Source organism: [Anoxybacillus] calidus (genome assembly GCF_013760845.1).
Lineage (GTDB): Bacteria > Bacillota > Bacilli > Bacillales > Anoxybacillaceae > Paranoxybacillus > Paranoxybacillus calidus.
Genome location: NZ_JACDUU010000001.1, coordinates 287,342 through 341,984, shown reverse-complemented (window position 1 = coordinate 341,984; position 54,643 = coordinate 287,342). Strand labels below are relative to the sequence as shown.

Below are 54,643 nucleotides of genomic sequence, written 5' to 3'. Positions count from 1 at the left end.
AGAACATTTGGCTTCGAGAGCTAATCTCGGCTCCTCCGCTTTTCTTTTTGTCTAGCTACGGCGCCTAGCTCTCTTGTGCCAAATAACCTTCGCCTTAGAAGTGACAAGCACCTCTACAGGCGAAGAACATTTGGCTTCGAGAGCTAATCTCGGCTCCTCCGCTTTTCTTTTTGTCTAGCTACGGCGCCTAGCTCTCTTGTGCCAAATAACCTTCGCCTTGGAAGTGACAAGCACCTCTACAGGCGAAGAACATTTGGCTTCGAGAGCTAATCTCGGCTCCTCCGCTTTTCTTTATTGTCTAGCTTCAGCGCCCAGCCGCTCGGGGTCAAATAACCTTCCGGAGCGAAGTCAAAAAGCGACTTCTTGCTCCGGAAGAACATTTGCCCATCGCGGCTAAGCAGGGCGCTTCCGCTTTTCTTATTACCCAAGCGGCACTGCTTTTCGTTCTCCTTTTTCAAACGTCATAATTTCCGTATAGCCGACACTTCTTGCCAGCTCGATTGCTTTGTCGTAATCCGCTCCTACATGCTCCGGAACATGGGCATCAGACGATAACACAATTGGCACCCCCCTGTCAAAACACATTTGCAATAGTCTTTTATCTGGATACAGTTCACCAATTGGTTTTCGCAGTCCTGCCGTGCTGATTTCAACACACGTTTTTGAGTTTGCCAGCGCTATAGCGGCCCGTTCATACTGTTCCAATAAAAATTCCTCGTCTTGCGGGATATATTTGAAAATTTTTACTAAATCTAAATGGCCAATGATGTCAAATAAATTCGATTCAGCCAGTGTCACAACTTGATCAAAATATTTGCGGTATGTATCGTATAAATCCCGCCGTTCCCACTCTTTTCGATATTCTGCCAAGTCAATTCCAAAGTCATCGATCCAATGAATCGAACCGATAACATAGTCAAACTCGTATGATTTCATAAACTCTTCCATTTCTTTATGCTTGCCAGGCGTGTAATCCATTTCAATCGACATCTTCACATTGATTCCCGCATCCCACGCCTCATGAAATAACTGAATGTAATCATTCATGTCATAATATCTTCGTTCATCCACCCACGGATTTGACAAAATATTTTTCGTTTGATAAAAATGATAAGCATGTTCAGAAATACCAAAATGTTGAATTCCCTTTCGCTCCGCTTCATCCGTGAACCGTTTCAAATAATCGAGCGTTAATGTCCCTCGTTCTAAATGATTGTGATAATCCGTTAACATGTCAATGCCCCCTACTTATATTTTCCTTATTATAGCCTACTTTTTCCTAAGAGGACAACGAGATTAACGAATTTTCTAAATGTTTAATTAGTCATACCGACTAAAAACAATAAACGTATACACACCGCCATACCTGCTACGACAAGCAAACGCTTCATAATGTCTTCCATCAGCCTTCCTCCTTCTATCTTTTTAACCATATATGTCTTATGTGAAAAACAGAACAATTAGAACATATCAAGTTAAATTTTAACAAATTCTTAAAAATGAAGAGGCTGACCCTAAAGCGAAGTGTCAGCCCTCCACAACCATCCTATATAGGACATAACATGAATGAGAACACTCTATATTATGAATTTCGAGTGAAGTTAGACACTTTTGATTCATCCCCTTTAATTTAACGGCATTGGGTTAGGTGCTAATGGGACACTAATTTTTACATTAAACCTATAAGGCCCAATTTGCTCGACATTTCCCCCTGTAAACATGACTGACTTAAAGCCAAATTCTTTCGCTGTAAGCAAAATCGCTTCAAGCATCCAAAGGATTTCTGGCATATTCTCAAGCTGTGATGTGTTTGAAAATTGAATAATGACTTGATCACCATTCACGCGAACCGCCTCGATTTTTACGTTTTTCGGAATCGCCGGTCGAAGCAGCGAATCTACCGGATCATCCATTTTATTTAATGCGGATTGTATATTGGCAAATGACTCATTCGTTGGTGTTAAAAAAACTGGATGAAGTGCATCGAGCCGATACAGAAAATAGCCTCGATTCGTTTTATCGACCGTTAATGAATCGAGCCAACCGGTATGTGAAAGTTGAATTCCCTTTTTACCATCAGTAGAAAAAGCAACTTCTTTTATTCCTGCCCAACGAAACGTTTCTTCAATACTTTCTAAAAACATCACTTCACCAGCTGTTCCGCTTCTAAACACGGAATGATTGCCTGGTATACGAACAGTTAATCGCCCATTTTCATTGAACTGGACAATTGTCAGTGAATCTAACAAACTTTCCGATAAGCCCCACTCTGCTTCTTTTAAAACTGTTTTTGCTTGTTCAAACTGTTCGCTATAAGATTTTTTGTCCTTATCAACGAATATGCTCACAGGAATGACATGCTGCGCATGTAAATCCGGAATACCAAACACAACAACATTTCGATTTTTCCGGCTCGTGCTGCTGACAACTCGCGATGGAATGACTGCAGATTGTTCTTCGCTAACGGTTTTCTCTTCCCGCTCTGCTGGCACTTCCATCACAATTGCACGATCCTTTGTGTTTTCGCTCGCTTTTTCTCCAAATTCATGCCTTGAAATAAACGATGAACCAAGAACGATAAAAAGCAAGAGAGCTGCTGCGGAAGCAACCGATGGAATACCCCAAGCTTTTATCCGCTTCCTTTGTAACTTTGCCGACAAACGCTCATAGATTACTTCTTTTGAACGTTCATCCATAACATGAGGCATTTGCTGTAATAGCTGTTCCATTTGCTCCTCATTCCACTCGAATCTTCTCACGGCGCATTCCTCCCTTCGCTGCTTCTGCTTCCATCTCTGCCTTTAACACTTTTAATGCGCGATGTTGTGTTGTTTTCACTTTGCTCTCCGTCCATCCGAGAGCTTCAGCCGTTTCGGCAATCGACAACGATTGAATGAAACGCAATACAATCACTAAACGTTGATCCATTGTACATTTATCTAAACAGCGATACATCAACTGTACTTCTTCATTTTGAATCGCCATTTCTTCCGGCAAGGGAGTGGGATCTTGCAATTGGCGTGCTCCCCAATCAAACTTTTCAATGATTCTCCTTCGCCAACTTTTTTGTTTGCGAAAAAAATCAATCGCTACATGTTTTGCGATCGAAAATAACCATGTCTTCTCGCTGCTTTTGCCTTCAAAATGCTTATAGGAGCGCAATACTTTTATATATACTTCCTGAACAAGGTCTTCCGCTTGTTCACGATTTTTAACCATATAAAATAAAAAATTAAAGATGTCTTGATGATATTTCTCATACATCTCCTCAAAAACGGTGTCCATTCGCTCCCCTCCCGTTCTTTTATATTTGTCGTTCATTTATCTATTTTTGTTACATACTTTTACTTTAATCTTTTTATACAAAAAAAGGAAGAATATCACCGTATATTCTTCCTTTTAGCCTATTTCCTTTACTAATTTTTCAAACTGATAGAAAAAAAGTAATCACCGACCGCTTCTTTAATCTTTCCTTCAGCCTCCGGGCAATAACTTACCAGTACAGATGTTGCCGGACCTGATGAGGCATAGAGCGGAAGGGAGCAGGAAACTTCTTGATGCACAAAACCATTGATCTCCATCAATCCTTTAAGTTCATGAAAAATTCCTTTTGAACCGATCGGAACGATTTCGTAAATACCGGGTAAAGTTAATAATTGCTGAAATAACGGTAACGGCAATACCCGCTCTTGACGTTTCATCACTTCATCGCCGACTAAAGGCTCCCCAATCACCGCAAATCTCGCTTGCGAAGGAGTAATTCCGACGCGTTTATTTGCTTTATTGACTTTTCCAATCACTGTAAAACTGACAGCTGACTGGATCATTGACATGTTCGATTCTGTACTTCCAGTAATCGGAATGGATAAATGAAGCGCATCAAAAGCCTGATAAATTCCTTTTAGAAGCTGTTTCCATTCCTTATCACCGACAAAATTTTGCAATACAAAGGCAATCGGAACAGCACCAACACTCATTAGTTCCATCAGTGCTACCCTTGCTCCATAATAGCTAACGGTTTCATATGGAACCTTTACTACATCCGCTTCCTTTAATCCGATACCGCCGGAACAATCTGTAGCAATCACCAGTTCTTCTCCACTATCGAGAGGCAAAAATAAAACGTCACGCATGCGGCATCTTCCCGCTATAATGAATATTGGCCTTTAAAAGCATCGGAATGACGATGAAAGATACCGCTATGTTCGCTGCCGTTCCAATGGCTAACGATGGGAGAAGAGCGATGACAAATGCTGTTCCGATGAAAAAAGCAAGCGGAAGCGGCGCGACAAATACATTGCCGACAAAGAAAAAGAGATAGGCGCTCTTTCTCCACCCCTTTTGAAAAAGCAATCCAAAACCGTAAATAAGAAGTCCCATTTCTAAGGCTATGAGCCAATGGAATACTCCAAGCTGAAAAGCGGCAAACCACGCCGAAAATAAGTGTCCAAGCGCAGCAATAAAAGCGCCGCGCTTTGGCCCAAGCAATGCAGCCGCAACTAATGCTGGAGCACTGTCTAAGGCGATGCTCCCGAGCGTTGCCGGCAATTTTAACATGGAGCCGATCACTGATAAGCTAAGAAACATGATCAACAACGTCAAAGTTCGCACATTTGTCATCGTTTATTTCTCCCCTTTATCACGAAACACAATGGCGCTTCTCTCGTATTCCACATCTTTCACCCCTAAGCGCGCATTAATCACACGGGCAACGGCAAAAAAGTAATCGGATAGACGATTCACATACTGTAGGACAATTTCATTGATCGGCTCGGCTTTGCTTAACGACACGATGCAACGTTCCGCTCGCCTTGCTACCGTCCGCGCAACATGAATCGCTGCCGCAGCAGGAGAACCCCCCGGTAAAATAAACTTTTCGAGCGGAGGAGCCTGTTTAATATACTCATCGATTCGTTGTTCTAAAAATGTGACCATCTCGCTTGTCACCTTGTAAGGCAACTTGTTATTGACAATAGCTAAATCACCGCCGCAATCAAACAATTCATGTTGAATTTTTTGCAGCTCCGCATAAATATCTTGAAATCGTTCATCAGTAAGCAGCGTCATCGCCTGACCGACAAATGAATTGACTTCATCGAGTGTCCCGTATGCCTCAACACGCAAATGATCTTTATCAACTCTTCCACCGATAATGCTTGTTTTCCCCTTGTCACCTGTCCGTGTATATAATCTCATTTTCGATTCCCCCTCTTACTTCATTCGTTCTGCTAATCCGCACCAAATGCGGTCTACTCGATTGCACATCTTTACTAATTCCTGATAACACCAGCCTGTCACATCGCGCCAATTCCGCTCTTCTTCATTGATCGGAACAATTCCTTGACTGATGTCGCAGCCGATCCATATCACTCTCCTTTCAAGCTTTTCATTTTCCCAAAGCTGCCATAACCGAAAAGCCTCCCGCCATTCATTACGGCATGACATGATGTCTGTATAAAGCGTTCGGCGAATAAATATCTCCAGCCCTTCAAAAACAATAACGGTCTGCGTCATTTTATGATGAGGCAAGAAAAATTCCGTTTCATAGCCACTGCACCAAATATGCTGTTGACAGTCATTTAATTGATAATATTCTTTTACCCATTTTCGTTTTCCTTGAAAGGCACCACCGACAATAAAATGCATCTCTTTCGTTCCCTCCACCGCTTCAACGTACTATACAGTGTAAAACCACAGCCAAATGGAACATGCCAATCCCAAAATGAACGTTCAACGGGGGCATACCGTTCAAGAATATAGCGAATCGGTCCGCCGTGTGTGACGACCGTAATGTGCCGGGCGTGAAAAACGGAAAACAGCTCAATCACTTTCAACAAGCCTTCCTCTACTCTCGTTTGAAACTGTAAAAAGCTTTCACCATTCGGCGGCGCTAAGCAAAATGGCTGCTCCAGCCATTGTCTATACTCTGGCAAACCTTTTAGTTCATCGTATGTTTTCCCTTCCCAGTTTCCAAAGTGAAATTCCCGCCATTCTTCCATAACGAAAGACGGAGCAACCGATTCAGGAAAAAGCATCTCATATGTCTGCTGACAGCGTTTTAAATCGCTCGTAACAAATACATCCGCTTTTGGATACGAAAGTGCAGCTAGTTCTTTTAACTGTTTCACACCGTTCGTTGATAACGGCACATCCAACCATCCGATGTATTGTTTTTGTTCATTTTCATTCGTCAAACCATGCCGAAGTAACGTAATAGCCATATCGTAAACCATAGCCATGTTTCAACACCTTCCACAAACGCTCCAAGCGTATCTCCGGTGATGCCGCCAAACTGTTTTTTATAAAACGATTTCGACCAAATAAAACAAATAAACGCACTAATGACTAATAGACTAATAGAAAATACTTGATGGATATCCAAAGCAATCAAACCAAGGGGAATCATCACCAAAACAGCAGCAATGATAGATCCATCCACAGCGTTAATATGTTCACGAAACGCAGCTGCCATTCCGTTTGGCTTTGCCAAACGCCCTTGGATTAATAGCAGAGACATAAAGCTGCGCGATAAAAACGGGATAAGAAGGAAAAAAGCAAATTCAATACCATCCATCATCGTTTCATACATAAACAAAAAGCGAAAGGATAGAAGAAAAATAACTGAAATGACAGCGAACGCACCGACGCGCGAATCGCTCATAATTTCCTGTCTTCGCTTTTGGTCACGGTAAGAAAAAAACGCGTCACTGCAATCCATCCAACCGTCTAAATGAAGACCGCCGGAAAAGAGAATCGAAAAAAACAGAAGCCAAAGCGAAAGAAAAAGGATAGAGACAGAACTATAATGAACGAACACCCAATACTGAACGGCCAACAATCCACCGAGCAATATGCCGACAAGAGGAAAAAAACGCACGGACCAACGCGCACTATTTTTATTCCATTCTACCGTTTTGCGAATTGGAAACGTCGTTAATAGCTGAAACGATAGAAGCAATCCACCAATGATGTTTTTCATTCCTTTGTCCTCTCTTTCTTTATGAGCGGCACACCGTTTTGCGCTAAAATCGCTTTATCCGCTAAAGAAACAATTTGTTGATGCAGTAAGCCTAACATTTTCATAAAGTGGTATGTACCGGCATCTTCAGGAACCCCATTATAGAATACTTCATTCGAAACAATGATAAGTGCTTTGCTGTTTTTTCCTAATGTTCGAATCGCTTCATATATACTCGTCGCCTTTCTCAAGCACGAATCTTCCTTATGCCAAAACTCATCAGCAAATAATTCATTTGCCAACAAGTTCGTTAAACAGTCCAATAAAATCACATCATTCTTGTCGAAGCGATTGACAATCGTATGCAGCTTCTCGGGTTGCTCCCACGTCTTCCAGGAAAGAGGATGATGGCTTCGTTCATGTTGATGGCGAATGATTCGTTGTCTCATTTCCTCATCCGTTATTTTCGCCGTGGCGATATAGTGTGCTTCATCATTTTCCGAAACGATTTGCTGTACATATTGTTCAGCAATATGCGTTTTTCCACTTCTTACACCACCACTAATAAAAACAATCATTGCTTCCACCTTACTAAAAAATGTAATAAATGCTCATTCTCTTCTTTCGTTCGTACCGCTAAGCGCAAATACTTTCCCTCAAGACCGAAGAAGTTATATGTATGCCTTGGAACGAAACCAGCTTTGAGCATATCGTGCATAAGCTGTTCGGTTTGCTGTCTTGGCTCTCTAAGCAAGTAAAAATTTACGACAGACGGAGACACATAATAACCGGCATTTTGCAGTATTTTCGTAATTCTTTCCCGCTCCTCGGCGATTTTCTGTTTTGTTTCCTCGACAAAGGAAGTCATTTGTAATAAACGCAAGCTGAATTGCTGTGCTATCCGATTGACACTCCATGGTGGCTGCATCACTTTTAGTTGTTGAATCATATGTTTATCGGCGACTATATAACCAACACGCACTCCCGCTAAATGATACATTTTCGTCAAGGAACGCAGCACAATCATATGTGGGAACTGCTGTAGCCATTGAATCGCCGAAAATCCATCCAGCCAAAAATGATAAAACGCCTCATCAATAATTACATACGTGTCGACATTTTCCGCTATTTTGAGCACATGATATAATTCTTCTTGCGATAGCACCGTTCCTGTCGGATTATTCGGTTGACATAAAAATAAAACATCGATGTCTTTTAAATCATTTTCTAATTCACTCAGATGACATTTCCAATCGTGCTCCTCTGTTGTATAAATCGCGATCACCTTACAGCCATTAGCAATACAGGCAGCGCGATATTCAGAAAATGTCGGCTCGATGATTCCCACTCTTTTCCCGGAAAATAATTGTGCAAGCAGGTAAATGCATTGTGAAGCACCATTGCCTATTAAAATTTGCTCTTTGTTAACGTTCTCTATTTTAGCTAAATAACTACTCAATTCAGACGAATCCGGGTCAGGATATTCCATCATCCATTGGTAAAACTCCTCTTGTGAAGGAGCTTGCTCCAGTGGTAGCTTATATGGATTCGTGTTGACGCTAAAATCAACCAAATGTTCAGGCTGTTCAAAACACAAACCTTTGTATAAAAGATGCGGATTAGCTCCATGTAACGGCAAATTCAAATAAATATCCCCCCTAAACAAAGCAACACAACAAAGGCAGCCACCGTACGAACCATTACGTTTACGGCATCACGAATATGTTCTTTTCGCAAATTCACGAGCGGCTCACCAAGCTTCGGACGGATGGACACAACTCCTTTATATGTATTGACTCCGCCAAGCTGCACACCTAAAATTGCTGCCATTGCTGCTTCACCCCAGCCGCTGTTCGGACTTGGATGTTTCTTGGCATCGCTAAGAAGAAGTTTTAGACATTGCTTTAAAGAAAAAGGGCTCATCCTCACATTGGCCAATATCATGATCAATGCGGTCATTCGCGCAGGTAAAAAGTTTAATAGATCGTCAAAACGCGCCGAAGCCCAGCCAAAATCAATATATGTTTCATTTTTATACCCCAGCATGGCATCGCATGTGTTCACTGCCCGATAAACAAACGCAAAAGTTCCGCCGCCAATGAGAGAATAAAAAAGCGGAGCTGTAATGCCGTCGCTAACATTTTCTGCAACAGTTTCCACACAGCCGCGCACGATTTCTCCTTCATCTAATTGTTCCGTATCCCTACCGACAATCATGCTTAACTGTTTTCGAGCCCTGACTAAATCTCCTTGCTTAAGCGGAATATATACTTCATAGGCAGCATCTTTTAAACTTTTTGTCGCAATCGTTGTAAAGATGACAATGCTTTCTACGATAATACCAATTATCGTTGAAAGCTGATAGCTGATATGAATAAGCGTAAAACTAACTGCATAAGCAACGAGACAAACGATGAACACCGTCAGTATCCCGTTTAATTTTCTATATTCTCCATTATTGAAGCGGCGATCCAAATAAGAAATGAGCATACCCATTCCACGTACAGGATGGGGCAACCAGCGCGGGTCACCAATCAGCCAATCAAGGACTAAGGCTAAAACCATTGCTCCAATATGTTCAATCACTGGAATTCCCTTCTTCGTAGCTTATATTTTTGAATCGCTTGCCTTGTTGCTTCATAGACAGAGCGGCCAATCAATTTTCCAAGCGAGGTAATCGTTCCTGCATATTCAAAATAATGACCTTTTTGTGTGGCGGCAATGGCAATGCAGTCAGTTGATGTCCCCGTCGCCATTGTACCGCTTTCCGGGTCGATTATCTCTTCATCATATAGCGCTTTCACCTTTGCTTCCGTCGCTGTCATCATTGCTTGGGCATAAGCAGCTTCTGATAAGTGGCCATCGATAAAAACCATGATGTTAATCGTTCCAGGCCCTCGGACAACCATTTCCCTTTCCCATGCTTTTGAGGCATCCACGGCATTTCCTACTCCTGCCGTGACAACGGCCAGTATGGAGCTGCATTCGTCCCTTAGATGCATATAAGCGGCATCTTCAAGATAGACTGCGGTCATCATGCCAATCGTACGCGGAATATCAAAACCGTTCATCCGCAAATACTGCTTCATTTCATCATATGCATGATCGCATCGGTACGTTTTCGGCACATGGCGGTTCACAAAATGCGTAGCCCATTGAAAACCTGCCCCGACCAATGCAGAGGAAAACACTTTTAACGGTTCCACGGCTGTCACTGTCATCCTTTCATCGTTGGAAACAATCGTCACTTTATCGCGAATATCTTTGTCATTTTCGCTGTTTGTCTCCATACTAGGCAAAAACGTAATTAACGGTTTGGGCACAACCGGATGTTCCTGTCGTTTTACCGGTGTTTGAAACACCTGAAGTAACGTTGTTTCCTCTATTAAGTTCCGTGGCTTATTGACTCCAATCATCTCTCCATTCTGTAATAAAAGAACGCGATCACAATACAAGCTCGCTAAATTGATATCATGAAAGATCGCAATCACTGTAAGCTTTTTTTCTTTTGTCCAGCTTTTTAATGCATCAAGCAATTTCATCTGATGGGCAATATCCATATGGTTGGTCGGTTCGTCCAATAGCAGCACTTCCGGCTCTTGTGCAAGCGCTCTTGCTAAATAGGTCCGCTGCCGTTCGCCGCCGCTTAAACTATCGACACCTTTATCGCGCTTTTCCCATAAATCCACCTGCCGCAACGCTTCCATTACCGCTTTCTCATCTTCATCCGTCCATTTCGGAAACAATGATGATTGGTAAGCATAGCGCCCAAGCTCAGTGGTTTCTTTTACCGTATAGCCGAAAGACAGCTCGACCGTTTGCGGTAACACCGCAACAATACGCGCAAACTCTTTTTGATTATAGACGGAAAGTGTTTTTCCTTTGAGTGAAATCGTTCCAGCTTGTGGTGATAATTCTCTGCTTAATAATTTCAGTAAAGTTGTTTTTCCGCTTCCATTTGGTCCTAGAATGCCAAATAATTCTCCTTTATGAACAGAAAAGGTAATATCTTTTAACACAACCTCCCTGCCGTAACTATATGAGACATTCTCTAACTGCAACATACTCATCCCGCCTTTCTTTTCATCCTTTTAAAATAAAGAAATGCGAAAATTGGTGCACCAATTAATGATGTGATCACACCAATCGGCAATTCACGCGGAGAAATAATCGTTCTCGCGAGCAAATCAGCTAATACAAGAAAGGCTCCGCCATACAATAGTGATAGCGGTAATAGGCGGCGATGATTCGCTCCACATATGATTCTAGTAATATGGGGAACAACTAAACCAACAAAGCCGATGGTTCCTGACACGGCAACAGCCGCACCAGTAAGCAATGAGGCTCCTATCAAAATCATTAGTTTTCGTTTCGCTACATCTACTCCAATATTCGCTGCTGCTGACTCACCAAAAGCAAATGCGTTTAATTCACGGCTATTCATTAAAAGAAGCAATGAGCCGATGATAAAAAACGGAAACATCATAACGATATAATCCCATCCACGCATTGAGACACTTCCCAACAGCCAGGAAATAATTTGCCGCAACTCTTCTCCAGTCAAAGCAATCATTAAGGAAATAAGAGAACTGAAAAACGCGCTGAAAATAATTCCCGTTAAAATAATTGTTTCAATTGACATTTTTCTTTCCACTGCTCTTGCAAACGCAAGAACGAGAAACAATGTGCAAAGCCCCGTGATTATACTTACAGTTGGCAATGTAAATTTGCCGATAAGCGGCAATTGAATCCCAAAAAATAATACAAACACCGCACCAACAGAAGCACCAGAAGATACCCCTAACGTATATGGATCAGCAAGCACATTTTTCAGCAATCCTTGAAAGGCTGCGCCTGCGAGCGCCAATGACGCACCAACCAAAAACGCTAGTATGACACGTGGCAGACGAATCATCATCACAACTTGGACAAGATTAGGAGAAATGTCCCCATCCAGCGGCACTTCAAACCACGAATGAAGAAAAATGCGAATAATAGAAGAAAAGGGAATCGATAGAGATCCTATCGATATCCCGAGTAAAATGGAGAAGCAAGCGATTGCTATTGCAATAGCGTAAAGACTTGCTGTTGAATTATTTAAAAACTTCCGGGTAAATAACTTTTGCAAGTTCCTCTACTCCTTCAACAAGCCGCGGGCCTGGACGGTCCACCAAATCACTATGAATATCATATACACGTTTATTTTTCACAGCAGGTACGTCTTTCCAAGCAGGACGAGCCATTACTTGTTCAACTGCGTTTGGTGCGTATGTTGTCACAATGACATCCGGATTTAAAGAGATGACCTGCTCCTCCGAAAAACTCACCCAGCCTTCTTGGTCTCCTGCCACGTTTTTCGCCGAAATGATCTCAAGCATATTATTCATAAATGTCCCTTTACCAGTCGTCCAAAGTCCTCCATCAGTTGACACTTCTACCCAAACAGTAACTTTGTCTTCCTCTTTAATCGCTTTTGCTTTTTCTTGAATCTCATTAAGCTTTGTTTTCATATTTTCTATGACTTCGTTCGCTTTTTTCGTTGTACCTGTTGCTTTCCCAACCAATTCAATAGATGTATATACATCTTCAAAGTTTTTTGCATTCGGGATAACTAATACTGTAATACCAGCATCTTTTAATTGCTGCCAACCATCTTTTTGTTGATTTTCTCCTGAAGCATGAGCCAACACTAAATCGGGTTGCAAGGAGATAATCTTCTCGATATTAAGGTTCATTAAATCACCAATTTTTTCCTTATTTTTTACATCCTCTGGATAGTTATCGAAATTTGAAACACCAACTATCTTCTCACCTAATCCTAGCTCATAGGCAATTTCTGTATTGCTTGGAATTAAAGAAACGATTTTTTTCGGCTCAGATTCGATGGTCACTTTCTCGCCTAAACCATCTGTGAGCGTTACAGGAAACGCGGCTTCTTCCGTTTTTGTTTCTTGAGTAGCATTTTGTTCGTTTGGCTTTTCAGTTGTCGTTTCATTGCCACATCCAACAATCAAGCCGAATGTGAGCAAGAAAACAACGAGCAGCAAATAGTGCTTTAGCTGTTTCATCGTGCTTTCCCCTCTCATGTTTTTATGTATATATAAGTGTTTATAAACACTTATCAACAACAAAAAAGCTCATTCCTTTATGGAATGAGCTGGAAACGGCGGAATATGTAGAAATACTCCTTATGTAACGAAGTATTCCTCTACCGTTTCACTATCTCACTCCCCGAAGACAGGAAACACACTAGGCAAAAAGGCAGGTCTACTGACTCATGCTTCATCCTACTCTGAACCTTCCCATGCGGATAACAGCCTGATGCTATCATGCCGCACAGTGGTTAATTCATTTCGTCAGCATTTACAGTTGCGGGGACAGTTCTGGACTTTCACCAGATTCCCTATTAAGTCTACTTGGATCCACTGACCCGTTCGACACCTTTTTTGCCATGCTATTTAATTGTTTGAAATTGTCGAACAATTTACAGTTACTATATTAAAGCAATTGATGATGTTTGACAATAAGAAAATAGATTGAATTGCAACCTTTGTCATTTATATCCCTTCTTTTGTTAAATAAGTGAAAAGAACGACGATAAAATAAAAGGGAGTAGTTTGTAAAAAATTCGTCTTTTTTCAAGATAACAAGAACATATATTTCTGATATTTTTTCACCTTAAAAATAGAAAAAGAGGGCTGACCCAAAAGCAAAGTATCAGCCCCACAACACAATATATACGTGAGGTCAGACACTTATCGGTCAGCCCAATTCGAACATCATTATTAATTGTTAATGTAACGTTCAAACACATCACTAAAGTCTTTTACCGTATATTGTTTTTTCGTATCAACGAGCCACTTGAACGCCGCTTCATTCAACTCTTTAAACTGTTCTGATAGACTGCTAGGAGTGCTTGCAACACGGCCTAATACCGTTGATGCTAAATCAAGACTTTGTCTTGCGTATTCCAACATTGTTTCGTTTTCGCGGGAAATTTCTGCGATTTTTAATAATGCTTTATATAAATCTTTTAATTCTTCAATATGTTTTTTATGCACATCGATAGAGTATTGTTCAGAACCAATCGTAAATTTAATTTCCACATCTAGATCGACCGTTCCCGCCGTTTCAAGCGTGACGTTCGAAATTTTGTGACTGCTGTAATCAAAGCGGCGAAGAACGCGTTTTTTGCTTGTTGCACTTGTTCCGTCAAGATGAATTAACGCCTTATTCGTAAAGCAATACTCATCAGACTTCGACTTAATCAAAAAGTAAATTTTCTCTCCATCTTCATGCATGACATAATCATCGGCATCTACCTTATCATAGTCTTCCGGCTTAATCACAGCTCCAATATCGCTTAATCCAAGCATATCTGCAGCTACTTTTCCGAACATCGTATTGCTCCTCTCATGATTTATTAAACATAATCAAGTGTATTATAACATGCTTAAATGAATAATTGTTAATTTTTTCAATATTACTCAGTTTTAAACATACCGGCTAAAGGAATATCAACCAATCTTTTATACCCCATATCGTTAAGTCCCCAATCATACACCCTTACAAAATCAACCTCAAATTTCTAGTTCATCTATACTTTTATTATTTACATCAACAAGATAAGTGTTAAACTGCTTAAACCACTTCTTTCTCATATGGATATAGCCTTCATATTTTGTTCAAACGAGTTCCGTTTTCTCGTTCCATCATCTTTTTTCTTTCATATAAGGTTTTTATGCTGGCATCTAAATAAAGAATTACATTGGAACGGCATTGCGCAGTTCTTGAAGTTCGTCCTTTAATTATTCCTCAACATTCCAATCTTGTCCAATTGCTTTTGGAAAGTATAACGTGTAAAATTCAACATCTTCCGGGCCACGGTCAAAAATAACGCGCCCCTCAGGCAATTTGTGAAACCGTTCGATTTCCGCTTCGATGAACATTTTCTGATTAATTATAAAATCTTCCTCTTTAAAGATATTAAGTTTCAGCTTTTTTCGTTTTTCGACAATGGGATACGGGTTCTCATATATAAATGTTACGTCTCTTAACCAGTTTTCCAGTCTTTTAGCTAATGAGGTTTTGCCCGCGGCCATTGGACCTTGGAGTGATAAAATAAATTTCATTTTTCCCACTGCTTTCATGTACATATTTTTTCTCCGTTTAACTTGACTCATATCCATGCACAAAAATCCATATTTTCGCATTATATCGCTTAATTATGATAGTAATTTCCTTTTTTAGTAATTTTAACTCAAATCAAGTATATTGCTTAATCGCTTTGATTTCTACAGAAAAAGAGACTTTTTTAAATGAATATACCGTTTGATCTTTCTCTCATCACGCCACATGTTATGAAAGTTCCATCTTGCCAATAGAATAATAAAAGCCAATAAACAATAACATATAGTTAGTTGTTTATCGGCTTCTTTGCTAATAGCTTATTTTATCAACGTGTCATACTTATCAGCTAGTTCTTTTACTATTAATCTTCCTGCTCCTGTTCTTGCTCTTGATCTTGATCGGATTCCGCACGAGAACGCACTCTTGCTTTAGAATCTGAATCCACATCAATGTCAATATCAACCTTTGAATTTCCACTATTAATGACTTTTGCAATATTGGTATTTTTATCTATATTTTTTACATCGTTTTCATTGTCTACATCTGTATCGTTTCTTAGGTCGATATCAGATTCAAAATCAACATCTGCTTTTGAGCGGCTGTCTGAATCTGCATCCGAACGGCTACGGCTATTGGATTTATTATTTTCGTCATTAGAAAAAACTTTCCATTCTTTACTCATTGTCTCATCTCCTTTCATTCTTTATATAAGTAATTTATTCAGATTTACACGAAAGTGTTTAGACGAATGCCATTAGTTCATTTGCTTAATCTAATTAGCCCCCTCATCTATGTAAGATATGGAAGGTAAATTACATATTACCTTCCCCACCCTTTTCGATTTAATAGTTTAACTTTTGATATATCGTTAGTTTCTCTTCTATAGTTGGATTTCTTGTAATTATTTGAGAGAGTCTCTAATTTCTCAATAGCTAATTCAAACTCTTCGTTTGTCATTTGTTTTGTGGCTAATAATGAACAAAGAATTGCAAATGCAATCGGCATCGTATCAACTTGAATATTTACGTTAACATCAACATCAGAATTTCCGCTATGTCCTATTTGTGATTGATTTAATTGTCTATCAATGGAATAAACTTTCCCTAATGAGGATAAACTCCCTAAATTCTCTAACGAAAATTGATTATCATTAACATTTTCCATCACATAACATCCCTTCTTAGGAATACAATATAGAAAAGATGGGGGAGGAACTGTCCCACCCATCCTTTAAGTCTGCAAGATTCTTAGTCGTCTAGCTCCTGTTCTTGCTCTTGATCTTGATCGGATTCCGCACGAGAACGCACTCTTGCTTTAGAATCTGAATCCACATCAATGTCAATATCAACCTTTGAATTTCCACTATTAATAACTTTTGCAATATTAGTATTTTTATCTATATTTTTTACATCGTTTTCATTGTCTACATCTGTATCGTTTCTTAGGTCGATGTCAGATTCAAAATCAACATCTGCTTTTGAGCGGCTGTCTGAATCTGCATCCGAACGGCTGCGGCTAATGGATTGATTATTTCTATTAGTAGGAAAACCTCTCCATGGTTTACTCATTCTCTCTCCCCCTTTCATTCCTTGTACAGTTAATCTATTCAGACATATACGAAAATGATTGGATAAACGCCATTAGGTCGAACGTTGATTTTGGGAAAGTATTTTAAAATGGCGGGAATTTGGATTAGAAACAATGAACATGAAGCTGTTTAGATTCATAATTGGTTACTATAAAACCCACAATACAAGACTATACGTCTTCATATTGTGGGCTCTCCTTTTAATGACGTGTAAAATTCAATATCTTCCGCGTCGCGATCAAAATAATGGTTCCTTCCGGCAATTGATGAAACCGTTCAATTTCCGCTTCGATAAACCATTTCTGATTCAAGATAAAATCCTTTTCCCTGTACATATCAAGATCCTGTTTTTTTCCTTTTCTCCACGATTGGATAAGGATTCTCATACACAAATAAAACGTCTTTTAAATCTCTTTTCTAATCGTTTCGCCAATGTTGTTTTCCCTGCTGCCATTCCGCCTTGTAATGACAAAATCCGTCTCATTGTAATTCCAACCTCCATAATATGTAACGCTATGCTACCGCAGCGGAGAACTCGCCATCCGAATATATGTGTGACGTTTGCCGCGAATCGCAATCGAATAAGTCATAATGTTTTCCGGGATGGCAAAATGCGGTGCAAACACATCAAAAAAATTTAATAACAGTAAATCAGCGTCAAAAGCAGCAGCGATTTCTGCGTTTGTCACTGCTGGGTAAAGCGGCGCAAACGCTCCAATGATTTCCGAAACAATTACTCTTCCTTCTGACGCTTTAATCGATTGTTTTAATTGTTTTCCATTCATATTACGAAAATCAGAAGCAGTACAATCTAACAAAGCGTTTCATAAGGATACTCCTTTTATGTGAAATTATAATTAAAAGCGTCTAATCTCTCCTAATCTTAGAGTATAAAAAGACCCTGAAGCTGACCCATAAGTGTCTGACCTCACGCGCAGTCCACAATATATAGTTCATTTCTCTAATGCTATGTCCTATACATTATGTTGTGAGATCTAACACTTTGCTTTTGAGTCAGCCTCAAGGCTTGTAAGTAATTATAGTTTTTTCATCTCATTAGCAACAAATTCTACATCTGTACCAACAACCACTTGCAAATCAGTTTCATTAAGACGGATTACACCTTTTGCACCTAATCTTTTGAGTTCATTTTCATTGATTTTTGACATATCTTTTACCTTTAAACGTAAACGTGTTACACAGTTATCAATTTGTGTTAAGTTGTCTTTTCCGCCCAATGCGTCAATATATTGAGTTGCAAGAGCTTCGTATTTCGCTCCTGAGTTCGATGCTGTGCTAGCAGTAAACTCACCTTCCATTTCGTCTTCACGTCCAGGTGTTTTTAAATCGAGCTTTTTAATAAGGAAATAGAAAACTACAAAGTAAATAACACCGTAAATGATGCCTTGGATTAACAATAGATATGGTTTTTGTGCAATACCAAAATTCAAGAAATAGTCAATCGCCCCTGCTGAAAAACTAAATCCATGGTGTATATCTAACAAAGTCGCAATGGATAAAGAAAGACCCGTTAACACCGCGTGCACAAAATAAAGCAAAGGAGACAAGAACATGAATAAAAACTCAATAGGTTCAGTAATCCCTGTTAAGAATGATGTGAATGCCACGCCGATTAACGCACCAGATACCGCTTTGCGACGTTCTTTTTTCGCGGCTGCAATCATCGCTAAAGCTGCAGCGGGCAGACCAAACATCATCACCGGGAAAAATCCTGTCATAAAGATTCCAGCATCAGGATCGCCGGCAAAGAAACGGTGCAAATCACCTGTTTTTCCGTTAAACTCACCAAATACAAACCATACTAAACTATTCAATACATGATGCAAACCAACCGGGATTAATAAACGGTTTAAAAAGCCGAAAACCCCAACTCCAACGGCACCAGCGCCAACAATCCACTCACCGACAGAATTGATTCCATCCTGAATAGGCGGCCAAATATATCCAAAAATACCTGCTAATACAAGCATTACAACAGATGTAATAATCGGCACAAATCGCTTACCGCCAAAAAAGCCTAACCAATCTGGCAATTTAATACCATGATAGCGGTTATACAAAAGACCAGCTACAATACCAGAAATAAATCCACCTAACACAGACATATTAATGTCTTCGTTAATGGCTGTTGTTCCCTTTGTTAATACAAAGTACCCAATAGCACCTGCTAAAGCTGCAGCACCATTATTATCTTTTGCCAAACCTACAGCTATTCCAATTGCAAACAACAATGCTAAATTGGCAAAAACTGCGTCACCGCCTGCAGCGATAAAAGGAATATTTAATAAGTCCGGCTGCCCTAAACGGAGCAATAACGCTGCAGCAGGAAGTACAGCAATCGGCAGCATTAACGCTTTTCCAAGCCGCTGTAAAAATCCTAACATCATTTATCCTCCTCTTTTTTACGTGTATAATAGAAAAGCAAGTTACTTGCTTTTCTACATTGTTTATTTATACCTTGTTTACCTTTCCATTTCAATCGTAAATTTATAACGGTCTCCACGATAAATTGATTTTACAAGTTCTAATGGTTGCCCGCTTTCCAAATAACTATTTCGTTGAATAAGCAGAACTGGAGCACCTTCTTTAATTTGCAAAATTTCCGCTTCTATCTTTCGGGCAATGGACGCTTCTAATACTTGAATGCCTGATTTAATTTTTAACCCTAGCTTATTCTCAATAAATTTATATATGGAACCGCTTACAATTTCGCGTGTCAAGCCAGGAACGAGATGACAAGGTAAATAAGATGTCTCGAGCGCCATTGGCAAATGATCGGCCAGACGAACTCTTTGAATCTCATAAACATCTTCTCCTTTATGAATCTGCAGCTGTTCGGCCAACGACTTGTTTGCCTGAATGATTTGAAAATCAAGCACCTTTGTCCCTGGTTCCATACCTCTTGCGCGCATATCCTCAGAAAAACTTGTTAACCCTTTTAATGGCTGTTCAATTTTTTTTGCCGCGACAAATGTTCCTATTCCTCGCTTTCTTACTAAATACCCATCATTGACCAAGTTATTGATGGCCTGACGAACGGTCATGCGGCTAATTTCGTAAGTTTCTGCAAGCTCTCGTTCCGACGGTATTATGTCTCCTGGTTTTAACTGTGCCTTTTCAATTAACTCTTTAATCCCCTGTTCCAATTGATAGTAAATGGGAAGCGGCGAATGTTTGTTAATCATGTTACACATACACCTTTCTTTTTTCTGGACTTAGCAATGATAGTGCCTCTTGATCAGCAATAACGATTACGTTAGGATGTGTGTTTAAAATGGATGCTGGAATTTGCGTAGTGACTTTCCCAGTAAATAGCTGGGCAATAATATGCGCCTTCTTCTTTCCAGATACTAACAACAAAATTTTTTTGCTTTTCATAATTGTAGCAATCCCCATTGTAATCGCATGGGTTGGAACTTTTTCAAGCCGATTAAAAAAACAGGAATTCGCTTGTCTCATTAAAGATGCAAGTTCGACTATATGTGTAGTAGATTCAAAGGAGGTTCCTGGCTCGTTAAAGCCAATATGGCCGTTTTGTCCGATGCCCAACAGCTGCAAATCCATTCCGCCAATTTGTTCAATCAAACTCTCATAATGCTGACACTCTGCCTCGATATCTTTTGCTAGTCCATTTGGAAGGTACGTTTGGTCCTTTGGAATATCTACACGATTAAAGAAGTGCCCATTTATGTAATAGTGGTAACTGTTTGGATGTTCAGGCTCCAAACCAATATATTCGTCTAAATTTACCGTCTTGATTTGTTGATAGGAAGTACCGTTTTGTTTATAGTCATCTACTAAAGCAGCATATGCGCCCATCATCGTTCCACCTGTTGCTAATCCAAGAACAGAATTTGGCTTTTTCTTCACTTGGTCATTAATGATGTCAGCTGCTTTTCGGCTCATATCTTAATAATCTTTCGCTTCGATTAGTTTCATATCCCTCTGGAATAAGCTAATTCTCCACGACAAAACGTCATGACAACGTCATATTCTTCATTAAGGACAACAAGGTCCGCATCTTTCCCTTTTTGAATGCTTCCTTTTCGATCAAGAATCTGCAATTGTTTTGCCGGATTCCAAGCAGCCATGCGAATAACATCTTCAAGTGAGCATCCTGCAAAAGACATCATATTTTTCATTGCATCTTTCAGCTTTAAAATGCTTCCTGCCAGCGTTCCATCTTTCAATGTCGCTCTTTCGCCATCAACAGTAACTTCTTGACCGCCTAAATCATATGTTCCAGCGCCAAGACATTTAGCACGCATCGCGTCAGTGATTAAAACGATACCGTTTGCCCCCTTGTTGCGATAAGCAAAACGCACCATTTCTGGTCCTACGTGAATGCCATCCACAATCATTTCACACTTCACTTCATCATGCATGAGCACCGCTCCGGCTACTCCTGGTTCGCGATGATGGATGCCACGCATGCCGTTAAAAAGATGGGTCGCATGAGTAATTCCTGCATCGATTGCTGCAACGACTTCCTTATAGGTTGCATCAGAATGCCCTATGGAAGCAACAACGCCGCTGTCTCTTAAATATTTTGTTAACTCCAAACCGTTCTCTTGTTCTGGGGCCAATGTTACAAGCCGAATATAACCAGCGGCGATCTCCTGCCACTTTTTAAAAAGCTCGATATCAGGAGCAATAATATGACCCGGATGCTGCGCTCCGGCTCTTTTCGGTGAAATAAATGGCCCTTCAAGATGAACCCCGAGCAGCTCTGCTTCTCCAAAACTGTTTTCATGTTGAATGTAATTGGCTGCATTTTTTAACGCTTTCTCAATGTCTTCCGGAGAAGTCGTCATCGTCGTAGCGAGAAAACTAGTTGTTCCTTCTTGCGGCAAGATTTTCGCCATCGTTTTTAACGCTTCCAAAGTTGCATCCATTGTATCTGCCCCGGCAGCACCGTGAATATGAAGATCGATAAAACCAGGAATCAGTTTATAGCTTTCATCAAGTTCAACAAGCTCCATATCATCATGTAATCGAGGTAGTGATTGAATAGAACCAATGTCTAAAATTTTACTGTTTTCCACTAACACATAACCTTTATCAATGATTTTATCTTCTGCGTAAACAGTAGCATTAGTAACAAGTATCCGCTTTGTTTTCATTATTTTTGCACCTTCTAGAAATCTTTTTTGCAAATATCATAACATTATATAAACTAGTTGTCTATACCACTAAACACTCACAATACAAAGAGACTGACCTTAAGCAACGTGCCAGACCTCACAACACAATATATAGGTCATAATATCGAGATAAATGAACGATATATGATGGATTGCGCGTGAAGTCAGACACTTATGGGTCAGCCCCAGGGCTAGTTTTGATTTAGAGTTTTGATTTAGACTTCTTGCATTGTTGTTCACTATCTTGTTTCTGCTTTTTTACTTGGCAAATAAAATGTAAACGTCGTGCCTTCGTTCAATTTACTATGCACCGAAATCGTTCCTTTATGGGCTTCAATAATGTTTTTTGCAATCGCAAGGCCAAGCCCTGTTCCGGAACGTCCTCGGGTTCTTGCTTTATCCGCTTTGTAAAAGCGTTCAAACACAAATGGCAAGTCTTCTTCCGGAATGCCGGAACCGGAATCTTGGACTTGAATTCGGATACCGTCCCCGCTTCGTTCAGCCATGACATTGACGGATCCGCCTGCGTCTGTATGACGAATCGCATTATCAATTAAGTTCGTCAACACTTGTTCAATGCGATCAGGATCTAACTGAAGTATCATGTCTCGTTCCTTGATTTCATATGACAAATGAATATGTTTTTCTTTTGCCAGTCCTTGAAACTTGCGAATAATCCGTTCGATATAAGGGCCAAGCTCGACCTTCTCGTAATTTAGTGTAATATGTCCTGCTTCCATGCGAGCCAAGTCTAATAAATCGTTCACAAGGCGGCCCATGCGCAGCGATTCATCGTAAATGACTTGTGCCAACTCTTTTTTCTCTTCTTCAGAAGCAGCGATGTCATCAATGATCGCCTCGCTATATCCTTGAAGCATCGCAATCGGCGTGCGCAGCTCATGAGAAACATTGGCGATAAAATCTTTGCGCAATTTGTCTAAACGACGTTCTTCCGTCATATCACGCAAAACAGCAACAGCACCGCGAATCATTGTCTTATTATAAAGCGGTGTCATTAAAATCACCCAACTGCGCCCTTGGAGTGTGATCTCTGTCATTTGTTCCTTTTCTTCAGAAACAACGCGGGCAAATAACTCATTGACTTGCGGGGGCAGCTGTGCCATCTCATTCGCCTGCCATCCTTGCTCGTAGTACCAAGCTTGAAGAAATCGATCCGCCGGAGGATTCGTAATTAAAATTTCCGCATTGCGGTTAAAAGTGATGACACCATCAGCCATGCTGCTTAAAATGCTGGATAGTTGCTCTTTTTCTTGGTTTAAGGCATTAATATTAAATTGCAATTGCCGCCCCATTTGATTGAACGCCATGGCAAGCTCCCCGATTTCATCATGTGTTAAAATCGGCACTTTCGTATCAAACTTTCCGCGTGCCATTTCAAAAGCAGCCTGGCGCATTTTTCGAAGCGGAGCAGTAATTCTCGTTGACAAGAAAAACGCAAATATCGTTGTTAAGATGATGGCAATAAACGCTGCCAGAAAAATAAATTTCGTTGTATGTTTTGTCGTATCTTCAACAATCTTAAGTGACTGATAAATAAAGACCGCGCCATACTTCCCATTTTCTATCTCAAGCGGCACACCGACAATTAATAATTCGCTATAGCGGTCATTTCCTAATTGAATATTAGGCAAATACGTTTTTTTATGCACTTTCTTTCGTTCGGTAAATACTTTCGCTAAATCCGGGTCTTTCTCAATAAATGTTAACGGTATATCAGCCAGCTTTTTATGACCTGGCGAATACCAATAATGTTCGTCATCGGCAATAATCACTGCTTTCGATATATCATCTACAAGCTGCCAGGCAATCGAGCGGCCGAGTTCCTTGTCATCATGTTCCTCCATAACTGCCGCTACTTTTGTTGCTAATTGGGTCAACTTTTTTTCTTCTTCTTCCACATGGTAGTTTTCAAAAAACTCCAATAACAGAATCGTCAAAATAAATAAAACAAACGAAACAAGCAAAAGAATAGTAAACCAAAGTTTTCCAACAACACTGCGCCAAAACACAATCATTCGTTCACAACCTCGAACTTATAGCCTACTCCCCAAACCGTTACAATCATCTTTGCGGCGATTGGAGAAACTTTATTTAATTTTTCACGCAGACGTTTAATATGCGTATCGACTGTTCGCAAATCACCAAAAAATTCATAATGCCAGACTTCTTTCAATAAGTGTTCACGATCAAACACTTTGTCAGGGGATTTTGCTAAAAATAAAAGCAATTCATATTCTTTCGGTGTCAAGCTGACCTCTTTGCCATCTGCCGTCACACGGTGCGCATCATTATCAATCGTTAAATGTGGAAAAACGAGCAAATCTTTCGCAGTTGTATTCGTCTGAACATATGTAGAATTAGCAGCCCGGCGCAGCAGCGCTTTGACGCGGAGCACTACTTCTCGCGGACTGAACGGTTTCACAATATAATCGTCCGTTCCTGCTTCAAAGCCTTGCACGCGGTTTGCCTCTTCTCCTTTTGCAGTCAACATAATGATCGGCGTCGCTTTTTTATCGCGAATTTCCCTGCATACATCAATGCCATCTTTACCTGGAAGCATTAAATCGAGCAAGATTAAGTCATAATCGTTTTCGAGTGCCTTCTTTAACGCGTCATCTCCATTATCCGCTTCTTCGATGACATATTCCTCGCGCTCCAAATACATCTTTAACAACCGGCGAATTCTCTCTTCATCGTCGACAACTAAAATTTTGATTTGCTTATTCTCCATGATGAACATCCCTCCATGCTCATTTTACAAAAACGTGAAATTCCTTTCTATTTCTTCATTTACAAATATTGAAAAAGGGGCTGACCCATAAGTATCTGACCTCACATGCATTTCACAATATATAGCAATTGACCTATATATTGTATTGTGGGGTCTGACACGTTGCTTTTGGGTCAGCCTCTTTCTTCCTTCCGTTACTTTATGTTCCTGCATACGAATGCAGTCCAGCAATGACAAGGTTCACAGCGACTAGGTTAAACATGATAATCGCAAAACCGATGACCGCAAGCCAAGCCGATTTTTCACCGTGCCATCCTTTTGATAAACGAAGATGCAAGAAGGCAGCATAAAAGAGCCATGTGATTAATGCCCATACTTCTTTCGGGTCCCAGCCCCAAAAACGAGTCCAGGCAATTTGCGCCCAAATCATCGCAAAAATAAGCGCTCCAAGCGTGAAGACAGGAAAGCCGATCGCTACCGCACGATAACCAATTTCATCGGCTACATCTAAGTTAACATTTTTGACTAAAGGCTGCAAACTAGCAGCAATCCGCTTGCGCAAAATAAGTCGCAGCAACCAATATAAAACAAATCCTCCTATTAACGACCAAATGACGGTATTTAACTTTTTCGCATTGATCATTGCCGGCATTTCAACGATCGGTTCAAAGCGATCGGCAGTTTGTAACTCTCCTTTGTGCGGGCCGACCAACGCTGGCATAGAATACACAACTTCCGCTTCTTTATCATTTTTATCAATCCATGTAAATTTTGCTTCATAATCCGCCGCTTTAAAGGATGTCGACACAAGCACAAAGCCAAGCGTGCTAATTAAGCAGAAAAGAATAAATTCGAGCCAGAATGTGCGCTTGCTTGGTTTTGATTGATCAACGACGCGGATTAAGTAAATGAGCCCCGCAACGAAGCTGATAGCGAGAATCGCCTCTCCAGCAGCCGCTGTCGTTACGTGAATATGCAGCCAGTCGCTTTGCAGTGCCGGAATAAGCGGAGAAATTTCCCGCGGAAACATGCTTGCATATGCAATGATTAAAATCGCGACAGGCAAGGCAAATAAACCTAATATGCTTATCTTATAAATAAAATAAATGATGATGAAAGCGCCAACGAGCATCATGCCAAAAAATGTCGTAAATTCAAACAAGTTGCTGACTGGAGCATGGCCTGCAGCAATCCATCTTGTAATGAAATATCCTAACTGGGCAATAAATCCGATGATCGTAATCGCAATTCCAATCGTTGCCGAGCGGTTAGTGCTACGCTTCGCTTTTTTATCGCGAATCGCACCGCCAAAAAAAACCGTGCCGATTAAATATAATATAAAGGCGATATAAAGCAATGTACTACTTAGTTGCGCCACTGTCATCCCCTCCTTGCGCTCCTTTTTTCTCTTCTTCCGCTTGGTCAATCGGCATTACAAGTTCTGTGCCGTCAATGATTTGCTTAATTTCATTTTTCAAACCATACCAGTTTTTGTTCGTATGTGCCGCAAACAGCACTTCATCGTTGACACGCTTTAGCCAAATGCGGCGGTGATTCCAATACATTCCTTGAATAAGCCCAATCATAAAAATCGCTCCGCCTACTCCAAGTATCCAAAGTGTGAAGTCGCGGCGCACGGTTAGTCCAGAAACATTTTTCGTCTCAAGACCGGCAAACGACATTTTATATTTATTGTCCCCTAAAGGCTCAATGGTTTGGCGAATAGCCACAAAACTTACTTCTCCTTTCGGCTTGTCAGGAGTAATCATTTTAAAGACAAACGCCGGATTGTTTGGAATTTTTGATTTTGTCGCTGGATTACCATTCTCATCAAAATAGAAATCCGGGAAATAGCTTAAAAGTTCGACACGATATCCATTTCCTAAATCATAAGCAGGTTTCGGATTGCGCAAATCAACTGTTACAAGACCAAATTGTTCATTCGTGTTTTTATCAACTAAATGAAACGACATTTTATTTGGTTCATTCATTTTAAAATCGACCTGATACAATGCATAATGGTCATATTTGAGCGGTTCATTGACGCGAATCTTATACTCTTTTACTTTCTTTAATTTTGGTTCTTCCCCTGGCACGATTGGACCGACGCGCTCGTAAAGCACAACATCGGACTGATAGTTTTTCGCCACCATGCCGCTGCCGACGCGGTCAATCGCTTCTTGGAATACCTCTTTTTCTTTGTCTTTTTCATAGACTTCAAACGTAAATTTCTCATTTTTTAAAAAATACTTTCCGTTTGTTCCCGGAATTTCTTTTGTCTCGCCTTCGCGAATCCATAATACTTCATCGACATACATCCCCGGTACGAAACGAAGCATCGCACCAATTAAAAAGATGATTAAGCCGATATGGTTGACATACGGTCCCCAGCGCGAGAAGCGGCCCTTTTCCGCTAAGATGTTACCGTTCTCTTCCCGAATATGATAGCGGCGTTTTGTAAGCTTCTCCTTTACCTCATCAATCAGTTTGTCATAGTTGTCCACTTTTGAAACGCTGAACAGGCGTTGGCGGCGCAAAAACGTCTCATGGCGCACAACACCTTGATTTTTTAGAGCGCGATAAAGCGGAACGACACGGTCAAGACTGCAAATAACAAGCGACACACCAATCGATGCAATTAACAGCATGTACCACCATGAGCCATACAAATTATTAAACCCAAGCTCATAATAAAGTTTTCCTGTCCAGCCATACTGTTCTTCATAATATTCCGCCGGCGTAACGTTTGGCGGAATGTACATTTCCTGTGGATAAATCGTACCAATCGCAGACGCTAATAACGTAATGACAATAAGCCATACTCCAACCTTTACAGACGAAAAAAAATTCCAAACCTTATCAATAATTGTTTTATTATATGTTTGTGAGCGACGTGCGCTCCCTTCATAGCGCATATCTAACAGCTTTTTTGTCGAATCCTCCACAATCGGCTTTCCACATGATTCGCAAAAAACGGTTCCGTGCGGATTGACATGACCACATTCACATTTTACTTGTTCCATGTTAAAAACTCCCTACGGTTTAATGCTTTCCATATATTGTTGAACCATGCTTTCCGTCATTGTTCCTGTTATGATTTTGACGATTTTTCCATCCTTATTAATTAAAAACGTTGTCGGTAATGGATCAATGTCATAAGCATTCATGACTTGGTCCTGCTGGTCAATAACAACCGGAAATTTTAAATCGAAGCGTTCAGCAAATTTTTTTACGCTCAGCTCAGGCTCTCCGACATTGACCGCAATCACTTCTACTCCTTGATTTTTATACACTTCATATTGCCTGTTCATATAAGGCATTTCTTTTTCACACGGCTTACACCATGTTCCCCAGAAATTGAGAAACACACCTTTACCGCGATAGTCCGATAAGCGATGTTTTTTACCGTTTAAATCTGTTAAGACAAAATCAGGTGCCTCCGAACCAACTGTTACCCTTGTTTTTTCTGTAAAAAAGTTCGCATAAATCGTATAACCAACCGCCCCTAACAGCAATATTAAAATAACCGTTCGCAGCAAAAGACGTTGTTTTTTCATGAGTCTACTCTCCCAAAGCAAATAGATTAAAATATTCCATTGTTCATTATACCAATACTCACTGTTTCAATAATAAAAATTATTTGAAGGTTGTGTGACAAAATGGATAGGTTACTTATGTCCACCCGATAACGCAAGCGCGCGGAGCTGTTTTACTTCATGCGGGGACAGCTCGCGATATTCTCCTGGATTTAATCCTTTTAAGTCAAGAAAAGCGTAACGCTCACGTTTCAATTTCATCACGCGGTGTCCAATCGCCTCAAACATACGGCGCACTTGACGATTGCGCCCTTCATGAATGCGCACTTCGATAATCGCTGTTTGTTTCCGCTTATCGAATGAAAGCATTTTCACTTTTGCCGGAGCTGTCATGCCATCTTCAAGAAGAATCCCTTTTTCAAGCTGCTTTAATTGCTCACGCGTCGGTATTCCTTTTACTTTCGCAATATACACTTTCTCGATTTCATAGCGTGGATGCATTAACAAATTGGCAAACTCGCCGTCGTTGGTTAGCAGCAACAATCCCGATGTATCGTAGTCTAAGCGACCGATTGGATAAATCCGCTTGTCCACTTCTTTAAAAAAGTCAGTGACTACTTTTCTTCCTTTATCATCTTTCACGCTTGAGATAACGCCGCGCGGTTTATATAAAAGATAGTAGACCGGTTCTTCTCTTTCCACTGGAATTCCGTTCACTTCAATTTTATCTTGAGAGCTTACTTTCACACCGAGCTCTGTAACAACTTTCCCGTTTACCTTTACTTTCCCTTGCAAAATAAGTTCTTCTGCTTTTCTTCGCGATGCAATCCCTGCATGTGCGATCACTTTTTGCAATCGTTCCATCCTATTCACCTCTTCAATCATCTTACTGTTTCGGTATAAAATATACAAGCATTCTACCCCATCTATTTTTATCATAACCACTATTGTTTTAGCAAAATAAAAAAGCAACCTAATGACTAGGTTACTTTTTATCTTCCAAATACTAATAATACAACAAGAAACGAAAGAATAAAACTAAGGATATCCGCCAATATTCCGACTTTTAATGCATCCCCCATTTTTTTAATGCCGACAGCACCAAAATAAACCGTTAACACATACAAGGTTGTTTCCGTGCTGCCTTGAATCGTTGAGGCAAGTCTACCAATAAACGAATCCGGTCCATATGTGGCAATTAAATCGGTTGTCATTCCTAATGCCGCAGTACCGGAAATCGTTCTTATCATCGCAAGCGGAACAACTTCAGCGGGAATTCCTATGAAATGAATGAAAGGTTCAAGAAAGTTCATAAAGTATTCAAGCGCCCCTGAAGCACGGAAAATCGAGATGGATACGAGCATGCCGATTAAATACGGAATAACAGAAAAAGCGATTTCAATCCCTTCCTTTCCCCCCTCAACAAACGCTTCATATGTCGGTACTTTCTTGAATGTACCGTAGAGAAGAATAAACCCGATTGTCACCGGTATTAACCATACAGATATCGATTGTACGATATTCACGTTTTCCTTCCTCCTCTACGGGTTCTTTTCCAATAATAATAACGGTCAATGAAAATGGCGCCAATGGTGCCTAATGCAGATGCCACTAACGTTGTACCAATAATTTCTCCAGGAGCGGCGGAGCCATACGTCATACGAATGGAAATAACCGTTGCCGGAATAAGAGTAATGCTTGATGTATTGATAGCTAAAAATGTCACCATCGAGCGGCTCGCCACATCTTGATAGCCATTCAATTTTTTGAGCTCTTCCATCGCTTTGATTCCCATCGGTGTCGCCGCGTTTCCGAGTCCAAACATATTCGCAATCATATTGGAAACGATATATCCCATCGCTGGATGGTTAGGCGGCACTTCCGGAAATAAGCGCTTTATAATCGGCTTAGCCAACGTTCCTAATGCTTTTAACAGTCCGGCTTCTTCGGCAATCTTCATTAAACCTAACCAAAACACTAAAATACTTATCATCCCAATGCTGATGGTAACCGCTTCTTTCGCTCCTTTAAAAATCGCTTCATTGACCTCGTCCATCGTGCCGTTCACCGCAGCAAATCCAATGCCTATAATCGCCATCATCATCCAAATGATATTAACCATGCTCGCCCACACCTAAAAAGCTAAATATATCCCATATCGACTTTTTCGTTCTTTCCAAGCGTCTGCCCTCATAAAGCAGCGGCATTTCATCAACAACTTCATCATTCAAGTACAACATGGCTTTTCCAACTATACGCGGCACATTGTCTTCGTTTTCCCATTCTTTCCGCTTTGGTTTCATCAGTTTGATTTTAATGCGTAAATGCTCCATCTCATCTTTCGTAACAGGATATAAAAAGTCGCGGTTCGCTATGACCTTTTTGCGATAAAAGTCGTCTTTAATATTTTTTACAATGCGGTCATCCTCTACCTTTGCCAACACGTAATTGTCAAAGCCATACTCGTACATGGCGATATGGTCATTCCAATCATCAGATGCATTTAATGTCACTGCAATCAAATCTAATCCTTCCTTAGAAGCGGTTGTAACAAGAGTACGTTTCGCCCGCTTTGTATATCCGGTTTTTCCGCCTGTACAATATTCATAAAGATTGGTCAACAATTTATTTTTGTTGCGCCATACCCTGTCCCATTTTTCATCAGGATTGGGTGCGCGATAAACTTCTGTTCCAGAAATTTTCCGAAACTCCTTGTTTTGCATCGCATAACGCATTAACAGCGCCATATCGTAAGCGGTCGAATAATGGTTTTCCGCATCGTCCAAACCGTGTGGATTGGCAAACTCCGTATTCGTCATGCCAATTTCTGCTGCTTTTTGATTCATTAAAAACACAAACCCTTCAACGCTGCCCGCGACATGCTCAGCAATCGCAACTGCTGCATCATTTCCTGAGCGGAGCATAAGACCGTACACTAAATGTTTCAGCTTAATCTTTTCATTCGGCTTTAAATAAATGGACGAGCCTTCTGTACGAACAGCCCGATTGCTGACAGTAACGATTTCCTCCATTTTTCCCGATTCAATCGCTAAAATCGCCGTCATAATTTTTGTAATGCTGGCGATTCGTCGTTTCGTATGAGCATCTTTTTCAAACAGTACTCTCCCTGATGTCTGTTCTATTAAAATAGCACTTTGAGCGCTTACCGAACGTGCAGACACTGTTTGTTCCGGAATACATGAAAAAAGCAGTATAAGCGTAATCATGAGAAAAAAAGAGCGTTTCCCTAGTAACATGTAATCCCATCCCTTTTGCCGTTTTGTACAAGTTTATGCGAAAACAACATTGATATGATTAGAAATGTACAAGTTACAAAGAAATGTAGAGATCTAAACCCTATAGAGGATGTTCAGAATTCATGTCCTCTCATACTGAATACCACTTATGTAAATACTCGTTTAGGATAATGCGAAAAGAGGCTCGCTCTTATACTTTTGAGCTAGCCTCGATGAAAGTTAAAACGGCTGCCAGCGCAGTTTGCTTGCTTCCTTAAATCGTTGCTCTACATACTGCCAATTTACAACGTTCCACCAATTCTTGATATAAGCAGCGCGCTCATTTTTGTATTGTAAGTAGTAGGCATGCTCCCAAACATCTAACACTAATAACGGAATCGTATCCCACTGCGTCATAAGCTGATGCTTTTCTGTCTGCAGAATTTCAAGCCGGTGTGAACGCGGTGACCATACAAGCAATGCCCAGCCGACACCTTCCGCCTTGTCTGCTGCTTCTGTAAAATGCTTTTTAAACTTCTCAAAACTACCGAAATCTTTATTGATTTGTTGGAGCAGCTCCCCTTTCGGCTTGCCCCCGCCATTTGGTGACATATTGTTCCAAAAAATCGTATGCAAATAGTGTCCAGAGCCATGAAACGCTGCTTCGCGTTCCCAATGTTTGAGCAAGTCATAATTCTCTGTTTCCCGCGCTTTTTGCATCATTTTTTCTGCCTTATTTAATCCGTCGACATAGCTTTGATGATGTTTCGTATAATGCAGTCTCATGATCTCGCGAGAGATATACGGTTCTAAAGCTTCATATGCATACGGAAGTGGTGGAAGCACATGACCACCGATTGGTACCTGTTGTCCTTCTTGCCTTACTGCGCTAAGCTGTTCTGCTTGTTTATACAATGCATCGACCGTTTCTTGAATGCTATAAATAAGTGATTCCGTCCACTCCCCTTCATAATTGTTAAGCTGATTTGTTAAATTTTCTAACTCATTGTACAGTGTCTCCCTATGTTCTCGGTTCAAGGCTTTCTTTATCTGTTCGCTCCAAGCCAACACTTCTTCTACATACTGCTGAAAATGACGTTGTTGTTCCATGCATATCCTCCTCGAATTTCATCGTCATATCGTATGCGTATGAATGGAAAAAGTTTCATATTCATGACAGAGCTGCCCTTTTCATAAATATGGAAAAGAGGTGATAAAAAAATGACGCAAACTTTTGAACATGAAGCGTTATTCGAGCTTCGCTTTTGGATGCAAATTCTCGGGGATCATGCACGTTTCATCCACGATTCACTGTCAGCACAAGAGACTGCTGAAATTGAAAAAGCAAAGAATTTTATCTTATTATTCGATGAACTTCTGCAAAAGGCGCGTCTCTCGTTATCCAAAAACGATTTGTTGTTGCTATTAAGACGCGCGAAAGAGGCTGGGGAACAATTCCGCACTTTTAAACTTCATTTGCTAAAACGACATCTTACGGTGAAAATTTCCTCGTCGCTTCCTCCGACATTTATGAACCACATGGTTAATGAATTAGATGAATGGCTACGAATCGCCAGCTACCTTGTAGAAGGAAAAAACGCTCCAACTGTTCATCCGCTTCACCACGATTTACTATGGCTACTAGATGCCGCAGGACACGCTGGTGCAATTAACGATGAACTTGACAGAGCAGAAACAAAGTTAAAAGAAAAAAGCTACGAGTTTGTTAAGGATTGGGAGGATTTTTATTTAAAAGCGGTAGAAATGGCGGGGTACTTGCGAACAAACTTATATTCTTTTCCTGCGTTATCACGCTTTCACAAGGAAATTGAACTGGAAATGCTTTTATTTAAAAACTTTCTTAAAGAGCTTGAGGAATTGCGGCTAACAAAGGAAGTTTTAGGGACATTTACGCCATTGATGGCAGATCATATGGCAAGAGAAGAATGCTACTACTTGCAGAAGCTTGCCGGGTCAACCCAGCAGGTCAGCCGTCCTCCATGCGACCCAACAAAACCGCGGACGGAATAACTTTTTGGCTTTACGCTCATCTTATAAAAGAAAAGCTTTGTTATTGTTAATTGTTGATTTTCGACCAAATGAAAAGCCACCTTATGATGATAAGGTAGCTTTTTTGTGCTTGTTCTGTTCAACTCTCGCACCCGCTCGTTCATTAAGATTGAATTAATACAATCTAACAGGGAAGAGATTTTTTAATTAACTTTGGCTAGTCTTTTTGCGATAGGCTTCTTCCAATACTGATTTTAAACCTTCACATTTTTTTGAAATAAATGTTGTCCAGAATTTCTTACCTTTTTCTGCAAGTTCTTCAGGAGTAAAACTATTTTCATCAAATTTTCCCCAACATCCATCCTTCGTCAGTTTATCCCAGAAGATATAATCAGCGTATATTCGATTTTCCGCTGGAACATCCGAACCCATAGATTTTAGTTTTACAAGTTCAGGACATAGCCACATTGCGGTACATACTGATAATAAACCACCGTGCATTTCGTTAAGTCCTTCTAATCCAGCTGCTTTAATAGCTTCTTCCCAAGGAGTACGACCGTTATGATGAGGGGTTATAACAATCAAATCTTGATACTTATAGTTGATATGCTTGATAAACGCTGCTTCCCAGTAGGAACCACCGTGACCACAGCAAAGAACAAATTTTTTAAAGCCCTGCCTATTTAAATTAACTATAATCTCTTCTAACATATTAGTTAATACATTAGGACTTACAGTAACCGTTCCTTTACAGTTAGCGTGTTCTTCAGATGTATTAAAAGGAAGAGTAGGTAATACATAAGCATTTAACTCTTTCCCATAAGCTTCAGCATATAATTCTGCAATTAAAGTATCCAAATGCATTGGTAAATATGGACCGAATTGTTCCGTAGCTCCAACAGATAAAATAACTGTATCCGTGCCACTTTCTAATAATTCTTTTGTAGAATTTTTATAACTAAGCATAAATACCTCCAAATTATTTATTAATTTTTATCTTATCGGATTCTTGTTCATTCCAACTCACTCCTATCATTAATCTCCAATCATGAAATTCAACAAGGACTAAATAATTCCTTTGAAATCAATAACCAACAACCTCAGCTTATTGAACGAAGCTGCTTCGTTAGTTTAATAAAAATCAACATTGAAATTTAATAGAGCCAAAAGAAAAAGCCAGCTTATTACGATTCAATTAATTGAATCTTTATTGCGAGTACACCCCAACGCTGTTCTTGCTCTTTGCTGTATATTTCGTATGTACTATTGATCATTTCTTCTAATGTCCATCCCTCACAATCGAAAAGTGAAAATGGGATATCTTTATACATTTCTTCAAACGTAGGGTAACGTCTTAATTCCAGTACTTTCACTTTGATTTTTTCATCCATTTCTGGAACCTTTGTAAATTCAATAACGTCACCCACTCGAACTTTTCTTCTTTTTTCGTCGTTAAGTCTTACTTCGTATATTTTTTGCCTTTCTTTATCGAATCAAAAGCCCTTTTATAAAGTCCCATACTATGGAACATAAGATCACCCAATTTTTCTTCAAAAATAGTTGAAGACCCATTCATCACATGAATCGGTCTTCCATCATCACTTTATTTTGACTGAATCATCTTTGTTCGGTAATCTGTTTCATAAAACTCTAATTCTTCGCGAATTGTTTGAAAGCCGCTTTCAAGCGATGCAATCAAGTTTTTGAGCGAAGGCGGAGGCGTTTGCCGGAATTTAATGGAGTTGCGTCCCGTATAGGCCGAACGGCTGTCTTCGTACCATCCCTCACCTTTTGGCGCAAAAAACTCCTCTATGCACGAATGATAAATACGATACAACGTTTTTTCCGCAGCCGCTTTACGGAACGGCTCATCATGAAGGACAACGTGGCACGCTTCTAATCCTTCTTCACAATATACAACAAGACGGCGCAAATCGGAAAGAAGCAATTCATAGTAGTCTTTATCGCCATCCACTTGTTCATTTAACAAGCTTGTAATCGTTGTGTTGTTTAAATAATCGGAAATCGCCTCAACCGTTTTCTTTAAAAATGTTTCCACTTGTTTCATTTGATTTAACACGATTGTATTTCCCATACAAGAACCCCCTATGCCCGATTAAGATGGCTGTTTGATAAATAAAAGCGGTGATTTTAATTCATAGCCACTTTTTGTTTCGATGGCAGAAAAAATTTCTGGCAGCTTGTCAAATTCAACATACTCAAAATAGCGCTGAAACTCTTTCTCTGAGTTAATATATATGCGTTTACGATGGCGAAAGCTTGGGTTTTTTAATAAACAAACTAAAGCAACGATATCTTTAAAGCATACTTCACGCTGACCAACCGTAAAAATCGGGTCTTTTTCGTATGGAGTAAACGATGGGAACAGTTGTTCAAAATAACGCACATATAACACATGTAATGTCTTTTCGATTCCGTCTTCAACAAAAGTTACTTCAGATCGGTTGAAAAAATCTTCGGATGTATTCGGTTGCTCTTTCTCCAGCTCATAACCTTTACATTGCCGAATTAGCATATCAACACCCCTTAGACCGTGACAACATTTAGAAAAGTTTACTTTTATCTTAACACATATATAGTGAATAATGTGAAAATTATTTTAATTCACCGAAATTTTCTTCAAACTTTTCAAAGAACAAGTCCGCTTCTCTCTCAACCTCTTGTTCATCACTCATTTCTGGAAGCGGCGGCAACTCTTCAATTGTCTTTAACCCGAAGTAATCAAGAAACTCTTTCGTTGTGCCATAAAGAATCGGACGGCCTGTTCCTTCTGCTCTGCCCACTTCCTTGATAAGCGCTTTGGCAATTAATGTTTGTAGCGGTTTATCGCTTTTCACGCCACGAATTTCCTCAATTTCTGCCCTTGTAATCGGCTGGCGGTATGCAATAATAGCCAGCGTCTCTAAGGCTGCCTGCGACAAAGAAGATGAACCAGGCGACTCTACTAGCTTCTTTAAATAAGGGGCATGTTCTTTTTTCGTTGTCAGTTGAAATGTCCCTGCCATCTCGTTCACTTCAATGCCTCGGCACACTTGCTGACAATCTTTCTTTAACTCTTCAATAATTTGAAGCGTCTGTTCCTCGCTTATCTCGAGCACTAAAGCAATTTGCTGAAGCGAAAGCCCCTCATCTCCGGCAGCAAATAACAACCCTTCAACGATCGCTTTATAATCATTCATCTCCATCCGTTTTCACTCCTTCGTTGCTAGAGATGAAAATATCGGCAAAGTTTCTTTCCTGCTCAATCATAATGAGATTTTTTTTCATTAACTCAAGAATCGCTAAAAACGTCACAACAATATGTCCGCGATCATAATAAGGAAAAAGCTCATTGAATTTTTTTCGCCTTTTCTCTTTTTTTAATTCGCTTAAAATCTCATCCATTCGTTTTTCAATCGAAATCTCTTGTTTTGTAATTTTTGTATGCAGCGGTTTTTGCAGCTTTTTGCGGCGCAATAGCTTTGATAAAGCGCCAAGCATATCGTATATATTTACATCGAGCGGACGATTTTGAGCGTTGATTTCAGAAGCATAGACGCTTAAATCGCTCGGCGGTTTTGTAAATAAAAGCGACCGCTCCTCTTCACGTTTTTTCAACTCCCGTGCCGCTTCTTTATATTTTTTATATTCCAGCAAGCGCTGCATCAATTCTTCACGCGGGTCTTCTACAAATGGTTCTATCTCATCGTCAAGCGATTCTTCTTCATGTTTAGGAAGCAGCATCTTACTTTTAATCGCTAAAAGCGTAGCTGCCATCACTAAATATTCGCTTGCAATGTCCAACTCCAACTCTTGCATCGTATGGATATAGGCCATATATTGCTCGGTAATTTCCGCTACAGGAATATCGTAAATATCAATTTCATAGCGGTTAATGAGATGCAATAATAAATCAAGCGGTCCTTCAAATGCATCAATTTTTACGCTGTACTGCACGTTCATCCCACCAATTCCAAATACACTACCGTTAAGTATAGATGATATTAAATCGTTGTCCAACAAAATTTTTCATGATTTTATGATACAATACCAATACAAATGATTGTCGTTAGGAGAGAACAGCCCATGTATCCAAAAGCATATATTGACTTTCTTCTTCATTTTCATACGGATCGTGATTATTTTGAATGCCATGAAATATTGGAAGAATATTGGAAAAAAAAGACACCCGAAGATAGGCAGCAAGTTTGGGTCGCTTTGATTCAAATTGCTGTTGCTCTTTATCATCACCGTCGCCAAAATTGGAAAGGTGCAGAGCGCATGATGCGAAAAGCGCTTTTGTTAGCTCATAAAGAACAAGAAGCAGTAGAAAAATTAGGATTAGATGTTCCCAAATTGATACAGCAACTCAAAAAGCGAATAAGTGATATTGAACATCGGCTTCCGTATAAAAGCATGAATTTACCTATTAAGGATGCAACATTGTTCGAAATGTGTCAAAACCTTTGTAAACAGCTTCAGTTGCAGTGGGGGAAAGAAAGCGACCTTTCCAACGAATATCTTCTTCATAAACATAAACTGCGCGACCGTACAGATGTAATAGAAGAACGCGAGAGACAAAAAAGGCTTAGAGAAAAAAAAGAAAGAGGCTGACCAACAAGTGTCAGACCTCACAAACATTCCACATATGGTGGCTGCGAGGTCTGACACTTTACCAAAGTCAGTCTCTTATCATTCACACTTATCGATGAAAGCTGCCGTAAATTCATTTGCTCGAAATTCATATTGCGGGAACATCTCTTTTAACGCTTTCACCATTTGCTTCCCGATTCCTTGATGACGGTGTGAAGGATTTACACTAATGTGCTGAATTTCAGCAATTTCGCCATCAAGAAGCAAAATGCCGATGATCCCAATAATATCATCATCTTCTTTCCATAAAAACAGCTGCCAATCATCGTTTACTTCATAGTTTTTAATCGTTTGCTGGAGCTTTTTTAAGTCTTTCTCTGAAGGCATGAATGAAAGAAGCCCCATCGCAATTTTTTCATAATTTTTTCGATAGCGAATAAGCATAAATAATCCCTCATTACTGACAAGACTTTTCTTCAATACAGAAAAGCAACTCAGTCGTTTTCTAATTAGGTATTATAAACGTTATTTTTCCTATTGTGAACTCCCCTTCACTTAACTTCGTTTGAAGTGGAGGATTCTAAACGACTTACAAAGAACAACATGCAAGAACAGCTTTACATGTATCCGCCGCTCTCTCTATCGCTAAGACAGGATGTACATTCGCTATGATCAACCAAAAATCCTTCCCCATCTTAGCAAAACGTTTGAAGACTTTGAAAGTGAGAGACTTCTTTATATTTTATGCAAAAGAACGAAGAACGTTTGCCATTTCAATCGCACTTACAGCTGCTTCCCATCCTTTATTGCCGGCTTTTGTGCCCGCTCGTTCAATGGCTTGCTCAATTGTATCTGTCGTTAAGACACCAAAAATGACCGGTGTGCCTGTTGATAAAGCAGCGTGTGATACACCTTTTGCCACCTCGTTGCAAACATAGTCATAATGGCTTGTTGCCCCTCTAATAACAGCTCCTAATGTAATGACTGCATCAAATTTTCCTGATTCCGCCATTTTCTTCGCGATTAACGGAATTTCAAATGCCCCTGGCACCCAAGCCACTGTGATATCATTTTCGTCAACACCGTGACGCTTTAAACCATCCATCGCGCCAGATAACAATTTACCGGTAATAAATTCGTTAAAACGTGAAACAACAATGCCAATTTTTAACCCTGTACCTACTAAATTTCCTTCTATTACCTTCATCATTCTATCCATCCTCCTATTATCGAACCATCAACTAACGCAAGATGGTTAACCGTTTTCATAATACAAAAATTTTTACATCTCCACAACAATTTCCTTAAAAGTGTAACAGATGTCCTAACTTTTCGTATTTTGTTTTTAAATATCGTTCATTTTCCTTTTTCATTGGCATTTGCAATGGTACACGCTCAACCACTTCTAAATCATATCCTTTTAATCCAGCAATCTTACGCGGATTGTTTGTCAACAAGCGCATTTTTGTTACACCTAAATCTTTTAAAATTTGTGCCCCGATGCCATAGTCGCGCAAATCAGGAGGAAAACCGAGTTTTTCATTCGCTTCTACCGTATCATACCCCTGCTCCTGAAGCTTATAGGCGCGCAATTTGTTGATTAAACCGATACCGCGTCCTTCTTGACGCATATATAAAAGAATGCCACGACCCTCCTCTTCGATTTGCCGAAGTGCCGCATGAAGCTGCGGTCCACAATCGCAACGGAACGAACCGAATACATCGCCTGTTAAGCATTCGGAATGAACACGAACAAGAACAGGCTCATCAGGAATGACTTCTCCTTTGACAAGCGCGACATGTTCTTTATTGTCTATGGAGTTTGTATAGCCAATGGCGCGAAACTCGCCAAATTCCGTCGGCAATGTAATCTCTACTTCGCGCTTCACCAATTTTTCTTTTCGATTGCGATATTTGATTAAATCTTTAATTGTAATCATTTTCAAATCAAATTCATCAGCGATTTTCCGCAAATCTGGCACCCTTGCCATTGTTCCGTCTTCCTTAATAATTTCGCAAATGACCCCCGCTGGTTTTGCCCCGCAAAGACGCGCCAAATCAATGGCTGCTTCCGTATGTCCAGCACGGCGCAACACTCCACCTTTTTTAGCAACAAGCGGAAACACATGACCAGGACGCTTAAAATCGCTTGCCTTGGTATTCGGGTCTAGAAGCGCTTGAATTGTCGTCGAACGTTCAAACGCGCTAATACCCGTTGTTGTTGTTTTATAGTCGATGCTGACGGTAAACGCGGTGCCGTGCGGATCCGTATTATGATTGACCATCGGATGTAATTCCAACTTATCTGCTAATTCTTCCGTAATTGGTACACATACAAGCCCGCGGCCATGAGTAATCATAAAGTTAATCACTTCAGGTGTCGCTTTTTCCGCTAACACGACAAAATCACCTTCATTTTCACGATCTTCATCGTCACAAACGATAACTACTTTACCTTGCATTAAATCATAAATCGCTTCTTCAATTGTATTAAACATGTCGCTCCCCCCTTGGATTTATTTATATCCGTGCTCTTCTAAAAATTCGAGCGTAATGTTTGATTTAGGTTGCTCATCTTTTTTTCCGTTTATAAACTGCTCAACGTATTTGCCGATAACGTCACATTCTATATTCACAATGTCGCCGATTTGTTTGTCTCCTAAAATCGTTTCCGCTCGGGTATGCGGAATGAGGGAAATCGTAAACGTATCATCCGTCAAACCGAAAATCGTTAAGCTTGTCCCGTCAACAGCAACCGATCCTTTGAAAATCATATATTTTCGCAACTCTTTTGGAATTTTAATTTCGTAATAGACAGCATTGGCAACCGGCTCTTTGCGAATAATTTCTCCGACTCCATCAACATGCCCAGAAACAAAATGACCGCCAAAGCGGCCGTTTGCCGCCATCGCCCGCTCAAGATTCACTTTCGAGCCGCGTTTTAGCATCCTTAGTGAAGTCGCTCTGACCGTTTCCGGCATAACGTCGACGGTAAAGGATTGTGTGGTAAAGGAAGTGACCGTTAAACAAACACCGTTGACGGCAATGCTGTCACCAAGTTTCACATCCTCTAAAATTTTGCGGGCGCCAATCGTTAAAACAATCGCTTCTCCTGATTGTCTCATTTGTTCGATTGTACCGACTTCCTCAATAATTCCCGTAAACATCATTCCTCATCCTTTTCATCTGTAATAGGCAAAGCAACGATTTTTAAATCTGGACCAATCGTTTCGACACTTTTTATTTTCAAATTCATCACATCTGCCATTTGCGCAAAACCGCTGCCACCGATCGGAGCAGGAGCATCTTTGCCTCCGATGACTTTCGGCGCAATATAAGCAATCACTTGATTAACCGCTTTTGCTTCAATAAAACTGCCGTGCACTTCCGCACCGCCTTCAACAAATAAAGAAGTAATCTGTTTCTCTCCAAGTACCTTTAGCAACTCATCAATAACGATTTTAGGTTGATTCATTTTGATGATTCGCACATGCTTCCCACTATATTGCGCCATTTTCTCCTCTTTTACCATGCTACCAACAACAATCCATGTTTCTACTTCCCCATCGTTAACAACGTTCGCATCGAGAGGCGTGCGCAAATGTGTATCTAAAATGATGCGGATGGGGTTTTTGGCTCCTTTCACATGCCGTACCGTTAAACTTGGATTATCAGCAATCACGGTATTGACACCGACAAGAATCGCATCGTGCAGCTGGCGATGACGATGAACATCACGCCGCGCTGCTTCCGATGTAATCCATTTGCTTTCTCCGGTTTTTGTCGCAATTTTTCCATCTAAGCTGCTTGCATATTTCAACGTGACAAACGGCGTTTTGGTCGCGATATAATGAAAGAAAACTTGATTAAGTTCATCTGCTTCTTGTTTTAAAATGCCGACATCAACTTCAATCCCCGCTTGACGCAGCTTGGCAATGCCTTTTCCAGCAACAAGCGGATTTGGGTCAGTTGTTGCGATGATCACGCGTTTGACCCCTGTTTCAATAAGCAAATCCGCACATGGCGGCGTTTTGCCGTAATGACTACATGGCTCAAGTGTCACATACACCGTAGCGTCCTTTGCCTTCTCACCTGCCATGCGCAGCGCATGCACTTCCGCATGCGGTTCGCCCGCTTTTAAATGCGCCCCAAATCCAACAATTTCGCCATTCTTCACAACGACCGCACCGACGACTGGATTAGGAGACGTTTGCCCAATTCCTGCTTTGGCTAGCTCTATTGCAAATCGCATATAATATTCATCTTGTTTCACATGGACGCCCCCTTCCTAAACAAAAAGCCCCAGGATAAAAGCCCCAGGGCAGAATTATGTAAGAACGATTACTTCATTGACATTTTTCGCATGTCAAATTACAGCACATAACGAAGCGTATGAAAGCTGTTTTATATACACCGCATTGCTTTTCGACCAACTATAACCGAACCAAACATTTGCGAACAAATAAATTGGTCGAGAAAACAGTTTTTTGTTCAATCGCTGTCACTTGTGTGCATGTGACATAGCAACGAACAGCTTACCAATGTTGATCAAAAAACAGCTTTTTTAATGTGCTGTGTATAATCCTTCTCCCATCCAGACTATACTGTCGGCTCCGGAATCGCACCGGATCGTGCCTATACGGCTCGCGGGCTGAGAAACGAATTCGTTTCAATACCGCCGGTCGGGAATTTCACCCTGCCCCGAAGGATGAACAATATTAAATTTTTTATCATTATAGCATAAACAAAGTGATTGACAACTAAAAAGAGGCTTGAGAAAAATCAACAATATTTTGATAACAATCATTTCTGATTATTCAGACTTTTATAATTAATAATGTATACTTTTTGTTTTATTTGTTATATTATATGTATAACAAATAAAACAAAAAGAGGGGAATTTATGTTTATTGAGCTAGATTTTGAATCAGACATCCCAATATACATGCAATTGGTTCACGCCATTATAGAAGGAATTGCAACTAGAGAGTTAAAGCCGGGGGATGAACTTCCTCCTGTTCGAACATTAGCCGCTGACTTAGGCGTGAATATGCTTACAGTGAATAAAGCTTACCAGCATCTCAAACAACTAGGTTTCATTCAAATTCACCGAAAGAAAGGAGCGGTTATTAACAGCGACGAAATGCGGCAAGCAGACGATGAGTTTTATGAACGATTGCTCACTTCTCTTCGTCCATTAGCAATGGAATCCATTTGCCGGCGTTTAACAAAGAATCAGTTTTTAACGCTTTGCTCGAAAATTTTTGATGAAATTGAGCTTAAAGGAGGGAAATGTTAATGTCTTTTATTGATATGATTATTTTCAGTGTTACATTGCTTCCCGCGTTGATTTTACTTTCGGCTATGCCTTATTTAACAAGACCGACAGAATGCTTTGGTATTTCCATTCCAGAAGAGGCAGCTAAGCTACCCATCCTTAAAAAATTACGAAAACAGTATGCAAAAATAACAGCAATCTCGACATCCTCATTGCTTGTTTTCTTTTTCTTAACATCCTTTATTCAATCCGAAAGGTTGTTAGGGATTACCACTATTGCCTTTACTTTGCTTTTCATACTTATTCCTTTTGTTATTTATATACCCTTTCATAAAAAAGTCAAGCGATTGAAAAAGGAGCATGGCTGGAAAACAGAGAGAAAGGAACGTGTCATTGTTGATCTTAAATTTCGAGAGGAGCGACTTGTCTATTCGAATGGATGGTTTTTAATCCCTTTGTTTATCTCATTTTTAACTATTCTCATTACTATCGGGATGTATCCGAGTCTGCCTGAACGATTACCGATTCATTTTGATTTGCTAGGAAATGTTACCCGCTATACGAAAAAATCGATATACACGGTTGGAATGTTGCCAATTATCCAAGTCGGCGTCATTTTCCTTTCGATGATAGTTAATACAATTATAAAAAAGGCAAAACAAGAGTTAAACGCAGCCAACCCAGAAAAGTCAAAGAGACAAAATATTTTGTTCCGCCGTCATTGGTCGTTGTTTACAATCAGTTCAACTATTATGATTGCACTGTTATTTTTCGTGATTCAATTAACAATCATTACTCCTATTCCGAAAGCGGTATTGGCAACAACGATCATCATTATACTTATATTTCAACTTATTTGGATCATATGGTTAGCCTTTAAAATCGGTCAGGGTGGCAGTCGAGTAGAAAGTGAACAAGGAGAGAAAACACTGTGGGTTGATTATGATAACGATGAATATTGGAAATTGGGAATATTTTATTTCAACCGCAATGATTCATCTCTTTTTGTAGAGAAACGGTTTGGGATTGGCTGGACAGTCAATCTTGCCCGCCCAGCTGCTTGGTTATTTATAGCCTTTCCTTTCCTTTTGCTGATCGTACTCTTTTTCATTCCAGTAGAGTAGCTTAGAGTCACTCTATAAAAAACACTTAGGGATGGACCTTTGTTGCCATCCTAAGTATTTTTTCTATTTCGCAATAAACAGCCAATAAATAGTTCCCCAGCCAAGACTTGCTGCGAGTAGGATAAAAAACATAATCCAATTTTTTCGATTCATGCTGTTTCACCTCTACCATCATTTATTATACAAAAAGACTTAACAGCCGTTAATCTGTTAAGTCTTTTTTCGATGGAAGATTATTGTTCTTCCCAAACTTTCACTTCTTTCATCACGTCGCCTTGTTTAATGCGATAGACAGCGTCCATTCCTTCAATGACTTGTCCGAATACGGTATGTACCCCATCTAAATGCGGCTGCGGTTCATGAACGATGAAAAATTGGCAGCTTCCTGTGTCACGGCCGCGATGCGCCATGGAAACCGCACCAGTCACATGTTTATGTGGATTGTTGTCCGTTTCGCATTTAATGGTGTAACCAGCATCGCCAGTCCCATTTCCTCTTGGGCACCCACCTTGAGCAACAAAACCTGGAATGACGCGATGGAACGTTAGTCCGTTATAAAATCCTTCATTGGCTAATTTTTCAAAGTTGGCCACCGTTCCTGGCGCTTCATTTGGAAATAATTCGATTACGATGCGGTCACCGTTTTCCATTTCGATTAACGCTTTTTTCATAATGAAACCTCCATCCTGTTTGAATCGTCTTAATAAAACGAGCTTTTTCATTCTACTACATTTTACTTCTATATTCCAAACATTCTTTGTACAATAGGAATGTCTGTTGGAAAAAATGCAATAATGAATGGATAAAAAGGAGGTAATTGTCTTGAAACGAACCATTGTGGGATTGTTATTAACATCACTACTGTTTACTTACCCAGCGATTGCCGCTGCGGATGCGGTAGAGGGCGATGTCATTATTACATTAGGTGAAAACTTAACAGAGCAGCAAAAACAACAAGTGTTAAATGAAATGAATGCACCAGAAAACGCGCAAACCATCACCGTATCAAACGCGGAGGAACATAAATATCTTGGCGGTGTCATTCCAAAAGCGCAAATTGGTACAAAAGCGATTTCGTCATCGATGATTACAATCGGTGCAAAAGGCTCAGGGCTTGACGTAGAAACAAATAACATCACATGGGTAACGGAAGAAATGTACACAAACGCGCTCATTACCGCGGGGGTAAAAGATGCCAAAATTTATATTACCGCCCCTTTCCCTGTTTCCGGAACAGCTGCGTTGACCGGGCTAATGAAGGCGTATGAAGTTTCTTCCGACCAAGTCATTCCTGATGAAGTGAAAAAAGTCGCCAATGAAGAAATGGTCAAAACAGCAAAGCTTGGCGAGTCAATCGGTAATGATAAAGCTGTAGCACTTCTTACAAGAATTAAAGAAGAAATCGCCAAAAACCCTCCAACAACCGATGCAGACTTGCGCGCCCTTATTGAACGCATTGCCAAAGAACTAGGCATTACGCTAACAGAAGAAGAAATTAACAGTTTAATTTCGTTGTTTAACAAAATGAAAAACTTAAATATCGACTGGAACCAAGTAAATGACCAGTTAAGCAAAGCAAAAGATAAAATTTCGACATTCTTGCAATCGGAAGAAGGAAAAACATTTATTCAAAATATTATTGACATTTTAAGAGAAATTTGGAATGCGATTAAAGCCGCGCTTACTTCAGAAAATCAACAAAATCAATAGCGGCTGTCTCATAAATATCGGGGCTGATCCAAAAATATCAGCCCCATTCTTTATCTTTTCGACAATCTCTCCCCCTCCGTTTATAAGCGGAAGACTCCTCGGAAAAAATGTTAAAAACAAAAACAAGCACCGAGCCAACTCGATGCTTGCTTTTTCATTGCTTATTTATTTACTTTCGCCTTGAGCGGCACGTCTAAGCGAACTAAATCTTCATATGTCTCGCGCTTGACGACAAGCTGAGCTTCGCCGTTTTCGACGAACACGACAGCTGGACGCGGAATGCGGTTATAGTTGTTCGCCATTGAATAGCCGTAAGCTCCTGTACAAAATACCGCTAAGTAATCGCCTGCCTGCGCTTTCGGAAGCGGCAAGTCCCAAATTAACATATCCCCGGACTCGCAGCATTTTCCAGCAATAGAGACGACTTCTTCGTTCTCATCAAGAACACGGTTGGCAAGTACAGCCTCATATTTTGCTTCATAAAGAGCCGGACGGATATTGTCGCTCATACCGCCGTCCACCGCTACATATTGACGGACGTTTGGCACTTCTTTCCGCGAGCCAATGGAATAAATTGTCGTCCCAGCATCCCCGACTAACGAACGACCCGGCTCAATCCAAATTTCCGGCATTGGAATACCAAGCTCCGCTACTTGCTTCTTTACTTCATCAATAATTTGTTCAACATACATCGAAGCTGAGATCGGATCGTCTTCGCTCGTATAGCGAATGCCAAAACCGCCGCCAAGATTGACGACTTCTGGTACAAAGCCGAACTTTTCTTTCCAATCGCCAATTTTCTTAAAAATTTTCCGTGCCGCTAATACAAATCCTGTCGTCTCAAAAATTTGCGAACCGATATGACAATGAAGGCCTAACACTTTGAAAGATGAAGATGCCAAAGCCTTTTCGATCGCTTCATCCGCTTGACCATTATTCAAATCAAAACCAAATTTCGAATCTTCCTGTCCTGTTAAAATATAGTCGTGCGTATGTGCTTCAATTCCCGGCGTTACCCTTAGCAATACGGAAGTTGTCACACCATGTTGCTTGCTTAGCTGTTCGAGAAGGGATAATTCATAAAAATTATCGACAACAATGCAGCCTATTTCATGTTGAAGCGCCATTTCCAGTTCTTCATAGCTTTTGTTATTCCCATGGAAATGAATGCGTTCAGGTGGAAAGCCCGCCTTTAACGCTGTATACAATTCCCCGCCAGACACAACATCTAACGACAATCCTTCTTCTTCTACTAATTGCACCATTGCGACTGTTGAAAATGCCTTGCTTGCGTAAGCAACTTGCGCTTTCACCCCATGCTTTTCAAACGTTTGCTTAAAAGCGCGGGCGCGTTCACGAATTAATGCAACATCATAAATATATAACGGCGTACCGTATTCTTGCGCTAAATCAACAACATCGACACCGCCAATTTCTAGATGCCCCTTTTCATTGACGCGACTTGTCCCATGAAAATACATGACAATCCCTCATTCCCGTGAAATTAAACATTTAAAAATGTTAATTTTTATGTGCATCTGAACCTCTGCACGACTAAAACCAGCACGTTCTTGCGTACTAAAGAGTTTCTTTTATCTCTTCGCATAGACATTCACTCTACTTCCACAAGACTTTCATGGATAAGCAATCCAACGATTACATTCACATCCCTATCGGCTCGGTTCCGAACTCTTTTATAACTACTCAATTCGTTTCTTGTATAAGAAAGCAAAAAAGACAGTTAACAAGCAACGATTAACTGCCTTTTCCGCGATAAAAAGATTACGTATAAATTATCACAACTTATAAAAAGTTGCAACTAGTTTTTACAAAATCACGTTGGCTGTTTTTGACGGTTTTGCGGATGCACAATGCTTGGTCTTACTTTTGAGCCAGGTACAGAACGACGGACAAGAATTTGCAAAAACGCTGATGGGTTAAACGGAATAAACGGCCATAAATACGGAGTGTTCAATGAACGAATTTGTACTAAAAGCAATATATAAATCGTTACACCAATGATAAAGCCTGGTACTTTAAAGAATGCAACTGCTAATAAAAGAAATAAACGAGCGATTTTATTAGCAATACTTAACTCATAACTTGGTGTAGCAAATGAGCCAATGGCGGAAACAGAGATATAAAGAATCACTTCAGGTACAAACAAACCGACATTAATCGCAATTTCTCCGATTAATACTGCAGCAATCAAACCCATCGCTGTCGATAAAGGTGTCGGGGTATGAATTGCTGCCATGCGCAAAAACTCCACCCCGATATCAGCAATAAACAATTGAACAATGGTAGGAATATTCGTTTTTTCATTCGGGCCGATATATGAAAGTTTTTCCGGCAACAAAGACGGCTCGATGACAAATAAATACCAAAGCGGCAATAGGAAAATCGATACGAAAATTCCGATAAAGCGCACCCAGCGCACAAATGTCCCAATTGCCGGCGACTGCCGATATTCCTCAGCATGTTGGACATGGTGGAAAAAGGTTGTCGGGGTAATAATGACGCTCGGGGATGTATCGACCATGATAATGACATGCCCTTCTAAAAGATGTGTGGCGGCAACATCCGGTCTCTCCGTATAGCGGACAAGCGGGTACGGATTATATCCTTGTTTCACTAAAAATTCCTCAATCGTTTTATCCGCCATTGTTAAACCGTCAATTTTGATTGCTTTCAATTCTTTTCTAACGAGTTCAACAAGACCAGGGTCGGCGACGTCTTTAATATAAGCGATACATATATCTGTTTTAGAACGTTCGCCCACTTGAATAATTTCATAGCGCAACCGTTCATCGCGAATCCGCCTTCTCGTTAATGCCGTATTGACGATAATGTTTTCCACATAGCCATCGCGCGCCCCGCGAACGACCTTTTCCGTATCCGGCTCTTGCGGCTGCCGTCCCGGATAACTGCGGACATCTACAATAAATCCGTTTGATTCTCCTTCAATTAAAATGACAATTAATCCTGACAAAAGCTGATCAACCGCTTCGTCAAGATTTGCAACAGGATTGACTTGCTGATGAACGAGACGATTTTCAATAATTTGCTTCGCCTGTGCCCTCTGTCTTTCACTATCGTTAATATCAATAATCTCTTTAAGCAATTCGATAATAAACTGCGTATCACAAAGACCGTTGCAGTAATAAATATGTACTTCTTTATTTAGCACCTTCAGCTTTCGAATTCCTAAATCAAAGCTGGTGCCTACCCCGATTTTTTCTTTAAAAAATTGCTCATTGTCACTCAGTTTTTGAGAAATTGGTATATGATTTTTTTGCTTTATTGTCATAGTACCCGCTCCTTTCGAGGATAATTTCTACCGCTTTTCTTGTAATAGGCGAGCCGTATTTAATATGATCTTTATAATTCATTTTTCCAATATCACCAATTCCAACAATGATCGGAACGTTTAGTTGATCTAAGCAATAGACCGTATCTCCATTAATTCTCCCAATTTCTAATTCGCATATTCCGTTTTTATCTACGCCGTACTCGGTTAACATTCCATCGCGATTGATGCAAACATCGACTTTCGTCCACTCATGCTGCCGCGTTTTTGAAGCGACAGCAATGACTCCCAGCACTTCGATTTGCTTATGCGTGGCGACATATTTTAGCGCTTGTTCACCTACACCTTCACCGATAGCGCCGCTATCATCAAACATAACAAACACGGGATCATAAGGGGTTTGCAATATGAATTCCACAAGCTCCTCGCCAGTCAATCGAGTTGGATTTCCATGAGATCGACAAATACAGCGGCCTCCGATTTGCTCAGAAATATATTTAATCGTCCTCCAAGCGAATTCGTCACCATCTGTCACTAATATGACCCGTCTTTTTTTCATTTTGCTTATCCTTTCGGTTTGAAAATCAGGCTGATGAGAAAAGAGAACAAAATCGCCGCAGAAAGGCTGACACCCGTTTGTGCAAACATTCCTGTACCAATGCCAAGCAAGCCGCTCTCTTGTATATTTGCTGTTACTCCATCCATCAGCGCATAACCAAAACCACTAATAGGAAGGATGGCACCAGCACCAGCAAAGGAGACAAGCCAATCATATACCCCGATGCTTCCAAGAAAGGCGCCGAGCACAACAAACATACTCATCACATGAATTGGTGAAAATTTGCCAATATCCATTGCCAGTTGACCAAGTACACAAATGATTCCGCCTACCAAAAATGCAAGGACATATTCCATTACCTTTCCCCCTTGACTACTTCTAAAACAACTCCATGAGCAATGGCCGGTATAGATTGGTTTTGTCGCATCATCGTCGGGCTTAACAATGCACCTGTTGCCACAACAAAAATTTTCCGCAAATTCCCTTTTTCCATTTCCTTTAATAAATGTCCATATGTCACAACAGCACTGCAAGCACATCCGCTTCCTCCCGCAAACACTTCTTGGTCAGGCCTGTAAATAAGCAATCCACAATCATTATGTTTATCAGTAATATCATATCCCTCTTCCCACAACAATTCTTTTAAAATCGGACTGCCTACTCCCGATAAATCACCTGTTACAATTAAGTCATAGTCTTCCGGGGAAGTGTTTAAATCTTGGAAATGTTGCTGAATGGTCGATGCCGCAGCCGGGGCCATGGCTGATCCCATATCAAGCGGATTGTGCATCCCGAAATCAACGACTTTTCCAATTGTTGCAGCGGTTATGCGGAACATGCTGTTTTCCCGGCTAACAAGTGCCGCTCCGGCTCCTGTTACAGTGAAGGTGGCGCTTTTTGGCTTTTGTCCGCCAAATTCAGTTGGATAGCGAAATTGCCTTTCTGCAGTAGCATTATGGCTGCTTGCCGCAGTTAATACTCGTCTAGCAAAACCACCGTCAACAAGTGCCGCGGCTACAGCTAACGTCTCCATTGACGTTGAGCAGGCGCCAAACATGCATAAAAACGGAACTGGAAGATCGCGGGCTATATAATTCGCTGTCACATTTTGATTTAATAAATCTCCTGCTAAAAAAAAGTCGATATCGTTTATTTCTAACCTAGCTTTCGTCAAACATGCTTGTACCGCATCTTTCATTAAACGCCGCTCCGCCAACTCCCAAGTACCTTCTCCACAATATAAATCTGGATAAGTTACATCAAATTGTTCGCCAAGCGGCCCCTCTGTTTCCATTGGTCCAACAGCGGTCGCCGCAGCTTGAAGGTATACTTGATTTTCAAATATCCATGTTTGCTTTCCGACAAGCTTCACGGAGACCCCCTCCTTCAAAGCTAGAATATATTCCAAAATAAATAGTGAATGACGCCAAGAATATAGGCGATGACAACACCATACACAATAACAGCCCCAGCCACTTTAAACATATTGCTAGCAATTCCAAGAACAGCACCTTCACTGCGATGCTCAAGGGCTGCGCTGGCTAATGAATTAGCAAAACCGGTGATCGGAATCATCGAACCTGCCCCTGCAAACTGTCCGATTTTGTCATACACTCCCATCCCCGTCAGCAATGTTGCAAGTAGAATGAAAGTTCCAAGCACCATATGTTGTGCAACAGAAACATCTAGTGTAAAAAATTTTATATAAAAATTCTGCAACGCTTGACCGATTCCACAAATCAAACCGCCTACAAAAAAGGCTTTTACCGCGTTAAGAAAATAGGAAGGTTTCGGTTGAAATATTTTAACTGCTTCTTGATAGTTATCTCGTAACTTCATACAACCCCTCCCCAGCATTTTTTTCAAACAATTCTTTCAATCGTACAACGATTTTTTAAGTCAAGGATCCACTCGAAGCTGTCTGCAAAGGGTCAGGCCTTACAATATACTGTCCATTCTATTTGATAAAGTAACTCTATATGTGAGAGTTGTGTGAGGTCAGAGCCTTCCCTTATGGATCAGCTTCCTTATCAATGGTCAACAAAATAAACCCAATGAAACAAAGAACCAAATACTTTGCCAAAAGCAATTGCCATCAGCAAAATCACAATTTTCTCCTCTATACCAATTCGTTTTGCTAAAATAGGCCATACATTCAGTACTTCTGTTAAAGCGGCTGCAAGCATTCCAATAAAGACGCCGCTAAAAAGTCCCATTGGAATTAACAAATATTTCGACAAATACAACGCCGTATTACGAAGGCTTACCCACCCTCCTGTAAGCGCTCCGGCTACAACAGCCAATTCATACGCATGAATCGATTTCATCGTTTTTGTTAGTTGCGTAAGCCGTGGAATCACACCAAGAACAACGATAAAAGCAACAAAACCGCTACCAACCGCCAAGCCTCCCGCCAAGCCGATCATGATAATGAGGATAACGTCAATCGTCATGAACTCTCCTTATACTCTCTTTGTTTTCATGTAAAATGACGTATTGATCAATCGCTTGCTGATAGTTAAACATTTCGACTTCGAGAGGACTTGGCTCTTCATTAATTCGCTTGCGAAATAAGTGGTTAAAAAATAAAATCATTCCAAGCCCTAAACCGATGGAGTAAGGAATTTGAAATAGCAGCGGTTTATCGTTTTTTTCGCCCGTAATAATCGTATACAGGCGCTGATGCACTTGCTGCATGCTCACATCCTCATGGAAATTCATAATGGCTAATGCCGAACCGATAAACAGCAGCAGCCAAACCAAAGCGAAATAAAGACTTGTAAAATTTCTTTTTTTGTATACGACTTCAACAATCGTTTGTGTAGGACCAATCGTTTGAATATCAAGAGACGAATCGAAGTCCAATATCGCCTTAACGACTTTCATAACGTCAATAATGACGATATTCTTATCACTTGCTTTTATTTTGTAAATCATGATTTTTTTTAGATTTTCAATAAGCTCTGCATCGTTTACAATCATTTGCGCAACATCTCCAATACATACATCCGCGTTCGGATGTACTTGAACACGATTACGCAGCCTAATAAATACCACTTTCTCCACCTGTCTCACATCCTGCGCATTAAATTCCTTATGAAATAGTATGTTTGGGCACTGGAGCAATCATGCAAGGAAATAGGATTTTCCAAAAATTTCACAAAAATATTCTTCTTTGTACCATTTTATTTAAAATCAAACGGCACAAAAAAAGAATGGATGTCACTCATCCATTCTCTCTTTTATTTGCTGCAATATCTTCTTTTCTAATCTTGAAACTTGTACTTGAGAGATGCCTAATCTAGATGCCACTTCTGATTGGGTTTGGTCTTTATAGTAACGCAAATAAACAATGAGCCGTTCCCGTTCATCAAGCTCTTCAATCGCCTTTTTTAAAGCAATTTTATCAAACCATGATGTTGTATTCTGATCGGTAATTTGGTCAAGAAGCGTAATTGGATCGCCATCATTTTCATAAACCGTTTCATGAATCGAAGTTGGTGAACGGCTCGCCTCTTGTGCAAGAATCACATCCTCAGGCGATATATTTAAATAGTCGGCAAGTTCCGTAATCGTTGGCGCTCTGCCGTATTTTTTCGACAATTCATCTTTTGCTTTGCGAATTTTGTTACCTGTTTCCTTTAAAGAGCGGCTTACCTTAACCGTTCCATCATCACGAATAAACCGTTGGATTTCACCGATAATCATCGGAACTGCATAAGTCGAAAACTTAACATCATATGATAAATCAAATTTGTCAACTGACTTTAATAAACCAATGCAACCGATTTGAAACAAATCGTCCGGTTCATAGCCACGATTTAAAAAACGCTGAACAACCGACCAAACGAGGCGCATATTTTTTTCGATAATTTCATCCCGCGCCTCTTGGTCTCCTTCTTGGCTTCTGCGAATCAATTCTTTTATTTCATGATCTTTTAAATGCGTCTGATTATTTTCTTGTTTGACATCGACATCCATAGGCATGTCTCCCTTAATTGCATAGCGCTTTGCTCTTCGTTAAATACTTAGTTAAATGAATCGTTGTTCCTTTATTGACTTCCGAATGAATTACAACTTCGTCCATAAAATTTTCCATAATCGTAAAACCCATTCCTGAGCGCTCAAGCTCTGGTTTTGTCGTAAACAAAGGCTGACGCGCTTCATTAACATCAACAATACCGACGCCTTCGTCGCGAATTGTAATTTGAACAACACCGTCATCAATGACAACAGAAATGTATACAATTCCATTTGGATCGTTATTGTAACCGTGAATAATTGCATTCGTTACCGCTTCTGAAACAACGGTTTTGATTTCTGTAAGTTCATCCATTGTTGGATCGAGCTGGGCAATAAAGGCTGCAACAGTGACGCGAGCGAATGATTCGTTTTGGCTCAGCGCGGAAAATTGGAGGTGCATTTCGTTTCTCATTACGCCACCCCCAATGTTTTTAAAGCATATTGTTCATCGCTTTCAAAGCGAATAATTTTGAATAACCCTGCCATTTCAAATAGCCTTTTTACGGCTGGAGAAATGGAGCAAACAATCATTTCTCCACCGATATTTTTTATTTGCTTGTATCGTCCTAAGATTACTCCAAGTCCCGAACTGTCCATAAATGTTAAATGCTCTAGATTTAAAACAATATGGCGAATTTGTTCTTTTTCCAATAAATCCGTTACTTTTGTGC

62 protein-coding genes, 2 pseudogenes and 2 riboswitches (1 of these 66 only partly in view) are annotated in these 54,643 nt (G+C 40.3%); of the genes and pseudogenes, 5 read left to right on the top strand and 59 right to left on the bottom strand.

Annotation, left to right across the window (positions count from 1 at the left end; translation table 11 throughout):
* Window positions 1-420: 420 nt before the first annotated feature.
* The 36 genes and pseudogenes from HNQ85_RS01890 to HNQ85_RS01720 form a co-directional block, all read right to left on the bottom strand.
* Window positions 421-1,233, bottom strand: a complete 813-nt coding sequence (locus HNQ85_RS01890) for a histidinol-phosphatase (protein ID WP_181535663.1) — start codon at window positions 1,231-1,233, stop codon at window positions 421-423.
* Window positions 1,234-1,625: 392 nt separating this feature from the next.
* A complete protein-coding gene (locus HNQ85_RS01885) occupies window positions 1,626-2,759 on the bottom strand; it encodes a GerMN domain-containing protein (RefSeq protein ID WP_181535661.1) in 1,134 nt (377 codons plus the stop codon).
* A complete protein-coding gene (gene sigX / locus HNQ85_RS01880; protein ID WP_181535659.1) occupies window positions 2,737-3,285 on the bottom strand; it encodes an RNA polymerase sigma factor SigX in 549 nt (182 codons plus the stop codon). Before sigX ends, HNQ85_RS01885 begins: the two co-directional genes overlap by 23 nt.
* 131 nt (window positions 3,286-3,416) lie before the next feature.
* On the bottom strand, window positions 3,417-4,133 hold the full coding sequence (locus tag HNQ85_RS01875) for an AIR synthase related protein (RefSeq protein ID WP_181535657.1): 717 nt from the start codon (window positions 4,131-4,133) through the stop codon (window positions 3,417-3,419).
* Window positions 4,126-4,620 (bottom strand): ECF transporter S component, encoded by a 495-nt coding sequence (locus HNQ85_RS01870; protein WP_181535655.1) that lies wholly within the window; start codon window positions 4,618-4,620, stop codon window positions 4,126-4,128. The genes HNQ85_RS01875 and HNQ85_RS01870 overlap by 8 nt, the downstream gene beginning before the upstream one ends.
* A 3-nt stretch (window positions 4,621-4,623) precedes the next feature.
* Window positions 4,624-5,196 carry a cob(I)yrinic acid a,c-diamide adenosyltransferase gene (locus tag HNQ85_RS01865; RefSeq protein WP_181535653.1) on the bottom strand — a complete coding sequence of 191 codons (573 nt, stop codon included), beginning with the start codon at window positions 5,194-5,196 and terminating at the stop codon, window positions 4,624-4,626.
* Window positions 5,197-5,211: 15 nt separating this feature from the next.
* Window positions 5,212-5,646 (bottom strand): bifunctional adenosylcobinamide kinase/adenosylcobinamide-phosphate guanylyltransferase, encoded by a 435-nt coding sequence (locus tag HNQ85_RS01860; RefSeq protein ID WP_181535651.1) that lies wholly within the window; start codon window positions 5,644-5,646, stop codon window positions 5,212-5,214.
* Window positions 5,598-6,239, bottom strand: a complete 642-nt coding sequence (locus tag HNQ85_RS01855; RefSeq protein ID WP_409994106.1) for a histidine phosphatase family protein — start codon at window positions 6,237-6,239, stop codon at window positions 5,598-5,600. The genes HNQ85_RS01860 and HNQ85_RS01855 overlap by 49 nt, the downstream gene beginning before the upstream one ends.
* Window positions 6,191-6,979 carry an adenosylcobinamide-GDP ribazoletransferase gene (gene cobS, locus HNQ85_RS01850; RefSeq protein ID WP_181535649.1) on the bottom strand — a complete coding sequence of 263 codons (789 nt, stop codon included), beginning with the start codon at window positions 6,977-6,979 and terminating at the stop codon, window positions 6,191-6,193. Before cobS ends, HNQ85_RS01855 begins: the two co-directional genes overlap by 49 nt.
* A complete protein-coding gene (locus HNQ85_RS01845; RefSeq protein ID WP_181535647.1) occupies window positions 6,976-7,536 on the bottom strand; it encodes a bifunctional adenosylcobinamide kinase/adenosylcobinamide-phosphate guanylyltransferase in 561 nt (186 codons plus the stop codon). The genes cobS and HNQ85_RS01845 overlap by 4 nt, the downstream gene beginning before the upstream one ends.
* On the bottom strand, window positions 7,533-8,603 hold the full coding sequence (gene cobD, locus HNQ85_RS01840) for a threonine-phosphate decarboxylase CobD (protein ID WP_181535645.1): 1,071 nt from the start codon (window positions 8,601-8,603) through the stop codon (window positions 7,533-7,535). Before cobD ends, HNQ85_RS01845 begins: the two co-directional genes overlap by 4 nt.
* The gene (gene cbiB, locus HNQ85_RS01835; protein ID WP_181536482.1) at window positions 8,600-9,541 is read right to left on the bottom strand and encodes an adenosylcobinamide-phosphate synthase CbiB; all 942 of its coding nucleotides are present in this window, start codon (window positions 9,539-9,541) and stop codon (window positions 8,600-8,602) included. The genes cobD and cbiB overlap by 4 nt, the downstream gene beginning before the upstream one ends.
* A complete protein-coding gene (locus tag HNQ85_RS01830) occupies window positions 9,541-11,028 on the bottom strand; it encodes an adenosylcobinamide amidohydrolase (protein WP_181535643.1) in 1,488 nt (495 codons plus the stop codon). The genes cbiB and HNQ85_RS01830 overlap by 1 nt, the downstream gene beginning before the upstream one ends.
* Window positions 11,025-12,086: a FecCD family ABC transporter permease gene (locus HNQ85_RS01825; RefSeq protein ID WP_181535641.1), complete on the bottom strand. Its 1,062-nt coding sequence runs from the start codon at window positions 12,084-12,086 to the stop codon at window positions 11,025-11,027. The genes HNQ85_RS01830 and HNQ85_RS01825 overlap by 4 nt, the downstream gene beginning before the upstream one ends.
* Entirely contained in the window at window positions 12,052-13,026 is a 975-nt protein-coding gene (locus HNQ85_RS01820; protein WP_181535639.1) for an ABC transporter substrate-binding protein, read from the bottom strand. The genes HNQ85_RS01825 and HNQ85_RS01820 overlap by 35 nt, the downstream gene beginning before the upstream one ends.
* A 175-nt stretch (window positions 13,027-13,201) precedes the next feature.
* Window positions 13,202-13,418, bottom strand: a riboswitch (cobalamin riboswitch).
* Window positions 13,419-13,743: 325 nt separating this feature from the next.
* Window positions 13,744-14,358 (bottom strand): PH domain-containing protein, encoded by a 615-nt coding sequence (locus tag HNQ85_RS01815; RefSeq protein ID WP_181535637.1) that lies wholly within the window; start codon window positions 14,356-14,358, stop codon window positions 13,744-13,746.
* A 180-nt stretch (window positions 14,359-14,538) separates the two neighbouring features.
* Window positions 14,539-15,090 (bottom strand): annotated as a pseudogene (locus HNQ85_RS01810) (AAA family ATPase).
* Between the two features lie 359 nt (window positions 15,091-15,449).
* A complete protein-coding gene (locus HNQ85_RS01805) occupies window positions 15,450-15,770 on the bottom strand; it encodes a hypothetical protein (protein WP_181535635.1) in 321 nt (106 codons plus the stop codon).
* A 137-nt stretch (window positions 15,771-15,907) separates the two neighbouring features.
* On the bottom strand, window positions 15,908-16,252 hold the full coding sequence (locus tag HNQ85_RS01800) for a hypothetical protein (protein WP_220129061.1): 345 nt from the start codon (window positions 16,250-16,252) through the stop codon (window positions 15,908-15,910).
* Between the two features lie 83 nt (window positions 16,253-16,335).
* Window positions 16,336-16,656, bottom strand: a complete 321-nt coding sequence (locus HNQ85_RS01795) for a hypothetical protein (protein ID WP_181535633.1) — start codon at window positions 16,654-16,656, stop codon at window positions 16,336-16,338.
* A 227-nt stretch (window positions 16,657-16,883) separates the two neighbouring features.
* Window positions 16,884-17,160: pseudogene (locus HNQ85_RS17985) on the bottom strand (AAA family ATPase); the annotation flags it as partial.
* Between the two features lie 34 nt (window positions 17,161-17,194).
* Window positions 17,195-17,494 carry a DUF7916 family protein gene (locus HNQ85_RS18135; protein ID WP_458296500.1) on the bottom strand — a complete coding sequence of 100 codons (300 nt, stop codon included), beginning with the start codon at window positions 17,492-17,494 and terminating at the stop codon, window positions 17,195-17,197.
* 219 nt (window positions 17,495-17,713) lie between these two features.
* On the bottom strand, window positions 17,714-19,081 hold the full coding sequence (nagE, locus tag HNQ85_RS01785; RefSeq protein ID WP_181535630.1) for an N-acetylglucosamine-specific PTS transporter subunit IIBC: 1,368 nt from the start codon (window positions 19,079-19,081) through the stop codon (window positions 17,714-17,716).
* A 78-nt stretch (window positions 19,082-19,159) separates the two neighbouring features.
* Complete coding sequence (locus tag HNQ85_RS01780; protein ID WP_181535628.1) at window positions 19,160-19,882, bottom strand: GntR family transcriptional regulator; 723 nt, start codon at window positions 19,880-19,882, stop codon at window positions 19,160-19,162.
* Window position 19,883: 1 nt separating this feature from the next.
* The gene (nagB, locus tag HNQ85_RS01775; RefSeq protein ID WP_181535626.1) at window positions 19,884-20,603 is read right to left on the bottom strand and encodes a glucosamine-6-phosphate deaminase; all 720 of its coding nucleotides are present in this window, start codon (window positions 20,601-20,603) and stop codon (window positions 19,884-19,886) included.
* A gap of 29 nt (window positions 20,604-20,632) precedes the next feature.
* Complete coding sequence (gene nagA, locus HNQ85_RS01770) at window positions 20,633-21,820, bottom strand: N-acetylglucosamine-6-phosphate deacetylase (RefSeq protein ID WP_181535624.1); 1,188 nt, start codon at window positions 21,818-21,820, stop codon at window positions 20,633-20,635.
* Window positions 21,821-22,080: 260 nt separating this feature from the next.
* Complete coding sequence (locus HNQ85_RS01765) at window positions 22,081-23,877, bottom strand: ATP-binding protein (RefSeq protein WP_181535622.1); 1,797 nt, start codon at window positions 23,875-23,877, stop codon at window positions 22,081-22,083.
* Window positions 23,874-24,593 (bottom strand): response regulator transcription factor, encoded by a 720-nt coding sequence (locus tag HNQ85_RS01760; RefSeq protein WP_181535620.1) that lies wholly within the window; start codon window positions 24,591-24,593, stop codon window positions 23,874-23,876. Before HNQ85_RS01760 ends, HNQ85_RS01765 begins: the two co-directional genes overlap by 4 nt.
* Before the next feature lie 199 nt (window positions 24,594-24,792).
* On the bottom strand, window positions 24,793-25,977 hold the full coding sequence (gene ccsB, locus HNQ85_RS01755) for a c-type cytochrome biogenesis protein CcsB (RefSeq protein WP_220129060.1): 1,185 nt from the start codon (window positions 25,975-25,977) through the stop codon (window positions 24,793-24,795).
* Window positions 25,955-27,616, bottom strand: coding sequence for a cytochrome c biogenesis protein ResB (locus HNQ85_RS01750; RefSeq protein ID WP_181535616.1), 1,662 nt, complete (start codon window positions 27,614-27,616; stop codon window positions 25,955-25,957). The genes ccsB and HNQ85_RS01750 overlap by 23 nt, the downstream gene beginning before the upstream one ends.
* 12 nt (window positions 27,617-27,628) lie before the next feature.
* Window positions 27,629-28,150 (bottom strand): thiol-disulfide oxidoreductase ResA, encoded by a 522-nt coding sequence (resA, locus tag HNQ85_RS01745; protein ID WP_181535614.1) that lies wholly within the window; start codon window positions 28,148-28,150, stop codon window positions 27,629-27,631.
* A 111-nt stretch (window positions 28,151-28,261) separates the two neighbouring features.
* Window positions 28,262-28,993: a 23S rRNA pseudouridine(2605) synthase RluB gene (gene rluB / locus HNQ85_RS01740; RefSeq protein WP_181535612.1), complete on the bottom strand. Its 732-nt coding sequence runs from the start codon at window positions 28,991-28,993 to the stop codon at window positions 28,262-28,264.
* A 128-nt stretch (window positions 28,994-29,121) separates the two neighbouring features.
* Complete coding sequence (locus HNQ85_RS01735) at window positions 29,122-29,655, bottom strand: nucleoside recognition domain-containing protein (RefSeq protein WP_181535610.1); 534 nt, start codon at window positions 29,653-29,655, stop codon at window positions 29,122-29,124.
* The gene (locus HNQ85_RS01730; protein WP_181535609.1) at window positions 29,652-30,251 is read right to left on the bottom strand and encodes a nucleoside recognition domain-containing protein; all 600 of its coding nucleotides are present in this window, start codon (window positions 30,249-30,251) and stop codon (window positions 29,652-29,654) included. The genes HNQ85_RS01735 and HNQ85_RS01730 overlap by 4 nt, the downstream gene beginning before the upstream one ends.
* Complete coding sequence (locus HNQ85_RS01725; RefSeq protein WP_220129059.1) at window positions 30,244-31,386, bottom strand: D-alanyl-D-alanine carboxypeptidase family protein; 1,143 nt, start codon at window positions 31,384-31,386, stop codon at window positions 30,244-30,246. The genes HNQ85_RS01730 and HNQ85_RS01725 overlap by 8 nt, the downstream gene beginning before the upstream one ends.
* Window positions 31,387-31,605: 219 nt before the next feature.
* Window positions 31,606-32,475: a superoxide dismutase gene (locus HNQ85_RS01720; RefSeq protein ID WP_181535607.1), complete on the bottom strand. Its 870-nt coding sequence runs from the start codon at window positions 32,473-32,475 to the stop codon at window positions 31,606-31,608.
* 111 nt (window positions 32,476-32,586) lie between these two features.
* Here HNQ85_RS01720 and HNQ85_RS01715 point away from each other — a divergent pair, with 111 nt between their 5' ends.
* Entirely contained in the window at window positions 32,587-33,396 is an 810-nt protein-coding gene (locus HNQ85_RS01715; protein ID WP_181535604.1) for a DUF2935 domain-containing protein, read from the top strand.
* Window positions 33,397-33,582: 186 nt separating this feature from the next.
* Here HNQ85_RS01715 and HNQ85_RS01710 read toward each other — a convergent pair whose 3' ends face one another.
* The 6 genes from HNQ85_RS01710 to HNQ85_RS01685 all read right to left on the bottom strand — a co-directional run bounded on the left by HNQ85_RS01710 (window position 33,583) and on the right by HNQ85_RS01685 (window position 37,338).
* Entirely contained in the window at window positions 33,583-34,341 is a 759-nt protein-coding gene (locus HNQ85_RS01710) for a creatininase family protein (RefSeq protein ID WP_181535603.1), read from the bottom strand.
* A gap of 218 nt (window positions 34,342-34,559) precedes the next feature.
* Window positions 34,560-34,802, bottom strand: a complete 243-nt coding sequence (locus HNQ85_RS01705; protein WP_458296499.1) for an ASCH domain-containing protein — start codon at window positions 34,800-34,802, stop codon at window positions 34,560-34,562.
* Window positions 34,803-34,978: 176 nt separating this feature from the next.
* Entirely contained in the window at window positions 34,979-35,470 is a 492-nt protein-coding gene (locus HNQ85_RS01700) for a YpuI family protein (RefSeq protein WP_181535601.1), read from the bottom strand.
* A gap of 21 nt (window positions 35,471-35,491) precedes the next feature.
* A complete protein-coding gene (locus tag HNQ85_RS01695; RefSeq protein ID WP_181535599.1) occupies window positions 35,492-35,911 on the bottom strand; it encodes a hypothetical protein in 420 nt (139 codons plus the stop codon).
* Window positions 35,912-35,990: 79 nt separating this feature from the next.
* The gene (gene scpB / locus HNQ85_RS01690) at window positions 35,991-36,581 is read right to left on the bottom strand and encodes an SMC-Scp complex subunit ScpB (protein WP_181535597.1); all 591 of its coding nucleotides are present in this window, start codon (window positions 36,579-36,581) and stop codon (window positions 35,991-35,993) included.
* Window positions 36,568-37,338: a segregation/condensation protein A gene (locus HNQ85_RS01685; RefSeq protein ID WP_181535595.1), complete on the bottom strand. Its 771-nt coding sequence runs from the start codon at window positions 37,336-37,338 to the stop codon at window positions 36,568-36,570. The genes scpB and HNQ85_RS01685 overlap by 14 nt, the downstream gene beginning before the upstream one ends.
* Window positions 37,339-37,461: 123 nt before the next feature.
* Here HNQ85_RS01685 and HNQ85_RS01680 point away from each other — a divergent pair, with 123 nt between their 5' ends.
* Window positions 37,462-37,989 (top strand): DUF309 domain-containing protein, encoded by a 528-nt coding sequence (locus HNQ85_RS01680; RefSeq protein WP_181535593.1) that lies wholly within the window; start codon window positions 37,462-37,464, stop codon window positions 37,987-37,989.
* Window positions 37,990-38,067: 78 nt separating this feature from the next.
* Here the strand turns inward: HNQ85_RS01680 and HNQ85_RS01675 are convergent, their stop codons facing one another.
* From HNQ85_RS01675 to ribD, 5 genes are all read right to left on the bottom strand, one after another.
* A complete protein-coding gene (locus HNQ85_RS01675; protein ID WP_181535591.1) occupies window positions 38,068-38,412 on the bottom strand; it encodes a GNAT family N-acetyltransferase in 345 nt (114 codons plus the stop codon).
* A gap of 298 nt (window positions 38,413-38,710) precedes the next feature.
* Complete coding sequence (ribH, locus tag HNQ85_RS01670; RefSeq protein WP_181536479.1) at window positions 38,711-39,175, bottom strand: 6,7-dimethyl-8-ribityllumazine synthase; 465 nt, start codon at window positions 39,173-39,175, stop codon at window positions 38,711-38,713.
* 97 nt (window positions 39,176-39,272) lie between these two features.
* Window positions 39,273-40,466: a bifunctional 3,4-dihydroxy-2-butanone-4-phosphate synthase/GTP cyclohydrolase II gene (locus HNQ85_RS01665; RefSeq protein ID WP_181535589.1), complete on the bottom strand. Its 1,194-nt coding sequence runs from the start codon at window positions 40,464-40,466 to the stop codon at window positions 39,273-39,275.
* Window positions 40,467-40,484: 18 nt separating this feature from the next.
* The gene (ribE, locus tag HNQ85_RS01660; protein WP_181535588.1) at window positions 40,485-41,135 is read right to left on the bottom strand and encodes a riboflavin synthase; all 651 of its coding nucleotides are present in this window, start codon (window positions 41,133-41,135) and stop codon (window positions 40,485-40,487) included.
* Entirely contained in the window at window positions 41,135-42,241 is a 1,107-nt protein-coding gene (gene ribD, locus HNQ85_RS01655; RefSeq protein ID WP_181535586.1) for a bifunctional diaminohydroxyphosphoribosylaminopyrimidine deaminase/5-amino-6-(5-phosphoribosylamino)uracil reductase RibD, read from the bottom strand. The genes ribE and ribD overlap by 1 nt, the downstream gene beginning before the upstream one ends.
* 305 nt (window positions 42,242-42,546) lie before the next feature.
* Window positions 42,547-42,681, bottom strand: a riboswitch (FMN riboswitch).
* A 190-nt stretch (window positions 42,682-42,871) separates the two neighbouring features.
* Here ribD and HNQ85_RS01650 point away from each other — a divergent pair.
* Together HNQ85_RS01650 and HNQ85_RS01645 are read left to right on the top strand one after the other, a co-directional pair.
* Window positions 42,872-43,267: a GntR family transcriptional regulator gene (locus HNQ85_RS01650; protein WP_181535584.1), complete on the top strand. Its 396-nt coding sequence runs from the start codon at window positions 42,872-42,874 to the stop codon at window positions 43,265-43,267.
* Window positions 43,267-44,370 (top strand): DUF1648 domain-containing protein, encoded by a 1,104-nt coding sequence (locus tag HNQ85_RS01645; protein ID WP_181535582.1) that lies wholly within the window; start codon window positions 43,267-43,269, stop codon window positions 44,368-44,370. Before HNQ85_RS01650 ends, HNQ85_RS01645 begins: the two co-directional genes overlap by 1 nt.
* Window positions 44,371-44,603: 233 nt before the next feature.
* Here HNQ85_RS01645 and HNQ85_RS01640 read toward each other — a convergent pair whose 3' ends face one another.
* Complete coding sequence (locus HNQ85_RS01640; protein WP_111644093.1) at window positions 44,604-45,044, bottom strand: peptidylprolyl isomerase; 441 nt, start codon at window positions 45,042-45,044, stop codon at window positions 44,604-44,606.
* Between the two features lie 124 nt (window positions 45,045-45,168).
* Here HNQ85_RS01640 and HNQ85_RS01635 point away from each other — a divergent pair, with 124 nt between their 5' ends.
* Window positions 45,169-46,080, top strand: a complete 912-nt coding sequence (locus HNQ85_RS01635; RefSeq protein ID WP_409994105.1) for a DUF1002 domain-containing protein — start codon at window positions 45,169-45,171, stop codon at window positions 46,078-46,080.
* 161 nt (window positions 46,081-46,241) lie between these two features.
* Here HNQ85_RS01635 and lysA read toward each other — a convergent pair whose 3' ends face one another.
* The 11 genes from lysA to spoIIAA form a co-directional block, all read right to left on the bottom strand.
* A complete protein-coding gene (lysA, locus tag HNQ85_RS01630; RefSeq protein WP_181535578.1) occupies window positions 46,242-47,561 on the bottom strand; it encodes a diaminopimelate decarboxylase in 1,320 nt (439 codons plus the stop codon).
* 353 nt (window positions 47,562-47,914) lie between these two features.
* Window positions 47,915-49,390, bottom strand: coding sequence for a spore germination protein (locus tag HNQ85_RS01625; RefSeq protein ID WP_181535576.1), 1,476 nt, complete (start codon window positions 49,388-49,390; stop codon window positions 47,915-47,917).
* Complete coding sequence (locus HNQ85_RS01620; protein WP_181535574.1) at window positions 49,341-49,949, bottom strand: stage V sporulation protein AE; 609 nt, start codon at window positions 49,947-49,949, stop codon at window positions 49,341-49,343. Before HNQ85_RS01620 ends, HNQ85_RS01625 begins: the two co-directional genes overlap by 50 nt.
* 5 nt (window positions 49,950-49,954) lie before the next feature.
* Window positions 49,955-50,305 (bottom strand): stage V sporulation protein AE, encoded by a 351-nt coding sequence (gene spoVAE, locus HNQ85_RS01615; RefSeq protein WP_181535572.1) that lies wholly within the window; start codon window positions 50,303-50,305, stop codon window positions 49,955-49,957.
* Complete coding sequence (gene spoVAD, locus HNQ85_RS01610; protein ID WP_181535570.1) at window positions 50,305-51,321, bottom strand: stage V sporulation protein AD; 1,017 nt, start codon at window positions 51,319-51,321, stop codon at window positions 50,305-50,307. The genes spoVAE and spoVAD overlap by 1 nt, the downstream gene beginning before the upstream one ends.
* Before the next feature lie 20 nt (window positions 51,322-51,341).
* On the bottom strand, window positions 51,342-51,806 hold the full coding sequence (gene spoVAC, locus HNQ85_RS01605) for a stage V sporulation protein AC (RefSeq protein WP_181536478.1): 465 nt from the start codon (window positions 51,804-51,806) through the stop codon (window positions 51,342-51,344).
* 173 nt (window positions 51,807-51,979) lie between these two features.
* The gene (locus tag HNQ85_RS01600) at window positions 51,980-52,402 is read right to left on the bottom strand and encodes a stage V sporulation protein AB (protein ID WP_181535568.1); all 423 of its coding nucleotides are present in this window, start codon (window positions 52,400-52,402) and stop codon (window positions 51,980-51,982) included.
* A complete protein-coding gene (locus HNQ85_RS01595; protein ID WP_181535566.1) occupies window positions 52,392-53,015 on the bottom strand; it encodes a stage V sporulation protein AA in 624 nt (207 codons plus the stop codon). The genes HNQ85_RS01600 and HNQ85_RS01595 overlap by 11 nt, the downstream gene beginning before the upstream one ends.
* A 156-nt stretch (window positions 53,016-53,171) precedes the next feature.
* Window positions 53,172-53,930: an RNA polymerase sporulation sigma factor SigF gene (gene sigF / locus HNQ85_RS01590; RefSeq protein ID WP_181535564.1), complete on the bottom strand. Its 759-nt coding sequence runs from the start codon at window positions 53,928-53,930 to the stop codon at window positions 53,172-53,174.
* Window positions 53,931-53,943: 13 nt separating this feature from the next.
* Entirely contained in the window at window positions 53,944-54,384 is a 441-nt protein-coding gene (gene spoIIAB / locus HNQ85_RS01585) for an anti-sigma F factor (protein ID WP_181535562.1), read from the bottom strand.
* Window positions 54,384-54,643, bottom strand: partial view of an anti-sigma F factor antagonist gene (gene spoIIAA, locus HNQ85_RS01580; RefSeq protein ID WP_181535560.1) — the 3' portion only. It continues 91 nt past the right edge of the window; the window shows 260 of its 351 coding nt (coding positions 92-351); the start codon falls outside the window, past its right edge — the gene reads right to left on this strand; the stop codon is at window positions 54,384-54,386. The genes spoIIAB and spoIIAA overlap by 1 nt, the downstream gene beginning before the upstream one ends.

What these genes read in the sequence shown, in the direction of transcription:
- HNQ85_RS01730 (WP_181535609.1), bottom strand. Translation starts at nt 30,251, where the DNA reads ATGGTTAATATCATTTGGATGATGATGGCGATTATAGGCATTGGATTT.
- HNQ85_RS01760 (WP_181535620.1), bottom strand. Translation starts at nt 24,593, where the DNA reads ATGGAGAATAAGCAAATCAAAATTTTAGTTGTCGACGATGAAGAGAGA.
- HNQ85_RS01855 (WP_409994106.1), bottom strand. Translation starts at nt 6,239, where the DNA reads ATGGCTATGGTTTACGATATGGCTATTACGTTACTTCGGCATGGTTTG.
- HNQ85_RS01805 (WP_181535635.1), bottom strand. Translation starts at nt 15,770, where the DNA reads ATGAGTAAAGAATGGAAAGTTTTTTCTAATGACGAAAATAATAAATCC.
- spoVAC (WP_181536478.1), bottom strand. Translation starts at nt 51,806, where the DNA reads ATGCTGGGGAGGGGTTGTATGAAGTTACGAGATAACTATCAAGAAGCA.
- HNQ85_RS01795 (WP_181535633.1), bottom strand. Translation starts at nt 16,656, where the DNA reads ATGAGTAAACCATGGAGAGGTTTTCCTACTAATAGAAATAATCAATCC.
- HNQ85_RS01650 (WP_181535584.1), top strand. Translation starts at nt 42,872, where the DNA reads ATGTTTATTGAGCTAGATTTTGAATCAGACATCCCAATATACATGCAA.
- nagB (WP_181535626.1), bottom strand. Translation starts at nt 20,603, where the DNA reads ATGAGCCGAAAAGCAGCTGACATCATTAATGACCAAGTGAAGAAAAAG.
- spoVAE (WP_181535572.1), bottom strand. Translation starts at nt 50,305, where the DNA reads ATGGAATATGTCCTTGCATTTTTGGTAGGCGGAATCATTTGTGTACTT.
- HNQ85_RS01685 (WP_181535595.1), bottom strand. Translation starts at nt 37,338, where the DNA reads ATGAACGTGCAGTACAGCGTAAAAATTGATGCATTTGAAGGACCGCTT.
- HNQ85_RS01725 (WP_220129059.1), bottom strand. Translation starts at nt 31,386, where the DNA reads ATGTTACTAGGGAAACGCTCTTTTTTTCTCATGATTACGCTTATACTG.
- cobS (WP_181535649.1), bottom strand. Translation starts at nt 6,979, where the DNA reads ATGAAAAACATCATTGGTGGATTGCTTCTATCGTTTCAGCTATTAACG.
- HNQ85_RS01665 (WP_181535589.1), bottom strand. Translation starts at nt 40,466, where the DNA reads ATGTTTAATACAATTGAAGAAGCGATTTATGATTTAATGCAAGGTAAA.
- HNQ85_RS01860 (WP_181535651.1), bottom strand. Translation starts at nt 5,646, where the DNA reads ATGCATTTTATTGTCGGTGGTGCCTTTCAAGGAAAACGAAAATGGGTA.
- HNQ85_RS01765 (WP_181535622.1), bottom strand. Translation starts at nt 23,877, where the DNA reads ATGATTGTGTTTTGGCGCAGTGTTGTTGGAAAACTTTGGTTTACTATT.
- HNQ85_RS01750 (WP_181535616.1), bottom strand. Translation starts at nt 27,616, where the DNA reads ATGGAACAAGTAAAATGTGAATGTGGTCATGTCAATCCGCACGGAACC.
- sigX (WP_181535659.1), bottom strand. Translation starts at nt 3,285, where the DNA reads ATGGACACCGTTTTTGAGGAGATGTATGAGAAATATCATCAAGACATC.
- rluB (WP_181535612.1), bottom strand. Translation starts at nt 28,993, where the DNA reads ATGGAACGATTGCAAAAAGTGATCGCACATGCAGGGATTGCATCGCGA.
- nagA (WP_181535624.1), bottom strand. Translation starts at nt 21,820, where the DNA reads ATGAAAACAAAGCGGATACTTGTTACTAATGCTACTGTTTACGCAGAA.
- HNQ85_RS01700 (WP_181535601.1), bottom strand. Translation starts at nt 35,470, where the DNA reads ATGGGAAATACAATCGTGTTAAATCAAATGAAACAAGTGGAAACATTT.
- HNQ85_RS01815 (WP_181535637.1), bottom strand. Translation starts at nt 14,358, where the DNA reads ATGTTCGGAAAAGTAGCTGCAGATATGCTTGGATTAAGCGATATTGGA.
- HNQ85_RS01875 (WP_181535657.1), bottom strand. Translation starts at nt 4,133, where the DNA reads ATGCGTGACGTTTTATTTTTGCCTCTCGATAGTGGAGAAGAACTGGTG.
- HNQ85_RS01635 (WP_409994105.1), top strand. Translation starts at nt 45,169, where the DNA reads ATGGATAAAAAGGAGGTAATTGTCTTGAAACGAACCATTGTGGGATTG.
- ribE (WP_181535588.1), bottom strand. Translation starts at nt 41,135, where the DNA reads ATGTTTACGGGAATTATTGAGGAAGTCGGTACAATCGAACAAATGAGA.
- HNQ85_RS01780 (WP_181535628.1), bottom strand. Translation starts at nt 19,882, where the DNA reads ATGATTAACAAACATTCGCCGCTTCCCATTTACTATCAATTGGAACAG.
- HNQ85_RS01680 (WP_181535593.1), top strand. Translation starts at nt 37,462, where the DNA reads ATGTATCCAAAAGCATATATTGACTTTCTTCTTCATTTTCATACGGAT.
- HNQ85_RS01715 (WP_181535604.1), top strand. Translation starts at nt 32,587, where the DNA reads ATGACGCAAACTTTTGAACATGAAGCGTTATTCGAGCTTCGCTTTTGG.
- nagE (WP_181535630.1), bottom strand. Translation starts at nt 19,081, where the DNA reads ATGTTAGGATTTTTACAGCGGCTTGGAAAAGCGTTAATGCTGCCGATT.
- HNQ85_RS01675 (WP_181535591.1), bottom strand. Translation starts at nt 38,412, where the DNA reads ATGCTTATTCGCTATCGAAAAAATTATGAAAAAATTGCGATGGGGCTT.
- HNQ85_RS01865 (WP_181535653.1), bottom strand. Translation starts at nt 5,196, where the DNA reads ATGAGATTATATACACGGACAGGTGACAAGGGGAAAACAAGCATTATC.
- HNQ85_RS01800 (WP_220129061.1), bottom strand. Translation starts at nt 16,252, where the DNA reads ATGGAAAATGTTAATGATAATCAATTTTCGTTAGAGAATTTAGGGAGT.
- scpB (WP_181535597.1), bottom strand. Translation starts at nt 36,581, where the DNA reads ATGGAGATGAATGATTATAAAGCGATCGTTGAAGGGTTGTTATTTGCT.
- sigF (WP_181535564.1), bottom strand. Translation starts at nt 53,930, where the DNA reads ATGGATGTCGATGTCAAACAAGAAAATAATCAGACGCATTTAAAAGAT.
- ribH (WP_181536479.1), bottom strand. Translation starts at nt 39,175, where the DNA reads ATGAAGGTAATAGAAGGAAATTTAGTAGGTACAGGGTTAAAAATTGGC.
- HNQ85_RS01625 (WP_181535576.1), bottom strand. Translation starts at nt 49,390, where the DNA reads ATGACAATAAAGCAAAAAAATCATATACCAATTTCTCAAAAACTGAGT.
- HNQ85_RS01720 (WP_181535607.1), bottom strand. Translation starts at nt 32,475, where the DNA reads ATGGAACAACAACGTCATTTTCAGCAGTATGTAGAAGAAGTGTTGGCT.
- HNQ85_RS01820 (WP_181535639.1), bottom strand. Translation starts at nt 13,026, where the DNA reads ATGAAACAGCTAAAGCACTATTTGCTGCTCGTTGTTTTCTTGCTCACA.
- HNQ85_RS01600 (WP_181535568.1), bottom strand. Translation starts at nt 52,402, where the DNA reads ATGACGATTGACGTTATCCTCATTATCATGATCGGCTTGGCGGGAGGC.
- HNQ85_RS01830 (WP_181535643.1), bottom strand. Translation starts at nt 11,028, where the DNA reads ATGAGTATGTTGCAGTTAGAGAATGTCTCATATAGTTACGGCAGGGAG.
- HNQ85_RS01710 (WP_181535603.1), bottom strand. Translation starts at nt 34,341, where the DNA reads ATGCTTAGTTATAAAAATTCTACAAAAGAATTATTAGAAAGTGGCACG.
- lysA (WP_181535578.1), bottom strand. Translation starts at nt 47,561, where the DNA reads ATGTATTTTCATGGGACAAGTCGCGTCAATGAAAAGGGGCATCTAGAA.
- spoIIAB (WP_181535562.1), bottom strand. Translation starts at nt 54,384, where the DNA reads ATGAGAAACGAAATGCACCTCCAATTTTCCGCGCTGAGCCAAAACGAA.
- HNQ85_RS01845 (WP_181535647.1), bottom strand. Translation starts at nt 7,536, where the DNA reads ATGATTGTTTTTATTAGTGGTGGTGTAAGAAGTGGAAAAACGCATATT.
- HNQ85_RS01620 (WP_181535574.1), bottom strand. Translation starts at nt 49,949, where the DNA reads ATGAAAAAAAGACGGGTCATATTAGTGACAGATGGTGACGAATTCGCT.
- resA (WP_181535614.1), bottom strand. Translation starts at nt 28,150, where the DNA reads ATGAAAAAACAACGTCTTTTGCTGCGAACGGTTATTTTAATATTGCTG.
- HNQ85_RS01890 (WP_181535663.1), bottom strand. Translation starts at nt 1,233, where the DNA reads ATGTTAACGGATTATCACAATCATTTAGAACGAGGGACATTAACGCTC.
- HNQ85_RS01695 (WP_181535599.1), bottom strand. Translation starts at nt 35,911, where the DNA reads ATGCTAATTCGGCAATGTAAAGGTTATGAGCTGGAGAAAGAGCAACCG.
- ccsB (WP_220129060.1), bottom strand. Translation starts at nt 25,977, where the DNA reads ATGACAGTGGCGCAACTAAGTAGTACATTGCTTTATATCGCCTTTATA.
- HNQ85_RS01870 (WP_181535655.1), bottom strand. Translation starts at nt 4,620, where the DNA reads ATGACAAATGTGCGAACTTTGACGTTGTTGATCATGTTTCTTAGCTTA.
- HNQ85_RS01645 (WP_181535582.1), top strand. Translation starts at nt 43,267, where the DNA reads ATGTCTTTTATTGATATGATTATTTTCAGTGTTACATTGCTTCCCGCG.